This window comes from Helicobacter labetoulli (assembly GCF_003670275.1).
Lineage (GTDB): Bacteria > Campylobacterota > Campylobacteria > Campylobacterales > Helicobacteraceae > Helicobacter_C > Helicobacter_C labetoulli.
The window spans coordinates 11896-69566 of sequence record NZ_QXJF01000005.1; the positions used below are offsets into that span (position 1 = coordinate 11896).

Here is a 57671-nt window from a genome sequence, read left to right on the forward strand (position 1 = left end):
AACCATCATTTTAAATCCTTCTCGTAATGTAATTTTTTGCTCCCAGTTTGGTAGGGTTTCTCCACCTTCCCAAGGAGTCATAATCTCTAGCTCTCTTAATGGTCTAGCTCCCCATTTGATATTGAGTTTTTTACCTAAGACTTTTTCATACAGCATTACCACTTCTTTAAGCGTTTGTCTCTCTTTTCCTTTGAGAGAAAAGATTTTATCTTTACAAAACTCCGGGTCTTTTTGGATAAGCTCTATTAAACAATCAAATCCATCTACAATATCAAAGACATGACTATAATCTACGATTTGACTACCATCGCTCATTGGCAATTCTTCATTTGTTTGTGAGATTTTTTGCAACAAAGAAAAGAGATACTTTGTATCGTTTGGTCCATATATATTGTAAATCAATAGATTTGTAAAAACTGCTTGAGATACTAGAGAGTAATATCGCACAATATCTTCAAAAGCCTTTTTTGTAGCGGCGTATAAAGAGGCTGGGCGATAGGATAGAGAGTTGCAGTAGCTACCACAAGTAGAGGTATTGATAAAAAAAGCCTGATGCTTAGCAGCTGCTTTTAGCAACATTATTCCCAAAATGATATTGGTATTAACAAGTCTCTCTATATCTGTGGCTGGCTGCATAGTGCTTGGTACCATAGAGGCTAAATGCACCACACCATCAAAACGCTCTTTTTGAAAAAGTTGTGATATAGAATCTAGATTTTCATAGCGATAGATTTTGCAATAAGATTCTATTTTGCTTATATCACTGCTCGTTCTTGCAAGGGCTGTAATATCGTATTTGTCGTGTAAGCGTAAAATAAAATTCATTCCTATAAATCCTGTTGCACCTGTGAGAAGAAGTTTTAGCTTATTAGATTTCACTATGCCACCATTTTGGTGACAGAGAAATCTAATCTATTCTGCCCCCCCCCCCGTATGTTTTTAGCAGTTACCATCATTTTAAATCCTTCTCGTAATGTAATTTTTTGCTCCCAGTTTGGTAGGGTTTCTCCACCTTCCCAAGGAGTCATAATCTCTAGCTCTCTTAATGGTCTAGCTCCCCATTTGATATTGAGTTTTTTACCTAAGACTTTTTCATACAGCATTACCACTTCTTTAAGCGTTTGTCTCTCTTTTCCTTTGAGAGAAAAGATTTTATCTTTACAAAACTCCGGGTCTTTTTGGATAAGCTCTATTAAACAATCAAATCCATCTACAATATCAAAGACATGACTATAATCTACGATTTGACTACCATCGCTCATTTGTATGACTTCATCACTTTGGGCAATGGTACCTAGTAGTGCAAAAAGTTTTGTTGCTGTATCGTTTGGTCCATATACATTGTAAATCAATAGATTTGTAAAAAGGGTTTGAGAAGTGAGAGAATAGTAGAGCATCATATCTTCAAATGCCTTTTTTGTAGCGGCGTATAAAGAGGCTGGGCGATAGGATAGAGAGTTGTAGTAGCTACCAAAAGTAGAAGTGTTAATAAAGAAAGGAATGCTATGGAGCTTACAAGCTTCTAAAAGATTAATGCCAAAGTATATATTAGAATCTATGAGTTCTTTGGTGTCTTGTATGGCGTGATTTAAGAAAAATGAAGTTGCCAAATGCACTACACCATCAAATTGTCGATTTTCAAACAAGTCCAAGATGGAATCCACATTTGTAAAGCGATATATTCTGCAATAAGCTTCTATCTTGCTTGTATCACTACTTGTGCGTACTAGAGCGATGATTTTGTATTTTTTATGGAGTTGTAGGACAAAATTTGTGCCTATAAATCCTGTTGCACCTGTGAGTAGAATATTCATTATACTTCCTTATGTTATGCTTCTTGGATTGTTTTGTATTTTAGCCATTGATGGAGTTCTTCTAGGGATTCTTCATAACTAATTTGACATTTAAATTTTAAATCTTCTTCTAGCGTTTTAGTGGAAAACACTGCTCTATCTAGTTTCACATCGCTATATGCGACCTTACCAAATTCTACTGGATATTTTGGTGGATATATTGTTGTCATAATCTCTATATATTCCTTTAGTGCTCTAGGTTTTCCAGACCCTATCCAGTATTCTGCGTTTTTTTTACCTTTTTCACCAATAAGTTTAAATGCTCTAACACAATCCCTTATAGAAATCGTGTCAAAAGTTTGTTCCCCTGAAGTCATTTCTATTTTTTCATCATTTAAAATCTTCTGCAACGTTACAAGTAGAAAGCTGTCCCTAGAATCATTTGAGCCTATAACGTGGGATTTGGTGACTATAATTAAGCTTGTTTCAATCTCTATGGATATTGCTTTTAGAAAATCTCTAGCAGCTTTTTTGGCGAGACCATATATCACGTGGCGATTATAATGTGAATATTTATGATAGTCCAAGTTTAAATATGGCTCTACAAAAGCTTCCTCCATGGTTCCGACATGAACAAAATTTTTACACCCTATCATATCTGCGACTATAAAAGCTTCTACGGAATAAGAAACATTGTTGTACTGCTCTTCCACATTTAAATCAGATAGCACATTTTTACCTCTCCAAGCAAAGTGATAAAAACTCGCATCTTTAAAGTGTAGATTTTTATCCTCTAAAATCTTAGGTAACCTAGAAATTTCTGCCATATCAAGCTGGATATAAGTGAGCTTAGGGTGATCTTGTAAGCGTAAAGGATCGACTTCTTCTCTTTTTTTTCTTCCAAGGGCTATGACTTCAACTCCCTCTTTTAGTAAAAATCTTGTAAGAGCTGAACCTATGAATCCCGTTGCACCTGTAATAATTGCTTTTTTCATTAGATTACCTCCCGTGCTAGATGTGTAAAATCTTTGTTAAAAATAAATCCTGTGTCATTTTCTAGGGCTTGATGGATTGTGTAAAGCTCTAAAATACCTTTATCAAAGCTATTTTGTGAAAGGCTTTTTGTTTGATTGGGGTATAAGAGATTGTTGAATTTTATAAAATAATTTTCTAAAGTGTCTATATCGCCTTTGCCTAAGTAATAGTCTGCCATATGTTTCCCGTGTAATCCAATTTTATAACATGCTTCTACTAATTCCTCTAAGAGCACAATTTCACACGGCTGGGTATTTTTCACTTCTGGGATCGGCTCTTTGTTTTTGATTTTTTTAAAAGTTTCTGCTACAAAACTTGGACCGCTTAACTTCTTATCTAGTGCGATAGAAAATCTTGCATTTACATAATCAATTTTTTTCAAGTATGACAAAAGACACACAAGTTCAGCATTAGCTAACTTTGCTCCAGCATAAAAAACTGGACTAGAAGAATATTTCTTTACCTTCCATTGAGCACTTTGAATGTAGTGCTGAAAAATAGCTTCTTCTTGGGAGCTAAGATTTATAAATTTGGAGCAGCCAATTTCACTAGCAAAGGAGAGAATTTGGGAAGTTATACTTAGATTCTTAATTTGCTTCCTTATTCCACCATTAGTAAGTCTATCTACCCCAGACCAAGCAAGATGGTATAGGACACTACCTTTGCAGTCTGTGTTTTGTGATAATTTATTTAAAAAAGATTCTAAATCCCCATTGATTTGTAGATAATCTACATTCTTATTGTGTTCTAAGCTTAGTTTATCATAGAAGTATTTTTGACTTTTCCTACCAATAGCAAGGACTTGTATGTCGTTGGATAGAAGACTTTTGGTAAGTGCTATACCGATATAGCCAGTTGCCCCAAAAATAATTGCATTTTTCATTTGTTTTTCTCCTTAGATTTTTAATCCTTTGAATGTGTTGGCAAATGGAGCATTTTTGTCTTTTTGTGAGAGATTGTTAACCTCTAGCTTCCATTGGATATTGATTGTTGGATCTAGCGGATTTAAAGCGCTATCAGCTTGTGGATTAAAGGATTCCGTAACAAGATATAAAACTTCGGTCTCCTCGCTTAGAGTTTGAAAGGTGTGTCCAAAGCCATCTGGGATTATTAGATATTTTGCGTTTGTTTCGCTTAACTCTGTGCCAAAATGCTGTAAAAAGGTTGGGGAGTCGGCTCTTAAATCCACAGCCACATCATATATAGCTCCCTTTAAGCAACGCACAATTTTTGTCTCACAAAAAGGTGGCGTTTGATAGTGGATTCCCCTTATAGAGCCTTTGCCTAAGGTTTTAGAATGGTTCATTTGTGCGATGGGTTTAAGGATTCCAATTTCTTTAAAATCTTGTGCGCAAAAATAACGCTCAAAATAACCCCTTTCATCATATATGGGCTTTGGCTCTGCTATAAAAACGCCTTCTAAAAATGTTTGTGTAAAATTAAATCTGCTCATAATGACTCCTTGTATTTTTGTAGTTGTATTGTGCTTATGACTTGATTGTTTTCATAAAATTCTTTATACCATTGCATTGTATACATGATGGCATCAATGTGATTCCAAACTGGATTCCAGCCTAGCATTTTTTGTGCTTTTGTAGAATCTAGCATTAATAAATTTGTCTCGTGTGGAGCGTTAGAATCTTTATGGATTTCATATTGAATCTTATTCCATTTTGATTGTGCGATTTCTAGTACTTCTTGCACACTTACATTGCCTTCAAGATTTGGTCCAAAGTTAAAACTTGTGGCAAATTCTTTTTGCCCTTTTAGTAATTTCTGTCCTAGCATTAAATATCCGTGCAATGGCTCCAATACATGCTGCCAAGGTCGCGTGGTGTTAGGATTTCTAATTCGCGTTCTGTTATTGTCTGCAACTCCGCGTATAAGATCGGGAATTAACCTATCTTCACTCCAATCTCCACCACCAATAACATTTCCAGCTCTAGCAGTGGCGATTAGCACGCTATGGGTTTTTCTATAACTTTCTGGGTCAAAAAAGCTTTTTCGCATAGAATCTATGATAATTTCCGCACAAGCTTTAGACGCACTATAGGGGTCATGTCCGCCAAGTCTATCATATTCTCTATATCCATAGAGCCATTCTTTGTTTTCATAGACTTTGTCTGTGGTGATGATGACAATAGCACTAAGATTTTTTAGTTTTCTAGCGGAATCTAGGAGATTTAGTGTGCCTATGGCATTTGTTTGAAAGGTGTAAAGCGGCTCTTGGTAGCTATATCGCACTAAGGGTTGTGCTGCAAGATGAAAGATGATTTCAGGTTCTACTTCTTGTAGGGCGGATTCTAGGCTTACATAGTCGTTGATATCGCCAAACTTTGAGTTTACAAAAATGTTGGAATCCAAAAGTGTATAGTGGTTTGGTGTGGTATTTGGTACAAGGGAGTAGCCATAGACTTCCGCTCCTAGTGTGTGCAAGAAAAGACTGAGCCAACTTCCTTTAAAGCCACTATGCCCTGTTAGAAAAACTTTCTTATTGCGATAAATTTCATCAAACATTAACAAGCCTAAATTACCATATTTTCCAAAGGGCGTTGCCGCTTAGCCACATTTGTGTTAAATCATTTTTGTCTTTAAGTGTGTCCATACACTTCCAAAAACCATTGTGTTGATAAGTGTAAAGCTCATTATCTCTTGCTAGTTTTTTTAGTGGTTCTTGCTCAAAAATCGTAAGATCTCCTTGCGTGATATAATCAAATACCTTTGGCTCACACACGAAGAATCCACCATTAATCCAGCCGCTGTGTTGTGCGCTAGAATCACCTTTGGGTTTTTCTGTAAATGTTTTTACTTGATTGGTGCCAGGCTCTATGTCTAACGCACCAAAACGCCCTTCTGGTAGCACGGAAGTCATAGTTACCGCACCTTTGTGAGATTTGTGGAAATCTAAAAGTGCGTGGAGATTGACATCACTTAGCCCATCGCCATAGGTAAGCATAAATGTTTCGTTGCCTACATAAGGTTGAGCGTGGAGAATTCTACCCCCTGTTTGGGAATCTTGCCCAGTATAGAGCATTGTAACCTTCCAAGGCTCGTGGCGATTGGTATGTGCTTCTACACGATTTGTTACCATATCCACGCTTATATCACTATATCGTGTGTAGTAATTTAGGAAATAGTCTTTGATGATATGCCCCTTATAGCCTGTAAGGATAATAAACTCATTAAACCCATAGTGGCTATAAATTTTCATAATATGCCATAAAATCGGACATCCACCTATTTCTACCATAGGCTTTGGCTTAAGCCCCGTTTCTTCAGCAAACCTTGTACCAAGCCCACCAGCTAGGATAAGAACTTTCATTGTCTAATCCTTATGTATGATACACAGAGTAGGGGCATAGTGTTGAGTCTAAATTTTAATAGGGATATGTAGGTTGTAAAAAAAACATTCTGCAAAAAATGAAAGCGTAGCGGTAGAGTTAGAACTCTAATGTAAAATAAATCAACAACAATAGAACAAAAGACACTGCAATAATGAAATGCTATATTAACGAGAGAAACAACATTACGCCATCCCCCCCCCTAATATGCGTACAAAAGAAAGATTGGCTATATTCGTAGAGATGTTGGGTTCAATACAATTAGGATATCTATGCATACCTTATCCTTTTTTTTGTTTTTTTTGATAGACTTACAAAAGAAAGTTGGATTGTATCACATATTTTTTAACGAAGTCAAAATTGCTAAAACAATTCCCCAAGACAATCCATAACTTTCCTTATTTGTCTTGTTTGCCCATAATTGCTCTGAATACTAAAGTGCAATATTTTTAGAGTTGGTATTCTCTGTCTCAATTTTGTAGGATTGTGATGCTTGGCTTTAGATTTGATGAGATGATTGAGGCACAAAGACGCTTAGGCAATGAGTTGGAGGGAGTTGAGCAAGAAATTAGAGAAGAGATTGAAGCATATGAGTGCAAGAAAGAAGTGTAAAAATACTAGAGATTCTAAATGACATTTGCGGGGGCATATCTTTTGGTAAAGAATCTTACTTGGTGTTTTGGGGTTAAGGGAGCTTGATTGTGGGTTTGGTTCAATTTTATTAATCTATGTATTTAATGCTGTTTTTGAAAGAATCTAGGTTTTTGCAACATTGAGGGCTTGGAGTTGGGAGATGTTGGGATTTTGATGAGTTTAAAATAATGAAGTGTCTTAAGGGATTTATGTGTGCTAAAATGAGAATCAAAGTTATGGTCAGGGGTTTTGAGGATTAATGGGGATTCAAATTTTGGTAACAAAATCGCCTTATTAACCTTGACAAAGTTATACAAAATCTATATAATCACGCCTTTTAATTCCAAGAAGTGCTGGTTTAGCTCAGTTGGTAGAGCATCTGCCTTGTAAGCAGAGGGTCGGGGGTTCAAGTCCCTTAACCAGCTCCATTTTTCACACTCTAGCGTATTGCTTTCAGTGTTTTTACCAGTTTTTATAATTGTTTTTGGTGAGTTACTCAAGTGGCCAACGAGGGCAGACTGTAAATCTGCTGACTATGTCTTCCGTGGTTCGAATCCACGACTCACCACCACCTAACTCATTCCGCAATAAATAAAGGAGTGATAGCCAAGTATTAGGGTGGTAGTCGAAATGATTTTGTTTTTTTGCGGGAATAGCTCAGTTGGCTAGAGCATCAGCCTTCCAAGCTGAGGGTCGCGGGTTCGAGCCCCGTTTCCCGCTCCATACTGGGAGCTGAATCTTTAACTTATACAATTCTTAAAAGTAAAGATTTTTCCAGATAGATTTTTGATTTTCTTAGGTTGCCCATATAGCTCAGTGGCAGAGCACTTCCTTGGTAAGGAAGAGGTCGGCGGTTCAATCCCGCTTATGGGCTCCAGTTTTTTAAGTGGAATCTCGCATTAGCAGGATTCTAAAAATCAATCTTAAGGTTAGGAGAATAAAATGGCAAAAGAAAAGTTTGTAAAAAACAAGCCACATGTGAATGTAGGAACAATTGGACATGTGGATCACGGAAAGACAACTTTGAGTGCAGCTATCTCTGCTGTATTGGCAACAAAAGGTCTTGCAGAAATGAAAGACTACGATAATATTGATAATGCCCCTGAGGAAAAAGAAAGAGGTATTACTATCGCTACTTCTCACATTGAGTATGAGACAGAAAATCGTCACTACGCACATGTGGATTGTCCCGGACACGCCGACTATGTAAAAAATATGATTACAGGTGCGGCACAAATGGATGGTGCGATTTTGGTTGTATCTGCTGCTGATGGTCCTATGCCACAAACAAGAGAGCATATCCTTCTTTCACGCCAAGTGGGTGTGCATTACATCGTTGTGTTCTTAAATAAGCAGGATATGGTTGATGATGCTGAATTGCTTGAGCTTGTAGAGATGGAAGTTCGTGAGTTGCTTAGCCAATATGACTTCCCTGGTGATGATACTCCAATCGTGGCTGGTTCCGCACTTAAAGCACTTGAAGAAGCTAAGGCTGGTAATGTTGGCGAGTGGGGAGAGAAAGTATTGAAATTGATGGAGGAAGTTGATAGATATATTCCTATTCCACAGCGTGATACTGAAAAAACATTCCTTATGCCTGTGGAAGATGTGTTCTCAATCGCTGGTCGTGGAACAGTTGTAACAGGTAGAGTAGAAAGAGGTGTTGTATGTGTAGGTGATGAAGTAGAAATCGTAGGTATCCGCGATACACAAAAAACAACAGTTACTGGCGTTGAGATGTTTAGAAAAGAGCTTGATAAAGGTGAAGCTGGAGACAATGTCGGTATCCTTTTAAGAGGAACAAAGAAAGAAGAAGTTGAAAGAGGTATGGTGCTTTGTAAGCCCGGCTCAATTACACCTCATAAGAAATTTGAGGGTGAAATTTATGTTCTTTCAAAAGAGGAAGGCGGACGACACACTCCATTCTTTAAAGGTTATCGCCCACAATTCTATGTAAGAACAACAGATGTTACTGGTTCTATTGAGCTTCCAAGCGGTGTAGAGATGGTTATGCCTGGTGATAATGTAAAAATCACAGTAGAGCTTATCGCACCTGTAGCACTTGAAGAAGGAACTCGTTTTGCGATTCGTGAGGGTGGTAGAACGGTTGGTTCAGGTGTTGTAACAAAAATCATTGAATAGTAAGAGGCTATTAGATGGCAAAGGGAAGCACTATTAAGATAGGACTTAAGTGTTCGGAATGTGGTGATATAAATTATAGCACTACTAAGAATGCAAAGACAAATACAGAAAAACTGGAGCTCAAGAAGTTTTCTCCTCGTTTGAATAAACATACAATTCACAAGGAAGTAAAGCTTAAAAGCTAGGCTTTTTGCCTAGCTTATAGGTCAGTAGCTCCAATGGTAGAGCGTCGGTCTCCAAAACCGAGTGTTGGGGGTTCGAGTCCCTCCTGGCCTGCCACAAAAGCTGTAAGTTGATAATTCTTTAAGAAAGAGATACATAATGATTAAAAAGATAAAAACCTATTTTCGCAACGCAAATGAGGAACGACTAAAAGTTATTTTCCCTACAAAAGAGCAGATTCGCAATGCGTCTATATCTGTGCTTATTGTAGTAAGTGTCGTTACTTTATTTCTAGCGTTGGTTGATTGGATTTTGCTTCATTCTGTGTCAAGTATTTTGTAATATTATTGTGGAGAGGTGAAGCTTGGAGTGGTATGCTATACAAACATATTCTGGTAGCGAAAAGTCAGTAGGCGAGGCAATCCGTAATTTGATTGTGCAAAATCAAATGCAAGATAGATTTGGAGAGGTTGTTGTTCCTACAGAATCTATCATAGAGACAAAGAAGAAGATCGTTGATAGGAGTTTGTATCCTGGGTATGTGTTTATTCAAGTTGATTTAGACACAAAGCTTTGGCATATGATCCAGTCTTTGCCTAGGGTAGGGCGTTTCATTGGTGAGAGCAAGAAGCCCACACCTTTAAATGAAGCTGATATTGCAAAGATACTTGAAAAGGTAAGGAATCCAAGTGCTCCAAAACCTAAGATTTCATTTGAACAGGGTGAAGTTGTGCGGATCATTGATGGTCCATTTGTAAATTTTACAGGCACGGTTGAGGAGTATGACTTAGAGCATAAGAAACTTAAGCTCAATGTTTCTATATTTGGTAGAAATACTCCTGTTGAGATTTTATATTCGCAAGTCGAAAAAATTGTTTAAATTTGCTTAAGAGAAAGGAATAGATAATGGGCAAGAAAGTTGTTGGTGAGTTGAAGTTGCAGATTCCAGCGGGCAAGGCAAATCCATCTCCTCCTGTTGGTCCAGCTTTAGGGCAAAGAGGCGTAAATATTATGGAGTTTTGTAAGGCTTTTAATGAAAAGACAAAGGATATGGGTGATTTTAATATTCCTGTCGTGATTACAATTTATCAGGATAAGAGTTTTACCTTTATTACAAAAAAGCCACCTGTAACGGATCTTATCAAGAAAGCAGCTAGGATTACAAAAGGCTCTGATAATCCGCTAAAGAATAAAGTTGGAAAATTGACAAGCAAACAGCTTGAAGAGATTGCTCAAACTAAAATGGAAGACCTTAATGCATCAGACCTTGAGGCTGCAAAGAAGATTGTAGTTGGAAGTGCGAGAAGTATGGGTATTGAAATCCAAGATTAATAACGGAGTTTGTTTATGGGTAAAAAAGTAGCAAAGAGATTACAAGCTTTACAGGCGAAGATAGATTCTCAAAAGGTGTATGATGTTCAAAGTGGTGTGAGTGCAGTAAAATCATTGGCATCTACAAAGTTTGATGAAACGGTTGAAGTTGCACTGCGACTCGGTGTTGATCCTAGACACGCTGACCAAATGATACGCGGTGCAGTCGTATTGCCTCACGGGACAGGTAAAAAAGTGCGTGTTGCTGTTTTTGCTAAAGGCATCAAGGCAGATGAGGCAAAAAGTGCTGGTGCTGATGTTGTGGGTGCTGATGATTTGGCAGATGAGATTAAAAATGGCAAGATTAATTTTGATATGGTTATTGCGACGCCGGATATGATGGCACTTGTAGGGAAAGTGGGGCGTATTCTTGGACCAAAGGGTTTGATGCCAAATCCAAAAACAGGCACTGTTACAATGGATGTTGCTAAGGCGGTTTCCAACGCTAAAAGCGGACAGGTGAATTTTAGGGTAGATAAAAAGGGTATTATTCACGCTCCTATTGGCAAGGCTTCATTTGATGAAAATAAAATCCGCGACAATATGCTAGAGTTTGTTCGTGCTATCAATAGACTAAAGCCAACTTCAGCAAAAGGCAAATATATCCGCAGTAGCACTTTATCCCTTACGATGAGTCCGGCTATACAGCTAGATTCTCAAGAACTTATGGATATAAAGTAAGCCTTATAGATTGTCGTATTGTTTTATCTTAGACCAAAGAATATAGGGGCTTTGGCTTAAAAATTACCCTATGTGAGGTTTTGGGCTGAAAGGAGGAGGAATGACTAAACAAGAGAAGATTCAGATTGTAGAATATTTAAGTTCTGAATTTAAGAATGCTTCCGCACTTATTGTGTGTGATTATAAAGGTTTGCAAGTAAGTCATCTTGAAGAGCTAAGACGCACTTCAAAGGCAACAAACATTAAAGTCCAAGTCATTAAGAACACTTTGGCAAGTATCGCACTTAAAAATGCGGAGCAACCAGATTTGGCACTTAAAGATACAAATATTTTTCTTTGGGCAGATGATCAAATCGCATTGTCTAAAGTTGTTTGTAAATTTGCAGACACACATAGTGAGCATTTTGTTTTGAAAACAGGTTTATTTGATGCTCAAGTTGTGGATACACAACATATTGTATCTGTTTCCAAGCTCCCAAGCAAAGAAGAGCTTATTGGTATGTTGTTGTCTGTTTGGACTGCACCGGCGCGTTATTTTGTTACCGGGCTTGATAATTTGAAAAAACAAAAAGAAGAAAATCAATAAGAGGAGAAAAAGATGGCAATTTCTAAAGAAGATGTATTGGAATACATTGGAAACCTTTCCGTGTTAGAACTTTCAGAGCTTGTAAAGGCTTTTGAAGAGAAGTTTGGTGTAAGTGCTGCTCCAACGGTTGTTGCAGGTGCAGTTGCAGGTGGTGGTGCTGGAGCTGCTGCTGAAGAAAAAACTGATTTTAATGTAATTCTTGTTGATGCAGGTGCAAATAAGATCAATGTAATTAAAGCGGTGCGTGAGATTACAGGCTTGGGCTTGAAAGAAGCAAAAGATGCGACAGAGCAAACTCCTAGCACACTTAAAGAGGGTGTAAGCAAAGAAGATGCTGAAAACTTTAAGAAAAAACTTGAAGAAGCGGGTGCGAAGGTTGAGATTAAGTAATCTTGCATATTTCCTTGTTTCTTAATGGTTGCCAAATCTTAGAATCTAAGGTTTGGCTTTTTTGCATTTAAGTAATATTGTAAAAATACCTTATAATTGTAGGCTTTTTTAGAGTATTTAGCTCTTTTTAATCTATAGACTGAGAAGGATTCAACATATGGCAAACTTCACAAAATTAAAAAACAGACTCCGAGCAGACTTTACGAAAAATCCTCAAAGCATTGAAGTTCCCAATCTCTTGCTTTTGCAAAGAAACAGCTATGATGATTTTCTTTGCGTTGATAGTGATAAAGAATCTGGTATTGAACGCGTATTTAAGTCTGTTTTTCCTATCCAAGATAGCCAAAATCGTATTACACTTGAATATGCTGGTTGCAAGTTTGGTAAGCCTAAATATACTACTAGTGAGGCAATGGTGCGTGGTGTAACCTATGCAATTTCATTGCAGATTAAGATTCGTCTTGTGCTGTGGGAAAAAGATGAGAAAACTGGCGAAAGACTTGGTGTTAAAGATGTAAAAGAACAAAATATTTTTGTGCGTGATATTCCGCTAATGACAGATAGAACAAGCTTTATTATCAATGGTGTTGAACGCGTGGTGGTTAATCAGCTTCATCGTAGCCCGGGCGTTATCTTTAAAGAAGAAGAATCTAATACTTCATCAAATAAGCTTATTTATACAGGACAAATTATCCCAGATAGAGGTTCTTGGCTGTATTTTGAGTATGATGCTAAAGATGTGCTGTATGCGCGTATCAATAAGCGTAGAAAAGTGCCTGTAACGATTATTTTGCGTGCTATGGGCTATAGCAAACAAGATATTCTTAAGATTTTTTATCCATTGCAAAAGGTGAAGTATCAAAAGGGTAAATATCTTATTCCTTTTGATGTTGATGGTATTGGTACTCGTGCGGAGTTTGATATTAAAGATGCTAAAGGCAATCTTTTGGTTGCATCTGGCAAACGACTTTCAGCCAAAAAAATTAAAGAACTCAAAGAGGCAAACATTGATCTCATAGAATATCCGCTTGAGAGTTTAAGTAACAAATTCCTCGCAGAGCCTGTATCTAATGCACAGGGTGAAGTATTGTTTGATACTCTCACACAGCTTGATGAGCTTAAGCTTAAAAAAATACACGAATCTAAAATCACTGAATTTGTTATTGCTAATGATAGTGCTGTGGGCGTGGATAATTCTATTATCAACTCGTTTATGGCGGATGCAGAATCTCTTAAAATGCTCCGCCAAAGTGAAAAGATTGATGATGAAAATGATTTGGCTGCAATTAGAATCTATAAGGTTATGCGTCCGGGTGAGCCTGTAACAAAAGAGGTGGCTAAAAATTTTGTGCGACAACTTTTCTTTGATTCAGAGCGTTATGATTTGACACGCGTAGGTCGTATGAAAATGAATCATAAGCTTCAAATTAATGTGCCTGATTATGTTACCGTGCTGACACACGAAGATATTCTTAAAACGATTCAATATTTGCTTAAAGTCAAAAATGGACTAGGTAAAATTGATGATAGAGACCATCTTGGTAATCGTAGAATCCGTTCAATTGGTGAGCTTTTGGCAAATGAGCTTCACTCGGGACTTGTGAAAATGCAAAAGGCTATTCGTGATAAGCTCACTTCATTAAGCGGTGCATTTGATACGATTATGCCACACGATTTAGTCAATGGTAAGATGATTACAAGCACGATTATGGAATTTTTCACAGGTGGGCAACTTTCACAATTTATGGATCAAACTAACCCATTATCAGAAGTTACCCATAAACGCCGACTTTCCGCACTTGGTGAGGGCGGGCTTGTGAAAGATAGGGTAGGTTTTGAAGCAAGAGATGTGCATCCTACGCATTATGGTAGAATCTGCCCTATTGAGACACCAGAAGGGCAAAATATCGGTCTTATCAATACGCTTTCAACTTACACACGCGTGAATGATTTGGGCTTTATTGAAGCACCATATAAAAAGGTTGAAAACGGCGTTGTAACCGATGAGATTATATATCTTACTGCAGCACAAGAAGAGGGGCTTGTTATCGCTCCTGCAAGCACGGCTGTGGATAAAGATGGACGCATTATTGAAGATTTGATTGAGACAAGAAAAGATGGGGAGATTCTACTAGGCGAAAAATCTCGTGTGCAGCTTATTGACTTAAGCCCTAGAATGCTTGTTGGTGTTGCGGCTTCGCTTATTCCATTTTTGGAACACGATGATGCAAACCGCGCTCTTATGGGGTCTAATATGCAGCGTCAAGCTGTGCCACTATTGAAACCTGATGCACCTATTGTTGGCACAGGGATTGAGCAAGTTATTGCTCGTGATTCTTGGGAAGCGACAAAGGCAAAAAGAGGCGGTATTGTAGAAAAGGTGGATTCTAAAAATATTTACATTCTTGGTGAAGATGAAAATGGTGCATACATTGATCATTATTATCTTGGCAAGAATCTACGAACAAATCAAAATACTTGCTTTTCACAGCAGCCTATCGTGCGACAAGGTGATAGTGTAGAAGAGGGGCAAATTATCGCTGATGGTCCAAGTATGGATAGTGGTGAGTTGGCTTTGGGTAAGAATATTCGTGTGGCTTTTATGCCGTGGAATGGATACAACTTTGAAGATGCGATTGTGGTGAGTGAAAAACTCATTAAAGAAGACGCTTTTACTTCTATCCATATTTATGAGAAAGAAATTGAGGCTCGTGAGCTAAAACACGGGTTAGAGGAGATTACAGCCGATATTCCCGGGACAAAAGAAACTGAAACAGCACATCTTGATGAAAGTGGGATTGTAAGAATAGGGACTTATGTGAGTGGCGGTATGATTCTTGTTGGGAAAGTTTCTCCCAAAGGGGAGGTAAAACCAACGCCTGAAGAGAGATTGTTGCGTGCAATTTTTGGTGAAAAAGCAGGACACGTGGTAAATAAATCGTTATATTGCCCACCTTCACTTGAGGGAACTGTTGTTGATGTAAAAATCTTTACAAAAAAAGGCTATGAAAAAGATGCTCGTGCCATAAGTGCGTATGAGGAAGAAAAAAAGGTACTTGACATAGAGCATCACGATAGATTGACAATGATTCAACAAGAGGAGACTTTGCGAATCTCACTAATGCTTTCTAAAGAAAAGCTTATTGGTGAGGCAAAAATTGCCGATAAGGTATTTAAAAAAGGTGTTCAGATTCCAAAAGAAGAGCTAAGCGCACTTAATCCTTTTGCTCTTAGCACTTTGATTAAGAGCTATTCAAAAGAGGTGCAAAGCCGATATGAACAGATTAAGACAAACTTCTTAGAGCAAAAGAAAACCTTAGGTGAAGAGCACGAGGAAAAGCTTTCCATCTTAGAAAAAGATGATATTTTGCCAAGTGGTGTTGTTAAGCTTGTAAAGATTTATATCGCTACAAAACGCAAACTCAAAGTGGGCGATAAAATGGCGGGACGACACGGAAATAAAGGTATTGTTTCAAATATTGTTCCTGTGGTAGATATGCCCTATACTGCTGATGGTGAGCCAGTGGATATTGTGCTGAATCCTTTAGGTGTGCCTAGTCGTATGAATATTGGGCAGATTCTTGAAGTGCATTTGGGGCTTGTAGGTAAGAATCTTGGGCGTCAAATTGAGGAAATTTTTCACTCACAATCAAAGCAATGGATAGATACATTGCGTTCAAAAATGATTGAGATTCATAATGTTGTGAATCCCGAAGATAAAGCAATGCTAGATTCTCTTAAAAAGCTTGATGATGAGCATTTATTAGCGTATGCAAAAGATTGGAGTAATGGTGTGAAGTTTGCCATTCCTGTATTTGAGGGGATTAAGCAAGAGCAGTTTGACAAACTTTTTGCTCTAGCAAAGATTGACACTGATGGCAAGACAGAACTATATGATGGGAAAACAGGCGAAAAAATGCGTGAGCGTGTTAATGTTGGTTATATGTATATGTTAAAACTCCATCATCTTGTTGATGAAAAGGTACACGCACGAAGCACGGGACCTTATTCACTTGTAACGCAGCAGCCTGTTGGCGGCAAGGCTTTATTTGGTGGGCAACGCTTTGGGGAGATGGAAGTATGGGCACTTGAAGCCTATGGTGCAGCACATACGCTTAAAGAAATGCTCACTATTAAATCCGATGACACAGAAGGGCGAAGAGGTGCGTATAAGGCAATTACAAAAGGCGAACATGTTGGTGAATCTGAGATTCCAGAAACTTTTTATGTTTTAACAAAAGAGCTTCAGTCTTTAGCACTTGATGTAAATATTTATGGCGAAGAGATTGATGAAAATGGTATGCCTATACCTATCACGATTAAAGAAGATGATCGTCCAAAAGATTTCAGTTCTTTCCAGCTTGTGTTGGCAAGTCCAGAGAAGATTCTCTCTTGGAGTCGTGGTGAGGTTAAAAAGCCAGAAACAATTAATTATCGCACTTTGAAACCTGAACGCGATGGTTTGTTCTGCACAAAGATTTTTGGACCAGTGCGTGATTATGAATGTTTGTGTGGTAAATATAAGAAAATGCGTTATAAAGGCATTGTGTGCGAAAAGTGCGGCGTTGAAGTAACAAAAGCTAAGGTGCGTCGCTCTCGTATGGGGCATATTGAGCTTGTAGCACCTGTGGCACATATTTGGTATGTTAGCTCTTTGCCAAGTCGTATAGGGACATTGCTTGGCGTGAAAATGAAAGATTTGGAACGCGTTTTATACTATGAGGCATATATTGTTAAGTCTCCGGGTGAAGCATTTTACGACAATGAAGGTTCAAAGCCGATTTTAAAATATGATGTGTTGAATGAAGAGCAGTTCCAAAGTATTAATCAACGCTTTGAACATACAGGCTTTGTAGCTCAAATGGGTGGCGAGGCGATTAAGGAGCTTTTAGAAGAGCTAGATTTAACCCAGCTTTTAGGCAGTTTGCGTGAAGAGATTAAATCAACAAATTCCGAAGCAAAGAAAAAGACCATTGTTAAACGCTTGAAAGTTGTTGAAAGCTTTATTAATTCAGGCAACCGCCCAGAGTGGATGATGCTGACTATCTTACCAGTGTTACCACCGGATTTGCGTCCTTTAGTTGCACTTGATGGTGGAAAATTTGCCGTAAGTGATGTAAATGATTTGTATCGCCGTGTGATTAATCGCAATCAACGCTTAAAGCGACTTATTGAGCTAGATTCACCAGAGATTATTGTTCGCAATGAAAAGAGAATGCTCCAAGAGGCTGTTGATGCACTATTTGATAATGGTAGAAATGCTAATGCGGTTAAGGGTGCAAATAAGCGTCCGCTTAAATCGCTTTCAGAAATTATCAAAGGGAAGCAAGGACGCTTTAGACAGAATCTGCTTGGTAAAAGGGTGGATTTCTCCGGAAGAAGTGTTATTGTTGTAGGACCAAATCTTAAGATTGACCAGTGTGGATTGCCTAAAAATATGGCATTAGAGCTATTTAAGCCACATTTGTTTGCCAAGCTTGAAGAAAAAGGATATGCTACAACGCTTAAACAAGCTGTGAAGATGGTTAATCAAAAAACAAATGAAGTGTGGGAATGTCTCCAAGAGATTGTTGAAGGTTACCCAGTGTTGCTTAATCGTGCCCCGACATTGCATAAGCAGTCTATTCAGGCGTTCCATCCAAAATTGATAGATGGTAAAGCAATTCAGCTTCACCCACTTGTATGTTCGGCTTTCAATGCGGACTTTGATGGCGACCAAATGGCTGTGCATGTGCCGCTTTCACAAGAGGCTATCACAGAATGTAAGGTGTTAATGTTGAGCTCTATGAATATCCTTCTGCCTGCAAGTGGTAAGGCAGTAGCTGTGCCTAGCCAAGATATGGTTTTAGGCTTGTATTATCTATCTTTAGAGAAAAAGGGCGTGAAGGGTGAACACAAGATTTTCTCAGGTATTGATGAGATTGTTGTGGCAATTGAGATGGGTGAGCTTGATATCAATGCACGCATTAAGACCGTTTATGAAAGACGCGTGATTGATACAACAGCTGGGCGTATGATTCTAAGTTCTATATTGCCTGATTTTGTGCCGTTAAGCTTGTGGAATCAAACGATGAAGAAAAAAGATATTGGCACATTGATTGATTATGTGTATAAAGAAGGTGGATTGGGAATTACAGCTACTTTCCTTGATAATCTTAAGAATCTAGGATTCAAATACGCAACAAAAGCGGGTATCTCTATCTCTGCGGCTGATATTATTATCCCTCAAAACAAAATGAGTATGATAGAGGAAGCCAAAAAAGAGATTAAGAGGATTCAAGGTGAATTTGAGCAAGGGCTTCTTACTGCACAAGAGCGATACAATAAGAGTATTGATATTTGGACGGAGACAAGCGAAAAAATGGGCAAACTGATGATGGAGAAAGTCAAAACAGATAAAGAAGGCTTTAACTCTATCTATATGATGGCAGATTCAGGAGCGAGAGGAAGTGAAGCACAGATTCGTCAGCTTTCTGCGATGAGAGGTCTTATGGCTAAACCTGATGGCACGATTATTGAGACACCTATTACTTCAAACTTCAAAGAGGGCTTGAATGTATTGGAATACTTTAATTCAACGCACGGTGCGAGAAAGGGTCTAGCAGATACGGCGTTAAAAACGGCAAATGCTGGGTATCTTACAAGAAAGCTTATTGATGTAAGTCAAAATATGAAGGTTACTATTGAGGATTGTGGCACACACGAGGGTGTGGAGATTACAGACATAACTGTTGGAAGCGATATGATTGAGCCGCTTGAAGATCGTGTAGTTGGGCGTGTGTTGGCGCGTGATATTATTGATCCTATTGCTAATGAGATTCTGCTTAGCGAGGGTGTGCTGATTGATGCAGCGATGGCAAAACGCATTAAAGAGGCAAATGTCAAGTCCGTGATGATTCGCACTCCTGTAACTTGTAAGGCTCCAAAAGGTGTTTGTGCAAAATGCTATGGTCTAAATCTTGGAGAATCTAAGATGGTCAAACCGGGTGAGGCTGTTGGTGTATTGGCTGCACAAAGTATTGGTGAGCCCGGAACACAGCTTACACTAAGAACATTCCACGTTGGTGGGACAGCAAGTAGAAGCACAGAGGAGAGACAGATTGTTGCTAAGAAAGAGGGCTTTATACGCTACCACAATATCCGTACTTATACTAATAGTAAGGGACAAAAGATTGTGGCAAATCGTAGAAATGCAGCAATTCTTGTTGTTGAGCCACGCATTAAGGCGGAATTTGATGGAGAGCTTCAGGTTGAAAATATCCACGATGAAGTGCATATTACAATTATCGGCGATAAGAAACGAACAGAAACATATCGCTTGAGAAAAGATGATGTGGCTAAGCAAAATGAGCTTGCTGGGGTTACAGGTAAGATTGAAGGTAAATTGCTTGTGCCACACGAGAGTGGGTATAAGGTTAAAGCGGGGGGTAGTATTGTTGATACCATTATGGATAGTTGGAATGTCCCTGCGCGTATCCCCTATGGTAGTGAGCTGAAAGTTGAGGATAATGCACCTATCTCTCAAAAGATTTTCGCAAAAGAGAAGGGGATTGTTAAGTTCTATGCACTTCGTGCTGATACACTTGAGCGTAACCACGATGTCAAAAAGGGTATGGTTGTATCCGAAAAAGGTATGTTTGCTGTGATTGCTGACCAAAATGATAGAGAGGCTATCCGCCACTATATCGCGAGAACCTCCAAGATTCTTGTTGATGATAATAGTGAGGTGGATATTGATACGCTTATCTCTGAACCAACTTCAGATGAGCATATTGTCGTGGCTGAGTGGGATGCATATAGTGAGCCTGTAATTGCCGATCAAGCTGGGGTTGTATCCTTTAGAGATATTATCGCAGGTATTACGGTGAGTGAGCAAGAAGATGAGAACACACATCAAAAGAACTTTGTGATTAATGAATATGTCCCAGCTGGATACAAACCTATGCTTGTTGTTACCACAAAAGATGGTAAAGAGATAAGCTATCGCTTAGAATCTCGCACATCTATCGCGGTAAATGATGGTGATAAGGTAGAAGTAGCTGATGTTATCGCCAAAGTGCCTAAAGCATTGGCAAAATCAAAAGATATTACAGGCGGTCTTCCACGCGTTACAGAGCTTTTTGAAGCAAGAAAACCAAAAGATACGGCTATTCTTTCCGAGCTTGATGGAACGGTAAGTTTTGGTAAGCCTATACGCGGTAAGGAGAGAATTATCATTACCTCTACTGATGGTCGTGTTGCTGAATATGCCGTGGATAAGAATAAGAAGATTCTTGTGCATGAGAATGAGTTTATCCACGCAGGGGAAGCAATGACTGATGGCGTAGTTTCAAGCCACGATATTTTGCGTATCAGTGGAGAGAAAGAGCTTCATAAGTATATTGTGAGTGAAGTGCAGCAAGTGTATCGCCGACAAGGTGTAAGTATTGCTGATAAGCATATTGAGATCATTGTCTCTCAAATGCTGCGACAAGTAAAGATTGTTGATAGCGGTAATACGAAGTTCATTGAAGGTGATTTGGTCAGCAAGCGACACTTTAAAGAGGAAAATGAGAGAATCTTGCGTATAGGTGGTGAGCCAGCGGTTGCTGAACCAATCTTGCTAGGTATCACTCGTGCGGCTATTGGAAGTGATTCTATTATTTCAGCAGCATCTTTCCAAGAAACCACAAAAGTGCTTACAGAGGCGAGTATTGCAGCTAAAAAAGATACGCTTGATGATCTCAAAGAAAATGTTGTTCTTGGGCGTATGATACCTGTGGGAACGGGCTTGTATAAAAACAAGAAGTTTAACTACAAGTATGATGCACAAGATGATAGAGCAGAAGAATAGGGTAAAATCCTATTCTCTAAGAGAAATAAAAGTTTTAGTTGGGTAGAATCCCCGCATTTTTTATTTTCAAATTTTACATAAAGGAAATGTCAGTGCCAACCATAAATCAATTAATTAGAAAAGAGAGAAAGAAAGTCATTCGCAAGACGAAGTCTCCAGCGTTGTTAGAGTGTCCGCAAAGAAGAGGTGTATGTACGCGTGTTTATACAACAACACCAAAGAAACCAAACTCAGCGTTGAGAAAGGTTGCAAAAGTCAAGCTTACTTCTAAGGTTGAGGTTATTAGCTATATTCCCGGTGAGGGACACAACTTGCAAGAGCACTCAATCGTGCTTGTGAGAGGTGGGCGTGTTAAGGACTTGCCGGGTGTGAAGTATCACATTATTCGTGGTGCTTTGGATACAGCAGGTGTGGCAAAGAGAAGTGTTTCACGCAGTAAGTATGGTGCTAAAAAAGCTAAAGCCGGTGGCGATAAAAAATAGTTAAGGATAGAATATGAGAAGAAGAAAAGCCCCTGTAAGAGAGATTCTAGGTGATCCAATTTATAACAATAAGGTGGTAACGAAGTTTATCAACAAGATGATGCTTGATGGCAAAAAAAGCGTGAGCGAGAAGATCATTTACGCAGCGTTTGATAGGATTGAAGAGAAGAGTGGTGAAAAGGGTATTGAAGTTTTTGAAAAAGCATTAGAGCGTGTAAAGCCACTTGTGGAAGTAAGAAGCAGACGCGTGGGCGGAGCAACTTACCAAGTCCCTGTTGAAGTGCGTCCTACTCGTCAGCAATCTCTTTCTATTCGTTGGTTGCTTGAAGCGACACGCAAGAGAAATGAACGCACAATGGTTGAGCGTTTGGCAAGTGAGCTTGTAGATGCGGCAAATGATCGTGGTGCAGCGTTTAAGAAGAAAGAAGATGTGCATAAAATGGCTGAAGCAAACAAAGCATTTGCACATTATCGTTGGTAATAGAAAGACAAAGGACATATAATGGCAAGGAAAACCCCTTTAGCACGAATTAGAAATATTGGTATTGCTGCACACATCGATGCTGGTAAAACAACAACTTCAGAGCGTATTTTGTTTTATACAGGTGTTAGCCATAAAATAGGTGAAGTGCATGATGGTGCTGCGACTATGGATTGGATGGAGCAGGAGAAAGAGCGTGGTATTACTATTACTTCAGCGACAACCACTTGTTTTTGGAAAGATTACCAAATCAACCTTATTGACACTCCCGGACATGTGGATTTTACCATTGAGGTGGAACGCTCTATGCGTGTGCTTGATGGTGCTGTGGCGGTATTTTGTTCTGTTGGTGGGGTGCAGCCTCAAAGTGAAACCGTGTGGAGACAAGCCAATAAATACGGCGTTCCTCGTATGGTGTTTGTAAATAAGATGGATAGAATCGGTGCAAACTTTTTCAATGTAGAATCTCAAATCAGGCAACGACTTAAAGCTAATCCCGTGCCTATTAATATACCTATTGGTGCAGAAGAGAATTTTAAGGGTATTGTAGATTTAATTCAAATGAAAGCTATCGTTTGGAATGATGAATCTATGGGGGCTAAATATGATGTGGAAGAGATTCCAGCTGATTTATTAGAAAAGGCTAATGAGTATCGTGAGAAATTGTTAGAAGCCGCAGCCGAACAAGATGAAGCTTTGATGGAAAAATATCTTGGTGGAGAAGAGTTAAGTATTGAAGAGATCAAAAAGGGTGTTAAGATAGGCTGTCTCAATATGAGTCTTATTCCAATGCTTTGTGGCTCAAGCTTTAAGAATAAAGGCGTTCAAACACTTCTTGATGCTGTTGTTGATTATCTTCCCGCTCCTACTGAAGTTGCTGAGATTAAGGGTATTGATCCAAAAGATGAGTCTGAACTTAGTGTAGAATCAAGTGATAATGGTGCATTTGCTGGTTTGGCATTTAAGATTATGACAGACCCATTTGTTGGACAACTTACATTTGTTCGTGCATATCGTGGAAAATTAGAATCTGGAAGTTATGTCCTTAACTCTACAAAGGGTAAGAAAGAGCGTGTTGGGCGACTTTTGAAAATGCACTCCAACAAGCGAGAAGACATAAAAGAGATTTATGCAGGTGAGATTTGTGCTTTTGTTGGTTTAAAAGATACGGTTACGGGTGATACGCTTTGTGATGAAAAAGTGCCGGTAATTTTGGAGCGTATGGATTTCCCAGAGCCTGTGATTCAAATTGCTGTTGAACCAAAAACAAAAGCAGACCAAGAGAAAATGTCTATCGCTTTAGGTAAGCTTGCAGAAGAAGATCCAAGCTTTAGAGTAAACACACACGAGGAGACAGGGCAAACGCTTATTGGTGGTATGGGTGAGTTACACCTTGAAATCATTGTTGATAGATTGAAAAGGGAATTTAAGGTTGAGGCTGAAGTAGGTGAGCCACAAGTTGCCTTTAGGGAGACTATCCGCAACGCAGTAGAGCAAGAATGTAAATATGCAAAACAATCTGGTGGGCGAGGTCAGTATGGACATGTTCATATCAAGCTAGAGCCAAAAGAACCTGGCGAAGGGTATGAATTTGTAAATAATATTAGTGGGGGTGTGATTCCAAAAGAGTATATTCCTGCTGTTGATAAAGGGATTCAAGAAGCAATGCAAAATGGTGTGTTTGCTGGATATCCTGTCGTAGATTTTAAAGTAACTCTCTACGATGGGAGTTACCACGATGTGGATTCATCTGAAATGGCGTTTAAAATCGCTGGTTCTATGGCATTTAAAGATGCTTGTCGTAAAGCAAATGCAGTGCTGTTAGAGCCTATGATGAAGGTTGAGGTTGAGGTCCCTGAAGAGTATATGGGTGATGTCATAGGAGACTTGAATAGAAGGCGTGGGCAAATAAATTCAATGGATGATCGTATGGGATTAAAGATTGTAAATGCATTTGTTCCATTGGCTGAGATGTTTGGGTATTCTACTGATTTGCGTTCAGCTACACAGGGTAGAGGCACATATACTATGGAATTTGATCATTATGGCGAGGTTCCAAATAATATTGCCAAGGAAATTATGGAGAAAAGAAAGGGGTAACATATGAAAAGGTTAGCTTTAGTTTTGGGTTTAGGTTTAATATTTGCGGCGTGTGGTGATAACATAAAGGAAAAAGAAGCTCCAGTAGCACCGGCACCAGAGCAAAGAGAATCTGCTGTGCCTCTTGTTGAAGATCCAGGTATTGAGATTAAGGACCCAAAAGCAACGGAGGCATCTGCAGAGGCTAATGCTGAGGTTAAGCCTGAATCTGATGCTTCAGCAGCGAGTGAAGAGCAAACGCAGTCTAGTGAGCAAAAGGAAGAAAAAGCTCAATAGTGCAATATTCTCTCCTTTATGCGTTCTATTTGCCATAAAGGAGAGATGTATAATCTAAGAAAGGTGAAGGAAAAATGTATAAGTTTATTCTTTTGGCTTTTTATCTCTCTTTTTTATTTTTTACTGCCTGTTCTACTGATGATAAAACTACACAGTCAAATCAAACTATACCTTTAACACAAGATTCTATCACTACATCTTCTAGCGATAATTCTCAAGATTCTGTGCAAAATACATCTGATCCAGAGCTGCTGTATGCTCGTTGTGCCTCCTGCCACGGCAAAGATGGCAAAAGTGTTGCACCCGGTAGTGTAGGCAATGTTTTAATCGCTTCATTAAATAAGAAGCAGGTTATAGAATCTTTAAAAGGCTTTCGTGCGAGAACTTTGAGTAGGGGTGGTAATTCTGTGATTATGTATATGCAGACAAAGCATTTGAGCGATGCTGATATTGAGGCGTTGGCAACATATATTGATGCATTTTAAGTGAGTTGCTTAAACTTCTTGAAAATTCTATATAGTTGCTTGAAATTGCAATATAAATCTCTCGACTTATATAAAGGCAGAGTAATAAGTGCTTCCTACCAAAGATTATAAAAAAGTTTCTTTAAAAAACCCAAATGTAAGTCTATAAATTCAAGTGTTTTGACAAAACAAATAAGCTCTGCCTACTCATTTAAAAACACAATAGCTTTATGTTGCTTAGTCTAGAATCTAACGAGGCAATCTTTGCAAAATCATTGTTGAATCTTTACAATCAATCACACAAAGCTTGATTGTTGTGAAGATTCTAAATCTATTATTGTGAATTTTGTAAAGTCTCTTCTAGGATAGACTGCGTTGCAGGGACATCTTTTTGATCTACAAAGAAAAATATCTCCACACGATTATTCTTGGCACGATTAATGGGGCTGTCATTTGGTGCAACTGCTTGATGTTCTCCATAGCCAGAAAAAGAAATGCGTTCGGGTGAGATTCCATTTTTAATAAGATTTTTCATTACAGCAAGAGAACGCGCTGAAGAAAGCTCATAATTATCCTTGTATCTTGAACCAATAGGTAATGAAGCATTATCGGTATAGCCCCGCACATCAATCTTAACATAATCGGGCAGTTTTTTAATAATCGCTGTCATACGCTGAATATATAAATATACATCACTATTATTAATCTCTGCACTTCCAGATTCAAAAAAGAGATTTGAGGGTAGTCGCAAAGACAAGCCCATCTCCATTTGCTCTAAAATCCCACCTTCTTCTGCCATTTGTTGAATCTCAGCTGTTGTAACTGAAGAGGTTTGGCTCACAGCTCCACTTTCATTCTCCACCTCACTATCATTAATATCGTCTTGATTTGAGGGAAGCGGCGAAGTGAGTGTAAAATCAAAAATTTTTACAAATTCCGTTTTTAGCGCCTCAGAATCCGCAGAGCTTGAGGAAGAGATTGCCCACAAGGCAATGAAAAGCGCCAAAAGCAAAGAGAGAAAGTCCGCGTAAGGAACAGCCCACTTCTCACCAGCTGGGCATTCAGGACATTTTTTCTTTTTTGCCATAATCTTTGCCTATTCAAATTGTGAGATTTTAGGCTCACCCGGTGGTATAAAGCCAAGTAATTTCTCTTCAAGGTTGCGTGGGTTATCGCCATTAGCAATGCCAACAACACCTTCTAAAACAACCATACGCTCACGAATAATGTCCTTACTTTTTGCAATCATTTTATGTCCCCAAGGACCAAAGAGTGCATACGCACAAAAAATCCCTGTAACCGTTGCGGTAAATGCCCCCGCAATACCAGCTGCCATCGCTTTTGGGTCATCAAGAAGTTGGAGTGCAAGCATAAGCCCCATAACCGCCCCTACAAGCCCCATTGTTGGGCAGGTTTCAGCATAGGTTACCCAATAGTGTGCCGAGCCGTGATAATACTCTTCCAAAGATTCTATTTGCACTTCCATATCCTCACGCACAGCGTGTGCATCTCGTCCATCAATAATCATTGAGAGTGCTTGTCGCAAGAAGTCATCTTCAATTTGTGCTGCCTTACCTTCAAGAGAGAGAACGCCATCTTTTCTTGCGAGGGTTGAGAGCTCAACAATGGTGCGTATAGTCTCATTAAGATTAACCTTACTTGCACCAAAGACAATTTTTAGCTCCTTTAGGGCACCTTTTACGTGTGTTGGGTGTGTGCTAGACATCGCCGCACAACCAGCCGTTGGGATAATGATAATAAGTGAGCTGATGTGAATGAGGTGGATAGGGTTGCCCCCTTCCAAAAAGTCCCCTATTGAGAGGCTCACAATCGCCCCAATGAGCCCTAAAACGGTCGTTAAATCCATAAGCACCTCTCCTGTCTAATTTGGGATAAAAAAGCAAAAAACATTCCAGCCTCCTATAACCCATTTTTTATATGTTTTATCCAAAGTTTAGCATTATGTTGCTCATCTGCAAGAGTTGTTGCGATGCCGTGTCCTGTGTGGATAGTTTTATTTTGAGTGCAAGAAAGCTGTGAAAAGCGAATAAGAGAATCTGTCATATCTGTGGCATTTGAGTAGGGAAAGTCATAGCGTCCAATGGAGCGATAAAAGATAAAATCACCGCTAAAAATTTCATTTTCAATCTCAATAATGGAGCAACCCGGTGTATGTCCGGGAAAATGAGAAAAAGTAACCTCTACACCATTAAATTGAAGAAAATGTGAATCTTTTTTGCATTCTGTAAGAATGCTTGGAGTGCTTGGTGTGAGACCTATATCAAAACAATCAGATTCTAGCATAAACGCATCAAGCTCTGGGCAAACGAGCGGCGTATCTGCAAAATGAGTCTTAAGATCGGCGTTGCTCCAAATATGGTCAAAATGTCCGTGAGTATTGAGAATAGCAAGAGGATTGGGACAATTCTCAATCACCCATTGTGTCGCACCAATCCCCGCATCAATAATGATCTCTCCTTGTGGGAGTTTGCAAATATAACAATTTGTTTGATACTCGCCAAAACTTTGAGAGAGAATTTCCACAACAATCCTACCTCTTTGAGAATTGTGGGCTTCTGCGCGCCTTTCTTTTACCATATTTTTTACGCTCAACAACGCGAGAATCTCGTGTGAGTAAGCCTTTAGGCTTAAGAATTGCTCTAAAAGCAATATCATAGCTATTAAGTGCTTTTGAGATTCCGTGTCGCAACGCCTCTGCCTGTGCCGAGTAGCCACCACCTAAAGTAACAGCGTGAATATCCACAGATTTTTCTTGCTTTGTCAAAATGAGAGGCTGCATAACTTTCATTTTAATCGCCTCGTGTCCGCCAAGCCATTCATTGAGACTTTGTCCATTGATGGTGAGTTTGCCACTTCCAGCACTCAACCAAACTTTTGCGATTGCTGTTTTTCTTTTTCCTGTTGCATAAACTTTTGCCATAGTATTCCCTTATTTTGAGCTTTTAGAAACTTGTGCGCTGTGTGGATGTTCGCTACCACGATACACTTTAAGCTTTTTGAGCATAGCTCGTCCAAGTTTATTTTTTGGGAGCATTCCACGCACTGCGAGATGATAAAGCTTTTCTGGATGTTTTTCTAACATTTCTTGCAAAGTCTTGCTTTTTGTGCTTCCAAAGTAGCCAGAATGCGTGAAGTATTCTTTATCTTCAAGCTTCATTCCTGTAAATTTTGCCTCAGTAGCATTGATAATCACTACAAAATCCCCACAATCAATATGTGGCGTAAAGCAGGGCTTATGCTTACCGCGTAAAAGTGTCGCCACCTCAGTGATGAGACGACCAAACACTTTGTCTTTAGCATCAAGCACAACCCATTGACGATTAATGTCATTTTGTGTTGCTATTTTTGTCAATTCCATCGTATTTCCTTGAAAGTATAGTCAAAATTGAGAGTCGGCATTATAAGTAAATGTAGCTTAAGAAAAAATTAACTTAAGGTTATTTTAATGTAAGATTCCAAATCGCTCCAAAAATGCCTCATCAATGCCTTTAAGCAATCCTTTTTGCCTTAAAGTTTCAATAACTTGTGCATTGCAATTCGTATCAAGAGGCCACTCCCGCAAATGCCCATCAATCTTACCTTTATCCGTTGCATCTACAAACACAAGATTCTGTGTGATGAGTATGTCGCGTTTAGCATCAATATTATTCACAATCCTCCAAGTAAGCATATATGGGTTATCTAGCTGATTTTTATGAGAATCTACAAAAATGATAATACTTAAATGATTGTGCAGATTCTCAAATGCTTGTATTGTCTCTTTTGTAGCGTTTAAAAGATTGCTTTTTTTATCCACACTGATAATGCAAATGGGATTTGGCGTGTGGGTAAAATACTGCTTTAACCCCACTGCTTGTGAAAAAATCGCTCCAATATGTTCCCACAATGCTTTATCAGTTAAGGCATAAAAATTTGGCTTATCCACCGGCGTGATAGCCTCAACACCAAGCTTTCCGCCGTGGGCAAAATCTGGGCTAGAATGATCAAGTGCATCGCAAATCCCCTCCGTAATGAGCAGGCTTTGTGGCGAGAATCTATGTAACACATAAGAGCCAAAAGCTTGATAATCTTGCAAATCACTTACATTTTCATCGGTGAAAATGGCGTGTTTGACAAAGCTCATCTGCCCTACACCCCAGAATGCGTGCATAATCTGCTTGCTATGTGAGGGATATTCAGGTTTGATTTTTGCAAAAATGAGATTATGGAAGACGCCATTTTCTGGCATATGATAATCAAGCAAGCCGTGAGCAGTGGTTTGCAACAGGGGTAGGAACACACGCTCTGTCAAATAGCCCATATACTTGTCTTCAAGCGGTGGTTTGCCAACAATTGTTGCTGGAAAAATAGGCTTTTGCCGCATAGTGATAGCAGAGACTTCAAGCACGGGATAAGGCTCAATAGGTGTATAGAATCCTGTATGGTCGCCAAAAGGTCCTTCATCTCGCATTTGTGTCGTATCTACCCAACCTTCAATAACAATATCTACATCATAAGGCACAAAAAGTGGATTTGTGATACAGGGGCAAAGCACAGGCTTTTTTCCACGGATAAAGCCATAGAGCATAAGCTCAAAGATTCCTAGAGGCAAGGGGGCTTGTCCGCACCAAATATATAATGGATCGCCGCCAAGTGCAATACTTACAGGCATTTTTTTATTTGCTTTTTTATACTCGTGAAAGAAATGCTGTGAATCTTTGTGAATCTGCCAATGTAGCCCCAAATGCGTTTCATCATAAACTTGCAAACGATACATACCGAGATTTTTCTGTGTGCCATCAAGGCTTTGTGTATAAACCTGCCCCATTGTGATAAACGCTCCACCATCAAGCTCCCAAGTCGTAAGGATAGGTAGGTCAAATAGATTAAGATTACGCGTTTTAATAATCTCTTGGCATAACCCTTTTTTTTTGATGTATTTTGGAAAAACAGAACGCAGGGCATACAGCTCTTTAAGCTTGTGGAATATCTGCTTTACACATTTGGGTGGGCTAAGGTGCAAAAGGCTTTGTAGGCTATGGGCGATTTTTGGAATGGGTTTATTGATAAGAAGCTCAAGTCTTTTATGTGAGCCAAAGACATTCATAAGCACAGGAATATCAAACTCCTTGCCACTTTTTTTGCAAATAGGACGCGTGAAAAGTAGGGCTTTAGAATCTGGTTTTTTTACTTCAATATAGGCAAGTTGCGGGATTTCAAGATAAATATCAAGCGGTGTGTCAATGATGGTAAGTTCATTATACTCTTGTAAAAATGCAATGAGTTGTTTAGAATCTAAAGCCATAAAAAGCTCCAAGTGAGAGTTTAAGTAACGAATTTTAGAATCTTAGGGCTAGATTCTAACCCTAAGATTCTATGTAGTGCTAGAAATGTAAGCCTATCAATGCTTGGATATTGTGCATTTTTTGTTTAGCATCAATTGTCTTAAACTCCGGATTTTGATAAGTGTAAAGCAAACCTAAAGAGATAGGCAAAAGATCAAATTTTAGCTTTAATCCTGCGTTGTATGAAGTGGTATCTTTAAAATAGTCGCTAAAGCTTGAGCGATTGACACCCACATAAGGTGTAAGTCGCGCAATAATAAGCCCTATGTTATATCCTGCAGACACACCATATTGAAGATTTCTAAACTTTGTTCCATCACCTTTGTTGAAATCATACTTCACCTGTGGAGCCACAACAAGGCCAAAAGCCCCAAGCCACACGCTACCAAATACTCCATAGCTGTTTATATCAATGGAGCTATCCTCTTTTGTTTGGGCTTTAATCTTACCTGCTGCCAAGCCAAGCTCTGGGCTTATCTCAAAGCCTGCAATACTCACAGCAAACGCGTTTGCCCCAAATCCCGCTGCAACAAGCAAGGATAACATATACTTTTTCATCAAAAACTCCTTTTGTTAAGGTATCGTTAAAAAACGAGCGGACATTATAGGTAAAATATGTTTGATTTTGCTTAAAAACTAGAAAAAACAAGCAGAATGTGAAACATTTTTGCCATAATCTCGCAGATTCTCAAGCCTTTTTGATAAAAAAAATGATTTAGAATGAAAAATGAGATACAATCAATCCCTGTATAACAATAGGCAAACAAGGGGGAAGCAGCTATGACAATCAATGATTCTAAGATGTATTTTAATCGTGAGCTTTCTTGGCTTAAGTTTAATACGCGTGTGCTTAATGAGGCGAAAAATACGCATATACCGCTTTTAGAGCGGTTGAAGTTTGTGGCTATTTATGGCACAAATTTAGATGAATTTTATATGATACGCGTAGCAGGACTAAAGCGTTTGTATGCGAGTGGGATTACAGAGGTTGGTGCGGATAAGCTCACGCCCTTGCAACAGCTTAAAAGCATACGAGAATACATTGATAAAGAAAAACGCACATTAGAGAGTGTTTTTAAGGAGATTCAAACCGGACTCGCACAAGAGGGTATGCATATTAAGCAAGTCTCTCAACTTAATAGCGAGCAAAAAGCCAAGCTTTATGAGTATTTTTTGCATTATCTTTATCCTGTGATTGTGCCTGTAGTGGTGGATTCAACACATCCTTTTCCGCATTTAAATAATCTTAGTTTTGCCATCGCTCTGCGGCTAAAAAGTCTCCAAGATGGTAGTGTCAAATTTGCAATGGTAAGAATCTCGCGTTTATTGCCTCGTTTTGTGGAGATTGAGGGGGGGATTTTCATCACCATAGAAGATGTGGTAGGTGAGTTTGCAAGTGAGCTATTTGGGGATTATGAGATTCTAAGCTATATACCTTTTAGAATCACGCGTAATGCGGATATGGAGATAGAAGAAGAAGAGGCTGATGATTTTATTGAGATTATGAGTGAGGGGCTGAAAACACGCCGTAAAGGCGAGGTTGTCCGCCTTGAAGTGGGCGTGGATAAGGATAATAGCCTGCTTCATTTTATTAACTCTCATCTTAATGTTGATGTCAAAGATATATACACTTACAATATTCCTTTGAATCTTAGTGGGTTGTGGGAGCTTGTAGGGAGCAAGGCATACGCTCATCTTACAACACCACCATTTAATCCCAAGATTCTTCCACCATTGCAAGGCAATGCCGATTTGCTTTCCATCATAGAATCTGAAGATATTTTGCTTTTTCACCCGTATGAAAGTTTTGATCCGGTAGTGAATTTTATCCAAAGTGCCGCAAAGGACCCTGATGTGCTATCCATTCGTATGACGCTTTATCGCGTTGGGAAAAACTCACCTATTGTTAAAGCCCTTATCCAAGCAGCTGAAAACAATAAGCAAGTTACTGCACTTGTGGAGCTTAAAGCGCGTTTTGATGAGGAAAATAACTTGCATTGGGCGCATTCACTAGAATCTGCTGGAGCACACGTGATTTATGGGGTTCCCGGACTGAAAGTGCACGCTAAAATCGCCCTTGTGATTAAAAAGATTGGCAATACACTTAAGGAGTATGTGCATTTAAGCACGGGGAATTATAATCCAAGCACGGCTAAGATTTACACCGATATTTCATTGCTAACTTGCAATGAGGCTTTTGCAAAAGATGCCATCAAGCTTTTTCACTCGCTTTCAACAGGTTCATCATATCGCACAAAGCTTGAGCGTTTGATGATTGCCCCTACGCAAATCAAGCCCAAGATTCTAGAATTGATTGATAATGAAATCAAAAAAGGGGCTGAAGGGCAGATTATTATGAAGTGCAATGCTTTTATTGATATTGATGTGATTGCGGCGTTGTATAAAGCATCAATGGCAGGAGTGAAAATTGACCTTATTGTGCGTGGTGTGTGTGCATTGCGTCCGGGTGTGAAGGGCGTGAGTGAAAATATCCGTGTATTTTCTATCATAGGCAAATACCTTGAACACGCCAGAATCTATTATTTTAAGAATGATAGTGTGGGTGTGTATTTTGCTTCAGCAGATATTATGCCAAGAAATCTTGAAAGACGCGTGGAGATTCTCACGCCAAGTCTCAATACACAGATGAGTAAAAGGCTTATGGAGATTTTGCAAATGCAGTTAAATGATAATGTGCAGATGTATGAGTTGCAAAGTAATGGTGAGTATCACAAAGTGCAAAGGACACAAAAGGCATTTAGCTCACAACTTGCTTATGAAGAATATGTGAATGCGATTTATGGAGATTCTGTAAGGAATGATGAATTAAGCAAGGCAAAGAAGCTTGCTAAAAGAATGTTAAAAGAAAGCTAAGAATATAGAGTGGTGGTGTCCTCGACGCGATTCGAACGCGTGGCCTCACGATTAGGAATCGTGTGCTCTATCCAGCTGAGCTACAAGGACACAAAAGCAAAGATATGAAAGGGTGCTAGGAAAGTCAAAAGTCGCTATTTTACACTCATTTCAATGATAAATCAAGCTTAAAAGGTGCGGGAAAGCATATTTTTGTGCTAGAATACGCCTTGAAATTTACCTCTCTTAGAGTTTTGAGATGTTTTTATTCGTAGCAAGATTCTGTAAATGGGGTTTTGATGCGTGGTAAGATTATTTTTTAAGGAGAGCAAGATGGCAATCAAACTTGCAATCAATGGCACAGGACGCATTGGACTATGTGCGGCTAGGATTATTGGGGAACGCGATGATGTAGAGCTTGTGAGCTTAAACACTACGGCAAGTATAGATACTTTGGTGCATTTATTGCGTTATGATTCTGTGCATAGATTCTATGATGTTGAGAAATTAAGTGAGCACACACTCCGCATTGGTAAAAGTAAAAATGTAAAGATTCTAAGTGATAGAGACCCTCTCAATCTTGACTTTGGCGAGGCAGTAGCCGTGCTTGAATGCACGGGTAAATTTAACGCCCTTGATAAAGCAAAAGCACATATCAAAGGCAATGTAAAACGCGTGATAATCTCCGCTCCTGCGGATAATACGCCAACTTTTGTCTATGGTGTCAATCATACGCAATATAATAATGAAAGCGTGATTTCAAATGCGTCCTGCACCACAAACTGCCTTGCCCCCATTGTAAAAGTGCTAGATTCTACTTTTGGTATTGAAAATGCCCTTATGAGTACTATCCATAGCTATACAAACGACCAAAATCTCCTTGATGTCAAGCACAAAGATTTACGCCGAGCTCGTGCAGCCGCCCTATCTATGATACCTACAAGCACAGGTGCGGCAAAGGCTATTGGGCTTGTATTGCCTCATTTAGCAGGTAAGCTTAATGGCATTGCCGTGCGTGTGCCAACGCCTGATGTGAGTTTGGTGGATTTAAGTGTGAATCTTAAAAGTGAAGCAAGTAAAGATTCTATCAATGAAGCATTCTATAAGGCACAAAGTGGTGAAAGCTTTGAAGGGGCATTTAAGGGGCTTATTATCGTTGATGATGAAATGCGTGTATCCAGTGATTTTATCGGTAGCAAGGCGAGTGCGGTAATCGTGCCAGATAAGACAATCGCTATTGGCAAAAGTGCAAAAGTCCTTGCGTGGTATGATAATGAAATGGGTTATACACACCGACTTGTGGATATGAGTGCGTATGTATACAGTTAGTCTTTTGGGCTGCGTTGTTTTGCGTTGTCTCTTGGGCGATTTTCAGGGATTCTGCGTTCGCCAACTGCGGCACTTACGCTCAAGTAAGCTTCTTGTTGGCTTACTTGAAAACCCTAAAAATCACTCCAAGATACTTCCGCAGCGGGTTTTGGTAAAATATTTGCAGCGGTAGTGTAGATTCTGAATCTAGCTTAAAATGGAAAAAAGGTAAGTAAATTAAATGGAAAACAAGCAAGATTGTATGGTAAATTTTTCTCTACATTTTAGTCATACGCATTCCCAAAGCGAGTGTGATGGCGTGTTTAATGGAATCTTGCAGGAGAGAGAGAGTAAGAAAAGCGGCTATTATGATTTGCCTTTTAAGTCTTGTGCCTTGCAGGAGGCAAGGGCGTATATCAAAGAAAATGAGCAGTTTTTAGATTCTTTATCTTATCTTGTGATTATTGGCATTGGTGGGAGTTCTTTGGGATTGAAGGCGATTGATGGAATGCTAGAGCATTTGCCTTGTAGAAATGCTTTAAAGCTCGTATTTTTGGAACATACTGACCCTTTGCATATTGTGAAAGCCTTGCAGGGTGTGGCGTTGCATAATGCCCTGTTTATTGTGATTTCAAAATCAGGCACGACCATTGAGACTTCTTCATTGTTAAAATATGTGCTTGAGCGATACAAAGTGCTTGAATCTGCGGAGAGCAAAAGGCATTTGCTTGCCATTACTGATAAGGATTCACCGCTTGAAGCTTGGGCAAAAAGTGTGAAGGTAAAGTATTTTGAGATTATGCCAAATGTTGGTGGGAGATTTTCTATTTTAAGTGCGGTGGGGCTTGTGCCTTTGGCAATTTTGGGCTTTGACATAGAGGCTTTATTGCAAGGGGCAGCTAAGATGACGCAAGGTTTTTTTGAGCGAAAAGAGGAACATATCTTATACAAAGCTCTCACTTATGCTAAACAAAGGGAACATATTCCTATGAATGTGTTATTTTCTTACTCTAGCCTTTTTAGGCAGTTCAATGCGTGGTATGTGCAGCTATGGGGGGAAAGTCTAGGCAAGATTAATGTTAATGGGGAAAAGGTTGGACTTACACCTATTGCTTTGATTGGCAGTATTGATCAGCACTCTTTTTTGCAGCTTATCGTGCAAGGTGTGCGTGATAAGAGTGTAACTTTTCTAAGTCTTAATCCTGCTCATAGTCTCAAGCCAAGTATCCCAGATATAAGGATTCCATATTTAGAATCTACAGATTTTGTGAATAATCAAAGCTTTGCTACCCTGCTGCATAATCAACGCCTAGCCACAATGCAAACTATTGAAAACGAGGGTATTACAACTGATTGCATTGAAGTGATGGGCTTGTGTGAAGAGAGCGTGGGGATTCTTATCGCGTATTTTGAGCTTTTGACCTCGTGCGTGGGCAATATCTTTGAGATAGATACTTACAATCAGCCCGGTGTGGAGTTTGGCAAGGTAAGATTAAAAAAACTCTTTGAATCTTAGATTCTTATCATATTGTTTGAGAGAGATAAGGGCTTTACATATTGTTATATAAAATCTATGCGAAGCTTGAGAGAATATTCTAATACTCTATTCCCACGGCTTTAAGTTTATCACGCAGATAACGCATTTGGATATTTTTATCAAAACACCATTTTGGTGCAAGGAGCGTGTCATCGTGTGCTCCTGCACTAATCCTTTGCACTACCACATCTGCTGGAATCCTTTGTAAAGATTCTACAATAAGGTCACTAAAGCATTCCATCGTGATTGGCTCATATTTGCCCTCTTTGTAAAGTTTGGCAAGGCGTGTGCCATTAACGACATATAGTGGGTGAATCTTAATGCCATTAATCCCCCATTCTAGCACGCAATCAAGCGAGTGAAGCATCATCTCTGGGCTTTCTTCAGGCAGCCCATAGATTAAATGCGCACAGACTTTTACACCCTTTGCCCTTGTTTTTTCAAACATCTCCTTTGCTCCAGCAATGCTATGAGCGCGATTTGTAAGTTCCAAAGTCTTATCATACACACTTTGAATCCCATACTCTAGCCAAATTTCTTTACCATTTTTGACATACTCTCCTAAAAGCTCCAATAGCCTATCTTCAACGCAGTCTATGCGTGTGCCTATGCTTAGCCCCACGACATTGGGAAAGCTCAATGCTTTATCATACAAGGCTTTAAGTGTATCAAATGGTGCATAGGTGTTTGTGTAGGATTGAAAATACACCATATACTTACCCACGCCAAACTTCCTTTGATGAAACTCCGAATGCCAATAGAATTGTTCTTCAAGCTGATGAAGTTGCTTTTCAAGTAATGGATTTGTGGTGAGGGAAAAATTCATCTTTACTTGCGAGATTTTATCAAGTTTAATAAGGCTAGGTGAAAAGCTCTCATTATCACAATATATGCACCCACCTTTTGCTAAAGAGCCATCAATATTTGGGCAGGTAAAACCCTGTAAAGAAATGGGGATTTTTCTTACCCTTCCGCCAAATCGTTTTTTAAAGTAACGCCCCACACTTAGCACGACACGCACGGATTTGCCTTCGTGAAGTCATCAATATACATCTCATCAAAACACGCCTTACACATTGGTTTGTTTTCATTACCCAAACTTCGCATAAGCCCTTCGATTGATAAAAATCCTAGGGAATCTGCCCCAATATATTTCCGCACCTTTCCAATACTTTTATTTGCGCAAATAAGTTCCTCTTTATGTGGTGTATCCACACCATAAAAGCAAGGTGAGATAGTCGGTGGAGAGCTGATAAGTAAGTGAATCTTCCTTGCCCCTGCTTGACGCAAAATCTTTATAATCTGCTTACTTGTTGTCCCTCGCACCACAGAATCATCAATAACAATAATATCTTTATTAGCAATGAGTTCGGCAATGGGATTAAGCTTTAGTCGCACTTTAAGCTCCCTTTGCTGCTGTGTTGGCTCAATAAATGTCCGCCCAACATAGTGATTGCGGATAAGCCCAAGCTCAAAGTCAATCCCACTTTGCTTACTATACCCAATCGCAGCTGCTACGCCAGAATCAGGCACAGGAATTACCATATCGGCTTCAATCTTATGCTCTTTGGCAAGTTCAATACCCATTTGCTTTCTCGCCTTATATACATTATGTCCAAAAACATTACTATCAGGTCGTGCAAAATATACGTGTTCAAACACGCAAGGGTGTTCATTTGGCTCAAATACTTGAATGCTTTTTGGTTGATTATCACTTAAAGAATAGGCTCCATCAAAAATGAGCATTTCTCCCGCTTTGACTTCTCTTACAAACTCCGCCCCTACCAAGTCAAATGCACAACTCTCACTTGCGACAATATAGCCCGTGCTACCATCTTGATTTTGAATCTTGCCTAGACTTAAGGGACGCAAACCATAGCGGTCGCGGATAGCAAACATTTTTGTGCGTGAAAGGAATATAAAGCAATACGCCCCATCAACCTGTCCTAAAGCATCTATGATTCTATCCGTGAGGCTTTGCTTTTTACTCCGTGCGATGAGATGGATAAGATTCTCCGTATCAAGGTGGCTTTGGAATATTGCTCCCTCATTAATGAGCATTTGTCGCACCTGCTTGGCATTTGTGAGATTTCCATTATGTGCTATTGCCATTTCACCTAAATCATAGCGAGCAAAAATAGGCTGTGTGTCATTCATAGAATCTTCCCCAGCTGTTGAGTAGCGATTATGCCCTATGCTTGAGCGACCTTGAAGTTTGTTTAAGCGTTTTTCTGTGAAAATTTTTGTAACAAGCCCTGTATTTTTTATTGTGGTGATTTTGCTACCATTACTCGCTGAAATGCCGCTCGCTTCTTGTCCGCGGTGCTGCATAGCAAAAAGTGAATAATAGCTCAAAATACTTGCATTCTCTACATTATATACGCCTACAACCGCACATTCCTCATTCCAATGTTTCATTTGTGTGATAGTCCTTGTGTTCTTTTAGAAATCGCTATTGTATAGCAACAAAACTAATAATTTTTTATAATTTTAGAGCATCTTGAATACTATATAAGCCATTTTTTTGCTTCACAATCCATTCTGCCATATCAATCGCACCTTTGGCAAATGTAAGGCGTGAAGTAGCATTGTGTGTGAGTTCCAAATATTCCCCATCAAGATAGAATCCTATCGTATGTCGCCCGGCTACATCTCCACCGCGTAGGCTCATCACAGCAATTTCATCTTTTTTTCGCTCTCCTATCATTCCACAACGCCCACTGACTTGGACATTTTCAAGGCTAAGATTCCTAGCTTTAGCACAGCTTTCAGCCAAACTTAAAGCAGTGCCAGAGGGTGCGTCTTTTTTATGTCTGTGGTGAATCTCACAAATTTCTATATCGCTTTCTTTGAGTGTGCCACTTACAAGAGCGGCGATTTTACTTAGCATTGCCACACCTCTACTCATATTTGTCGCATACAAAATCGACATACGCTCCGCAGCATTTTCAAGCAAATGTTTTGTGTCATTATCAAGCCCTGTTGTGCCAATAACAAGCGGAGTAGGGGATTGCAAAGCTACTTCTAGCAAGGCTTTGGTAGCGTGAGCTGAGCTAAAGTCAATAATAACATCACTAGATTCTAAAAAAACTTTAAAATCTTTTGTAACCATCGTGCTAGAAGGAAGCGAGTATTGCAGCTCATTTCGCACATATACACTTGAGAGATTAAGCCTATCGTGGTTTAGAATCTCTTCAATAAGCAGCCGCCCCACACGCCCTGTCGCACCAAAAATTCCTACTTTTAGCATTAGTTTCTCCTTTAATGGTTTAAGAGCGTAGTATAGCACACGCAGATAATGTAAAGGATACTTAAGCAAGATATTTTTGCTTGTTTGTTTGAGAATCTACCTTGCGTTTTTTTTGAGTATCATTTTTGGCTTTTGACTTTCAAAATTTAAAAAAAGGAGTAACAATGAAAAATGTCATTGATTTTTGTAAGGGTAGATTCGTGCTTACGCACGAATGCAGGTTGCTTTGGCAGCTTTGATACTTTTGAGAAAGGTTAGCAGACTTAAAGTCCGTGCCTTTCATAAGAAAAGCAACCCTGCCAAATGGTTGCCTTAAACTAAATTTTACTTATGCTCCAAATATGCAATCGCACTTAACGCTGCAGTAGCACCATCTCCGGCAGCACACACGACTTGCTTACTTGCTTGGGTTCTTACATCTCCAGCGGCAAATAGCCCCTCTACACTTGTTTTCATTGATAAATCAACTTTTACACTTCCCCACTCATCGCACTCGCACAGCATTGAGCCATCATCTTGTTTTAAAGTCGCAGTATTCACATCATAGCCCACAAAGATAAAAAGCCCATACACAGAGATGACTTCAGTTTCATTAGAATCTGTATGCCTGATACGCACGCCACTCACACCCGAGCTATCGCCTAGAATCTCCTCAATCACTGCAGGTGTGATGAAGTGAATTTTCTCATTATTCTTAGCGTGAGTAATGGTGCTAGGGGCAGCACGAAACTCGTTGCGTCTATGGATAAGATGCACTTTTGAGCAGATTCTACTCAAATAAATAGCTTCTTCAAGGGCAGTATCGCCTCCACCTAGCACGACTACTTCTTGGTCTTTGTAAAAAAATCCATCGCAAGTTGCACAAGTGCTAATGCCTTTGCCCCAATATTCATTTTCCCCTTTGAGATTAGCTCTCTTTGGGCTTCCACCAGCAGCAAAGATAACAGCCTTAGCTTGCTCTACACTGCCATCAGCAAGATGAATGCCAAAGATTCCATTGTCTTTTGTGATTTTTTTGACCTCGCTCATTTTGTGTTTTAAGCCAAAGCGGAAACATTGCTCTTGCCAAGGCTCCATAAAGTCCATACCGCTAACTACTTCTTTAACACCCGGATAATTTTCTATCTCACTGCTTCCTGTGATTTGTCCGCCGGGCATTCCTTTTTCAAATAATACAACATTTTTTAATCCACCTCGTGTGGCATATAGCCCAGCACTTAGCCCAGCAGGACCACCACCGATAATTGCTACATCAATCATTTTTTACTCCTTTTTTGATAAAAATTCTCCATTATTAAAACTCAATAAAAGAATCTAAGAGTAAATATGCTCACAATTTCGTATTTTTATGGGCTTAATGTAGATTTATGAAGTTTTTTATAAGCTGCAAACCGACATTATGGCTTTTTTCAGGGTGAGGCTGAATCCCAAAAAGATTATCTTTATTGACAATGGCACCAAATGGGTAGCCATACTCGCACTGGGCAAGGATAAATTTTTCCTGCGTTAGGATATGAAAGCTATGCACGAAGTATAAAAAACTGCCATTGTTAATGCCCTGCAATAATGGTGAAGATTCTCCAAATTGTGTAAAAGAGCAACTATTCCAGCCGATATGAGGGACTTTTAGCGGAGCGATATTACCAAATCCCACAACTTCCCCCTCAATTAGCCCAAGCCCCTTATGCTCTCCAAACTCAAAGCTTTTTTCAAAAAGTAGCTGCATTCCTAGACAGATTCCAAGCATATATTTGCCACTTTGAGCAAACTCTCTAATCGCATCAAGCAAATGGGCGTTTTTAAGATGTTCCATAGCGTTACCAAATGCCCCAACACCGGGTAATAAAAGCTTATCATACTTTTTAAGATTTTCAGGTCTAGATTCTATATGGAGGCAAAACGGACGCAGTGAGTGAGATTCTAGCTGTGAAGATTTTAAATGCAAAGATTGCAGTGGGTGTGGATTTGCACAGAATCTAAAGGCGTTTTGCACACTGCCTAGATTACCTACACCATAATCAATAATGCCTATTTTATCCATCTGCTAGTCCTAAAAGCCATTCTTTGTTTTCTGTGATAATGGCATTGTGCTTTTGTAAAAGACTATCGCGGATAGATTCTAAATCACTGCATTCAAGTGAGTTCATCACATCTAGGGAAAGCGTGGTTTGGGATTGAGACGGGATAAGATTAAGGATAGATTCAATATCTTTAATCAAGGCTTCTTTGGTGGTGATTTCGCCATTTTTTGTGATGTAGGGGGTAGTCATTCTATGCCTTTGTGTGTGGTGGCTTGAGATATGTGCTTTTTCAGTGTTTGGGTAAAAATAGCAGAGTAGGGCTTATCTTGTGGGAGCTTCTCGCTTAGGATTTGTAAAAGATGATAATAATCTTCTAGCAAAAGCTCACCCTTAAGCAATTCATACTTAAGATAGAGCCAATAAGTATTGAGTGTGTCGCTGTGGCAATAGTGATTGATAGTCTCAAGAGCGGATAGCTTTGCCTCTTTGGTATTCTCTCCACCAAGGTAAGTTTCATACACTTCGCTCCCACTCATATCGTATTTGCCAACGAGATTTAACATTTTGCAAAGATTATGAAGATTCAAAGAGCGTGTCGCACCAAACTGCCCAAGGCTATCAAATAAATCAGTGTGAAACTGCTCGCTATATCTTTGGCGATAGTTTTCCCATTTTGTTTTATTTAGGGCTTGATTATTTTGCTCAAATAACGCCCACGCATTGAGATTATACCGCATAGAACGCAAGGCAAGGGTAGGAATATCAAAACCGCGTCCGTTAAAGCTTACAAGCTTTGGGTTATTTTTATTAAAATAAAGCCAAAACTCTTGAAGCAAAGTTTTTTCTAGCTCATCAAGAAAATCGCTTGATAAAAAATCATTTGATAAATGCTCAAGCTTAGAATCTTCGTGTAAAGATTCTAAAAAATTTTTCCCAAAATGCCCCACTTTTTTGAACGCTCCAAATTCATCACATATCACGCTGCTAATGCTGATAACGCGGTGAAAACAAAGTGGTAAAAACTCACTACCGCTTTTTTCTTTCTGCATATCCTGAGCGATTTTAGCAATCTCTAGTGGCGAACCGCTTAGCTCAAACACATCTGCTAAAAGGTGAAAATCGGGGATTGTTTCAATATCAAAGACACATATCATTCAAACCACCTTGTTATTTAATTGCCTTATAAAAAATATGGCTACAATACTACACAAAATTTACAAATAAGGACAATTATGTATGCATTACTAAGTGTGAGTGATAAAGAGGGTATTGTAGAATTTGGAAGAGATTTAGTAGCATTAGGCTATGAGATTCTAAGCACAGGCGGGACTTTGAAGCTTTTGCAAGATTCTCACATTAAAGCCATTGATGTGGGTGAATACACACAGAGTGAAGAGTTATTTGATGGGCGGGTAAAGACCTTACACCCTAAGATTCACGGCGGCATACTCTATCGGCGAGATTATGAAGCTGATGTGAGAGTGGCGGAACAAAAGGGCATAGTGAGCATAGATATTGTTTGTGTGAATCTTTATCCATTTAAGCAAACTATACAAAGGACGCAAGATTTTGGAGAGATTATTGAAAATATTGATATTGGCGGTCCGGCTATGGTGCGATCTGCTGCAAAAAATCACGCAAGTGTGCTGGTGGTAACTGATAAGGCGGATTATACAATGATTATAGAAGCGTTGAAAAATAATCAAAATACGCTTGAATTGCGACAAAAGATGATGATTAAAGCTTATGAGCATACGGCAAGTTATGATAGCACGATTGCAAATTATATGAATGAGCGATTTAATGGTGGGTTTGGGGAGAAGCGATTTATCGTAGGGCAAAAAGTCTTTCAAACGCGTTATGGGGAGAATCCACACCAAAGCGGTGCATTGTATGAGTTTGAATCCTTTTGGCAGAAGCATTTTGTGCAAAAAAAGGGTGAAGCGAGTTTTAATAATCTCACGGATATGAATGCCGCAGTGAGAATAGCAAGTGCATTTGGGGAAGATTCTAAAGCGGTATGTATTGTCAAGCACGGAAATCCTTGTGGTTTTGCATTAAAAGATACACTTCTACATTCTTATAAGGCGGCTTTAAAATGCGATAGTGTCAGTGCGTATGGTGGCGTGGCGGCTATAAATGGCGAAGTGGGGCTTGAACTTGCTAAAGAGATAAATAAGATGTTTATAGAAGTGCTTGTGGCAAAGGGTATCACACAAGAGGCGTTAGATGTGTTTGAAAGCAAAAAGCGAATGAAAATTTTTATCCAAAATGCTCCTTTGCCAAAAGATGATTATGATTTTAAACATATCCAAGGCGGATTTGTGTTTCAAAATAGCGATTGTGTGAAAAAAGAAGAGATTGTGCATTCTAGCCTAAAAACGCAAAAAGCCCTAGATTTTGCCCAGAGCAAAGATTTAGAGATAGCCTACATTATTGCCGCACTCACAAAGTCAAATTGTGTCGTGTATGTCAAAGATTCCGCACTTGTAGCCATTGGTATGGGCATGACAAGCCGTGTTGATGCAGCAAGGGCGGCATTTGCTAAGGCAAAGGATATGGGGCTAGATTTGCAGGGTTGTGTGTGTGCGAGTGAAGCGTTTTTCCCATTCCGCGATAGCGTGGATATGGCACATAAAATGGGAGTGAGTGCGATTATCCAGCCGGGCGGGTCAATCCGTGATGATGAAGTGATAGAGGCATGTGATGAATATGGCATAGCTATGCTTTTTACACATACAAGGCATTTTTTGCATTAATGCTTAAGGTGTGAGGGCTTTGCCTGCGGACTAAACTCAAGGGCAAAGTCAATAAAATTTAATGCTTCCCACTCAAGCTTTGTGTGAGCGAGATTTAATGTCCCTTTGCCTTCAAAATTAAGCGTAATCACATAAATATGCGAGGCGTTAAAGCTAAATTTTTTCAATTTAGATTCTATGCTCTCTTTGGTGCTAAAGGGCAGAAAGATAAAAATCCCAAGTGGGCTTATAAACTCTCCAATATCGCCATAATATATACTGCTTTCACACTCATACCGCTCACAAAAAGCAATAAGTTCAAGCAAAAGCATATTTTCTAAACTCGCTAAAAAATCCCGCTCAACATTCACGCACAAAGGCAGGGTAAAATCATAAAAATATAGTTTTTTGCTTGGGCTTGTGTGATGAGGGAGTAAAAAAATAAAGCCAGATTCATTTAGGGACTGCAGCAAAGGGTAGATTCTATCTTTTGAAATTTTATGCGTTTTTTTCAAAATCGTGTAGATGTGATTAATTGTAAGCTTTTGCCCCTGCATTGTTAAAAGAGAACAAAAAATATCAAAGTCATTTTTAAGGGATAGCTGTAAAATCTCTTGCTTACGCGTGATTTTATAGCTTGGATTAAGCGTTTGAATCTCAGGCAGATTGCCCTCTTTTAAAAACAGATTAAAAAGATTATTGATGGAGAGATTTTTAGAATCAAAGCTTATATATTCCTCAAAACTTAAGGCGTGGATTTTTTTGCTCTTAAAATCCTGTGGGCAATGGGCAATAGAATCTGCAATAAGAATGATGTGATTAAGATTTGGCAAAGAGATGTGGGGCGTGTAAGAATCAATGATGAGTAGCTCAAGATTTTTCTCCAAAAAGCTTTTTAAAATAAGGGCATTAGCAGATTCTATATTGGTGCGAGAATCAGCACAATTAATATAAAGCGTCTTTTTATATCTCGCACTATGTAAAAAGGCTAAAGAGCTTTTCCCCACAGCTGCGGCACCATAGAGAAAAGTTTTTTGCTTTTTTAGTCCATAACGCCTAGGCTTAACCCCCACAACGCGTTCAAGGTAAGACTTTGAAATATCTTGCATTAGGCTCTAAAGCCCATAGGCTTGTTGTTATCAAAATTGCCACTAAGCTCGGCTTTTATTTGGGTAATAAAGTCATCTTGTGTGAAAATAGTATCTTTTTTGGTGGCGACTTTATAGGCAGTATTTTTAATCACAAGGGCGATTTGCCCTCCGCTTAAATCATATTCTGCTAAGGTTTTGGCGAGATTTTCTTTAGAATCTACGCTAAATTCCGCATTTTGTGGAAGATATTTAAGCCATAGAGCTTCCCTTTGCTCTTTGTTTGGACGCTTAAATTCTATTTTGTAGTTAAAGCGGCGTGAAAAGGCGGTATCAAAGTTTTCTAAAAGATTGGTTGTGGCAATTAAGATTCCATCAAATCGCTCAATTTGCTCTAAGAAAATATTTTGCATTTGGTTATGCATTTTATCTGCACTATTGCCGCTGCTAGAGCGTGTGCTAAGGAATTGATCAGCCTCATCAAGTAATAAAATTGGCTCATTTTTAATGCTTTTGCAAATCTCATTATAGCTATCAAAAATCCTGCGGACATTTTTTTCAGATTCACCAATATACATTGATAGAATTTTAGAGCAATCAAAGCTTAACACCTGCTTTTTAAGGCTTTTGGCTAGAGCAAGGGCAGTGATTGTCTTGCCAGAGCCCGGCGCTCCATAGAGCAAAATTTTTGCATCAATGCCCTTTTTCTTATCTTTTATGCCCCAAAGGTGCAGTAAATGCACGACATTGCTATTAACTTGGGCTAGGAGGTTATTTAAAATCTCACGCGTGTTTTGGTGTAAAATAATCTCATTCATATTATATTTTGGCTCTACAAGCTCAAAAATATCCTGATTTTTGATAAGCGAGTGAAGGCTGATTTTATTTCGCTTTTTCTTTTTGTTGGGGTGGATAATGTTTTGAAGAATCTCATCGGGGATAAAAAAAGTGCGTGAGATTCCACCAAAGGGATTTAAAAGCTCATCATAATCAATCAAGCCCTTTTGCACGAGATTGGAATTTTCATCAAGCAAAGAGCGGTGCTTAATCTTATCATACTCATCAAGGCTTATAAGCTCAAGCAGGGCATTCATATCACGCAGATTCTCATCACTGCTGCTATATTCCTCTTTCAATAACGCAAAAAAGATAATCTGCTCCTTTGGCTCTAAATGCTGCTCTTTAATAAATTTGATGATACTTATATCTTTTTTTGTGAGTTTTAGTCGTGCTTGAATTGTTTCTTCTAAAAGTTTTAAGCGATAGTTTGCACGAGAGAACGAGGGAGAATCTAGCTTTTGAGAAAATTTTAGCCCACTCATCTTGTGTAAAAGCTCAATATGCGAAAAGCGATCTTTTAAGTATTCTAAATGATCTTCATAAGGTGTAATTTCTGGCAAATCCACATTGAGCGTGCCATCTTCTAGGAGTTTTAAAAATGCGTGAGACAAGCAGACATTATCATTATAGAGTTCAAGCAGGGTAATATCGGTGATTTTTGGCTGTAAAAAAGAGCTTTGGCTAATCCAACCTAGCTCAATAAGATTGCGGATATGGGGCAAAAAGCTCAAGGTTTTTTCACTTGCTTTTATCTTAGAATCTTCTTGTGTTTCTATTAGGCTTTTATAAAGTAGGTTATGCACGACAAAGTCTATTTCACCCTCAAGCAATGCCTTTGCCATAAATTGCAGAATCTTCGCTTCAAATTCATTGCATTTTAAAAAGCTAAAAATTTTTGCTTTTTTGATTGATTTAGTGTGGATAAAATCAAGATAATGCTTCATTGTTGCTATCCCTTTTGTTTTGCATTTTATTTTGTGTGTAGGTTTTCATTATTGCCCCCCCCCCCCATTACTATTTGTTTGTAGCTCAATCTTACGCTCACATTTCTCAATCGTGCTTAGGCGGTGGGCGATAATAAGGAGTGTTTTATTACTTGCCACATCATAGATTTGCTCCATAATATCGGATTCTGTTTGGTTATCTAACGCGGAGGTTGCCTCATCAAGCACAAGGATTTCAGGGTCATCATAAATTGCTCTTGCAATGCCTATGCGTTGCTTTTGTCCGCCACTAAGCAAGATTCCACCCTCTCCTACGCGTGTGTAGATTCCATTATGTGTGTTGAGAAAATCTAGAATCTGGGCTTTTTGACAGGCGATTTTGATTTTTTCTTCATCAAAGTTAGAGCTAAAGGCGACATTTTCCGCCACAGAGCCATCAAAAAGATAAATGCTTTGTGGGATATAGCCGATTTTTTTCCGCCACGCTCGCAAGTTATGGTTGGTAATAGGCACATTATCTACGAGTAAATGTCCTTTTTGGGGTTTGTAGATTCCAATGATGAGATCTACAAGTGTGCTTTTCCCAGCTCCGCTTTCTCCCACAAAGGCAATCTTTTCTCCCTTTTTAATCTCTAATGAAAAATCTTTTAAAATCGGCTTATGGCTTACATAGGCAAAATCAACATTTTGCAACTTAATAGAATCTACAAACGCACAAGGCTCCTGATATTCATCTTCTGTGTGGTAGGTAAGATTTTCATACACGCTATATACGGAATGGGTAAGATAGCCCATCATATTAATGTTATTAAGGATACGCGTTACTGCAGGTAAGATTCTATATAACGCCAAGGCATACATAGAGATAATAGGAATAACCGCACTTGCATCTTGATATTGAAACAAAATATAAGCTACACAAGCAATAAGCACGCTAAAGCCGATAGTCTCAAGGATAATGCGTGGGAGTGGAAGAAGGCTTTGCGTGATGATAGTGGCATTTGTGCGTTTATGGGAGAGCTTCTCAAATGCGTGATAGACTTCATCTTGATTACCTTTGAGTTTAATAAACTTAAAATTCCCAAAGGTTTTTGTGATAAGCTCATTAAGCTCTGCGCTCATCTCCACATCAATTTCACCTTTTTTCTTAATCTTGCGTGAGAGTAGTTTGAGGATTAAAAGCACTTGCACGCCAAGCAAAAGGGTTAGCACCAAAGTCATTTTCCAGCTTACCATAAGCAGAAGTGCATACATAAGACAAATGGTAAAAAACTCTGAAGCAAGTTGTAAGAGATTTTGCAGATAAAATGAAGTGTTTTGTGCTTCTGCAACTATGGTTTGGCGAATTTTATCGGTTTTTTTATGAGCAAAATCAAGATAGCTAAGCTCCACACTTTTACAAAAAAGCCGATAGGCAAAGTAGTGAAACTTCCTAAATGCAAAACGCGATAGCCCATAAGAATAGGCTGCATTATACAACGCACGAAAGACATAAAACCCCAAAAGCAACCCACTAAAAGCATACATAAAATGCAAAGTGCTTTCAAAGCCAAGTGTATTGTATATCCACGCCGAGCTTTGATGTGCAAAAATCATTTCAGGATTGCTCGCAAATGTGATAAAAGGCATAATCACGCTGATACCAAGTGTCTCAATGAGAGAGAGAATAATCGTGGCAATAAATAAAAAAAGCAAAATGATTTTATCACGCCTTGTAGTCAGCTCCCTTAGAATCTGCAAAGCACTTTTTTTGTCTTTATGCTGTTTTTTGTATTTTTTTTGGTGTGGCATTTTTATCCTTTTTTTGTTTCTATGCTTTTCTATGTTGTTGTGTAAAAAAGCGTGGATTCTAGCATTTTTTAGCTTTTTGCTCCCTTACTCCACCATAAGTATGGATCAATCCCATAGGGAGGGATTTGACTAGGCATAGCGATGTTTCGCCAATAGGCTATGCGAAAAGCGGGGAGATTAAAATGTGGTAAGACATAAAAGCCCCATAATAGCACTCTATCAAGGGCTTTGCCAATAGCTATTCTCTCTTCTTGCGAGGTGGCGTTTAAAAGTTTTGTAATAAGCTCATCAACCACAGAATCTTGCACACCAGCAAAGTTTTTACTTCCTTTAGTGTTGGCAACTTGAGAGTTCCAGTAGTAGTTTTGCTCATTGCCCGGAAATAGACTTTGTCCTAATAGCTCAATCACTATATCATATTCAAAATTACGCACACGATTAATGTATTGTGAATCATCAACCTTGCGAATTTTAGCTTCAATGCCTAGCTTTTTAAGATTCTTAGCAAAAGGCAGACAAATGCGTTCAAAGGCTTCATAGGAGATGAGAATTTCAAAGCTAAAAGGCTGGTGTGTCGGTGTGTAAAGAGTGCCATTTTTCACATAAAATCCTGCAGATTCTAATAAATCTCTTGCGTATTTGAGATTTTCCCGCAAATTTTCCCCACGCTTTTTCTCCCCATTTGTTATAGGGACAATATAGGGTTGGGTAAAGATTCTAGAATCTAGCTTGTCTTTATAGGGCAAAAGGATTTCCAGCTCCTTTCTCTGTGGCAGGGCAGAACTTGCAAAAGGGGAGTTGTGAAAAATATGTGTTGTGCGTTCATATTGATTAAAAAAAAGATTCTTATTGCTCCATTCAAAATCAAAGGCATAAAAAATTGCTTCTCGCACTCTTTTATCAGCAAAAATGGGCTTTCTTGTGTTGAAAAAAAAGCCTTGCAATGTGCTAGGAAGCTGATGTTTAAAGCTTTGTAAAATAATCTTCCCCTCCCTTTTTGCCCTGCCTTCATAGTCGTTTGCCCATACTTTTGCCGAAGTTTCAATGCGGTAGTCATATTCTCCCGCCATAAAGGCAGTTTGTGCCACAGCAGAATCCTTATAATACTCCACAATCACTTCATCAAAATTATACATTCCCTTTTGGGTTGGATGGTCTTTTGCCCAATAGTTTGGGTTTCTTTCATAAGTGATACTGCGTCCTAGGTCAAATTTTTTCACACGATATGCTCCGCTCCCAACGGGGATTTGCAGGGGGTTTTCACCAAAAGTATTTTTGCCATCTTTAAGGTAGATATGAGAGGGCAAAATGGGAATCTGCCCTAAAATCAGCGGAAGCTCCTTGTTGGAATCTGTTTTAAAATAAAAAATCACTTCTAAATCATTGAGTGCCTTGACACTTTTGACATCAGCATAGTAGCGTTTAAAATCAATCTTACCTTTTTGCAAAAGCGTCTCAAAACTAAAGACAACATCTTTAGCTAAAATGGGCGTCCCATCGCTAAATCTCGCTTTTTGATTAAGATGAAAAATAATAAAATCCCTGCCTTGTGTCATAGATTTAGCCACAAGTGCATATTCGCTAAAAGGTTCATCAAGGCTTTGAATCGTAAGGGTGTTATACACAAGAGTGCTAAGCTCTGCGGCAGGATTGCCTTTTTGGATAAAGGGATTAAGGCTATCAAAAGTGCCAAGTGCAAAACTTTTTAAAGTGCCACCTTTGGGTGCATTTGGATTAACATAATCAAAATGCGTGAAGTTTTTTGGATATTTTGGATTGCCATAAATGCTTAAAGCGTAAGTTTGTGTGCTAGTGGCAGCAGTGGCAAAGGCACACAAGATGAGAGAGAGGAAAAAGATTCTCATTTTAGATTTGCTGCAAAGCAGCAAGCAAGTGTTCAAGGCTCTTTGGAAAATTCCCAGCGATAAAAATGAGCACAACAATAAAGGGAAGAAAAAACTTCACATAGTAATACCAGATTTTTACAAGCAATGGATGCAAAGTGTTGTTATTGCTAAGCTCTTTTAAGGATTGAGACTTAAGCACCCAGCCTACAAAAAATAAAGTGCCAAGGGAAGTCATCACAAAAAGGATATTTCCACTCACATAATCAAAGAGGTCAAAGATATTTTTGCCATTCCAAGTGATATGCTCCCAAGGACCATAAGAGAGAACACAAGGGATATTGCCAAGGATAAAAATACTTCCAAGTGTGATATTTATCGCCATTGTGCGAGAGATTTTTAGCTTTTCGTGTAGGGCAGTGATGATAACTTCATAGATAGGCAGTGAAGTAGTAAGGGCAGCAGTGATAAGCAAAAGGAAAAATACCACAGCCAAAACATTGCCAAAATAGATATGAGAAAAAACAATGGGCAATGTTTGAAACACGAGGCTTTGTCCTTGATCGGGGCTTAGCCCAAAGCTAAAAAGAGATGGGAAAATTATAAATCCAGCTAAGAGGGCGATGATTGTATTTAAGATTCCAGTGGCAATGGCGGTTTTAATCATATTTTCATTTTTTTGCAAATATGATGAAAGGGTTATCATCACGCCAAAGCCAAGTGAGAGTGCAAAAAATACCTGTCCTAGCACATCAATAAAAAGCCGAGTATTAATCTTGCTAAAATCGGGCAAAAGGTAGAATCTCACGCCTTCCATTGCGTTGGGCAAAGTAAGGTTACGAGCAACCATAATAAGCAAACAGATAAAAAGCAAGGGCATAAGGTATTTCATACTGCGTTCAATACCATCAATCACACCTTTTTTAAGAATAATCCAATTTATAATAACAAAAATGCCCGTGTAGATTCCAACCATTAGCGGATTGTGCGTGATGTTAGCATCATAAAAGCTTTTTGCAATGTCTTTTTCAATAGGAGAGCTAAGGTTAAGATTCCCACTGATGATATTAGTGATATAAGTGATGACATATCCGCCAAGCACCATATAATACGCCATTATCCCAAATGCCCCAGCAATACTAAGATAACCAATAATCTTATAAAAACGCGGGATTTCTTTGCCATTTACCTCGCCACTAAAGGCGTCAATGGCATTTTTTTGTGCGCGTCTGCCAATGACATTTTCTACCAAAATAACGGGGATTCCAACTAGAATCATTGCCAAAACAAAGATAAGCACATACGCTCCACCGCCATTTTCTCCCACAAGATAAGGAAATCTCCAAGTCGCTCCAAAGCCAATAGTCGCTCCCGCAACGGTTAAGACATAAGTGAGGCTAGAACTCCAAGTTTGACGCGGTGTTTGCATTATTTCTCCTTTTTTGGCTTCCAAAATACATAGATGATTTTTATAAGAACACTAAAAATAATGCCCTCTAAAATCGCACCAAGCACAAATGAAGCATAAAGTGTGTCATCAAGCTCACCAATACTTTTGCCTAAAGTAGCAGTAGCGATAAGAAAAGTCAGCGGCATAGAATCACTTAGAGCAAAAAGGAGTGTGGATTTAAGATTCTTAAAATACCTACCAAAAACAATACTTGCACTGATAATGCGTAAAATGAGCATTCCAACGATGAGATATAAAGCGTGGTAGAGAATCTGCGTATCGCCAAAAACCGCATTAAGATTGAGCGTAGAGCCAACATGCACAAAGAAAAATGGCACAAAAAAGCCAAAGCCAAAGTGATTAAGCTGCTCGGGCAAATCCGCTTTGTGCTTAAAAAATGTGCTTAGAATTGTCCCGGCTAGAAACGCCCCCAAAACCGCTTTAATCTCCAAAAACATCATCAAAAACACAAAGGCAAAGAGTAAAAAAAACACAAAACGCAAATCTTGAGAGTTGCTATCATCGCGTGGCAAAAATAAAAACCGCACTTGTGGCATCCACCAAAAAAACACTTTTGCAATTCTAAAACCAAATCCCACAACAAGCAAAAAGATAAGCAGAATAAGAAGTTTTTGTAAAAGCTCACTTCCCACGCCGTGCCTTGATGCACCATCAATAATAACAAGTGCAGTAATACTTACAAGCTCTCCTAAGATTCCAATTTTTAGGGCTAAATCAAGCCAAGGTTGGTGTTTGCCATAGTCTTTAATCAGTGCTACAATCATACCTAAGCTCATTACAGGAAAAGCTGCGATATACACATAGGAAAGATGAGCGCTAAACACAACAATGCAAGTGATGCCATAAAGAGTGCAAAAATATGCTAGGGCTTTAAACAAGAAGCTTTTGCCAAGTTTTGCAAAAGATTTAATATCCACTTCCAACCCGCATAAAAACATTAAGAATAAAAAGCCAATTTCAGCCACAAGCGAAATTTCTTCAAATTGATTGAGAAAGCCAAAAAAGTGAGCTGCCACCGCACCTAAAATCATCTCAACTACAACAATGGGAATGCGTGTGAGTGAGCTTATAGGCGAGGCAAAGAGAATAAGCAGTGCAAAAATACTAAATGCACTTAGCATTTCAAGTGAGTGGCTCATTTGCACCCCTTGCTCGTATGTGGGCTAGATTCTTGTGGGAGCAGATGAAGGGCTTTGAGAATGGCTTTAGGGTAGAGTATGTATTCAAGGGCGTGGATTCTAGATTCAAAGCCTTCAAGGCTTTCATTTGGAATATTCTCTAGTTTTTCTTGTAGTATAATCTCTCCGCCATCAAGCTCTTCATTAACCCAATGCACACTTACACCACCATAACTTTGTGAGGCATAAAAGCTATCTTTTATGGCGTTTGCCCCTTTGTGTTCGGGCAAAAATGATGGGTGGATATTAATCGTGCGAAAAGTGTTTGTGAAAAGTGGTGTTAAGATTCTCATAAATCCAGCTAAGATGACATATTCAATCTTATAAGAACGCAAGGTGGCAATCATTTGTTTGTCAAAGTCTTCTCGTGAATCATAATCACGATGAGGTAGCACAACACAGGGGATATGTAGATTTTTAGTGCGTGTGATACCATAAGCATTTGGATTATTACAAAGTGTAAGGGCGATGTGGAGGCTACACTCTTTATGAGTGTGTGAGTGCGTGAAAGTTTGATTATGCAAAGATTCTATAAGATTTTGCATATTACTACCATTGCCGCTAAATAAAATCGCACATTGAATCTGCATAGGTCCTACTTCATAAAAAACTTTGGATAATCTTTTTTGAGAGATTTAATAATCTCAATCATCTCATTTTGCCCATAAGTCGCATCTTCTGGGAGTTTAGCATAAAACTTATCCATTTGCGTGGAGTAAAGCTCAATCAGCTCTTCAATATGTGCTTTTTTAGCCCCGGCAAAGTAAAGTGCCACACCTAGCATATCAATCACTTCTAATGCCATTTCTTCTAAGCTCATCTCCAAAGTCAGCTCTTGGCTAATATCTTCATTGATATTCATATATCCTCCTTTATAGTTCCTCTTGGTGTTTGTTTAAGATATATTCAATTTGCGTTTTTATATCGCAATATGAAAAACTCTCTTTAAATCCGTCAATCTTCCCACCCGAAGCATTTTTATGCCCTCCACCATTGAAAAGCTCCCTGCTCATCTCGCTCACATCGCAATTGCCATTTGCCCTAAGGCTCACATTGCCGCGTGGATTCACATCAAGGTAAAAATCATACTCACTATTTGTGCGTAAAAAAAGATTAGCTAGTACACTCACACCGCCCATAGAGTAGCTTAAAAAGCCTTTTTTGTCATTGTAAAAAATGGTGCAGGAATCCTTTTTTTGGCTTAAGAGCTTGACTTGGGCATTTGAAGTAATTGTATCCATTGTCTCCGTTTGTGGGTTTCCACCAAGGGCGCGTTTTTTAATCTCATACAGGGCATTATCAAATGCCACTTCGCCATTTGGCTGCTCTAAAAACTCTCTAGCAGATTCTAAAATGGCAAATTTATAGAATCTATGCTCTTCATCAAACATAAATCTATTTAGCTCAAAGCTCCCACTAATTGCTCCCATAGCCACTTTGCCAAAGTCAAATTTATAGCCATCTTCAAGCCAAATATCCACGGAGTTTATCATTTCACTTGCATTTCTTATCCATTTTTCACGCGTAGAATCTAACATTTTCTCTCGTGTAATCAGCGTATCAAAGGTAATCTTACTCGCACAACGCGTAGAATCTAAATGATACCATTCATATTTATCCGCACATTCCTGTCCGCTGATGTGGTGATCCAATAATAAAAGCTCTACATCAACACCATTGATTTTTAACTCTTCTATCCTTTGTTGCAGGTAGTTTGACTCATTTAGTGTGAGATTTAAATCCGTGATAAGCACAAGATATTTATTGTGCGAAGTGGGGGTGGGGGATTTTTTGCTTTTGCCAAATTTTTGCTCAAGCAAAGAATGGAGACTTTGGGTAGAATGCGAGATTGAATCAAGGATAGCATTAACACGCACAAGCACCTCCCTGCCATAATTAGCATTATAAAATGTGATATTTGAAAAAAACTCTTTAGCGATGAATTGGCAACCATAGCCATCTAAATCCGTGTGTGAGAGATGATAAACTTGCATATTAATCCTTAAAATTCTATATTGAGTGTGCCTACAACTTCAAAGGTTGCGTGTGGGTCAATCTCGGCATTGCCCAAAATGGTAATGCTTAGTCTAAATGGCTCAAGGAGCTTGACAAGTGGCTTGCGGATTCTGTAATCCACAAGCAATACGGGCATAATATTTTTTTGCTTCAATTTCATATCTTCTTCTTGGATAGAATCTATAAGCTTTTGCACCTCATTTGAGTGTAATACAAAGTTTTTCCCACCGGGCTGTTCTTTGAGCCTATCTATCAAGTATTGCTCTGTCGCAAGAGAGAGAGTAAAAAGCTTAAGATTCCCATCTTCTGCCTTGAAAATATCCGTGATTGTTCTAGCTAAGCGAGAGCGGACTTGCTCAACAATGCTATCTGTATCATCTTGTAAGATGGGATATGTATCTGTAATAGATTCTAGAATTGTTGGTAAATCTTTGATTGGAATCTTCTCGTGTAAAAGCTCACGCAGAACGCGTATAATAATACTCATTGGAATCTTAGAGGCTTCTCCCACAACCACAGGATAATCTTTAGCGTGGCGATCCATAAGGACTTTGACTTCATCTTTTGTGATAAATTCTTCCGCGTAAGTTTTAATAAGCTCTGTCATATGTGTCGTTACAATCGTGGAAGGATCAATGATATGATAGCCTCTAATAATCGCCTCTTCTTTATCTTTAGAATCTATCCACAACGCATCAAGCCCAAAGGCTGGTTCTTTAGTTGGGATTCCATCAATGGCTTCTGCTACCATTCCTGTATCCATAGCTAAAAATTTATCTGGCAAGACTCTTCCCTCGCCAATTTTGACGCCCTTAAGCAAGACCTCATAGTCAGTTGGCTGGAGATTGAGATTATCTTTAATGCGAATCTGTGGGATAAGAAAACCATAATCTGTGGCGATTTTTTTACGCATAGCACGGATTCTCTCTAGTAAATCGCCATTTTGTTTGACATCAGCTAGACGGATAAGCTGATAGCCTAGATAAATCTCTAGTGTTTCTACTTTGAGTGCTTCATTGATGATTGCTTCTTCTTCTTTTTTAATCTCTTCTTCGCTTTTTTGCACCCTTTGGGCTTTATGCTGATTAATATCTATCTCTTTTTGTGAATCTTCATCGGCTTTTTTGCTATTTGGCGGAGCTTTTTTACTGATAAATTTTTCTACCATAGAAAAAAGACTCCCCACATCTTCACGGCTCACAAGCCACGCCACCGCAAGGAAGAATGCCCCAACAAAACCAAGTGAGATAGGCAGCCCGGGCACAAGGGCAAAAAGGATTAGGATAAAGCCAACAATGCTTAAGATTTTTGAGCTGCCCGTGATTTGCGTGATAATATCGCCTGCAAAATTTGTTTGAGAGCTTTTGGCTGCACGCGTGGTAATGATACCCGTGGCAGTAGCAACAATGAGTGCTGGAATCTGCCCTACAAGCCCATCACCAATAGTAAGAATTGTAAAAGTCTCCGCACTTTGTTTCACACTCATTCCGTGTTCAAATACGCCAATTAAGAATCCACCGATAATATTTACAATCGTAATGATAATAGAGGCAATCGCATCGCCTTTGACAAACTTACTCGCACCATCCATTGTGCCGTAAAAATCCGCCTCTTGAGCCAACGCATCGCGTCTTTTTTGCGCTTCATCTTGTCCAATAAGCCCTGCGTTTAAATCCGCATCAATCGCCATTTGCTTACCGGGCATTGCATCAAGTGTGAATCTTGCACGCACTTCAGTAACGCGTGTAGAACCATTTGTAATAACGATGAGATTGACAATCACAAGAATGGTAAAGACAATAATCCCAATAACATAATTCCCGCCCACGACAAAATGTCCAAAGGCAGCCACAATGCTACTTACAGATTCTACACCATTATGTCCCTCGCTTAGAATCATACGCGTTGTAGCGACATTGAGTGCTAAGCGATAGAGCGTAACAATAAGCAAAATAGTAGGAAAGGCTGAAAATTCCGTGGCTTTATCCACATACAGCGTAATAAGAATAATCAAAATAGATAGGGCAATGGAGATGCTGAGTAAAAAATCAAGCATCGCACTTGGCAGTGGCACGATGATAATGGCGACAATAAGTATCATAAAGACAATGACAATCATCTCTGTGCTTTGTGAGAGATTTTTAAAAAATGGTGTGATTCTATCTAAGATTGAAGTTGTGTTAAATGCCAAAACCCTGTCCTAATGAAAAAAAGATGAATATATCCCCAAAACTAAATAAACGCGTATTGTAGCAAGAATTTATTAATTTTATGTTTTGCTTGTAGGAGAAGTGGTGGGGGAGTGCGTTGAAAGAGGGGAAAGGCTTATTAAGTTGCAAGGGTTTATGAAAAAGAGTTTTGATGGTGCGTGTTTTGAGCTTTAAGGCAGTATTTTATGAGTAGGAAGATAAAGTTTTCTTAAGTGGTGCAAAAATATGCTAAGATGAAAGTTTGTTTTTGCAAATATTTAAACTTTAAGGAATTGTGCTAATGTTTTTTGATGATTTAGAATCTACACTTCATCTTGTAGGGCTTGGTATGGTAGCTATTATTGCCGTGCTTAACCCTTTTGGGAATCTACCGCAATTTATCGCTATGACCGATGGTGTGCATACCCCTTTGCGTCAAAAGCTTTTTAGAAATATTTTATGGACTGCACTGCTTATTGTGCTTATTT

51 protein-coding genes and 6 tRNA genes (1 of these 57 running past the window's edge) are annotated in these 57671 nt (G+C 39.0%); 25 read left to right on the forward strand and 32 right to left on the reverse strand.

What is annotated here, in order from left to right; all coding sequences use genetic code 11:
* From EBF12_RS03030 to rfbF, 7 genes are all read right to left on the reverse strand, one after another.
* A partial coding sequence (locus EBF12_RS03030; RefSeq protein WP_167444787.1) for an NAD-dependent epimerase/dehydratase family protein occupies nt 1-879 on the reverse strand: 879 nt, incomplete at its 3' end.
* Entirely contained in the window at nt 879-1814 is a 936-nt protein-coding gene (locus tag EBF12_RS03035; RefSeq protein ID WP_121726350.1) for an NAD-dependent epimerase/dehydratase family protein, read from the reverse strand. The genes EBF12_RS03030 and EBF12_RS03035, both read right to left, overlap by 1 nt.
* A gap of 14 nt (nt 1815-1828) precedes the next feature.
* The gene (locus EBF12_RS03040) at nt 1829-2788 is read right to left on the reverse strand and encodes an NAD-dependent epimerase/dehydratase family protein (RefSeq protein ID WP_121726351.1); all 960 of its coding nucleotides are present in this window, start codon (nt 2786-2788) and stop codon (nt 1829-1831) included.
* Nucleotides 2788-3711 (reverse strand): NAD-dependent epimerase/dehydratase family protein, encoded by a 924-nt coding sequence (locus tag EBF12_RS03045; RefSeq protein WP_121726352.1) that lies wholly within the window; start codon nt 3709-3711, stop codon nt 2788-2790. The genes EBF12_RS03040 and EBF12_RS03045 overlap by 1 nt, the downstream gene beginning before the upstream one ends.
* Nucleotides 3712-3723: 12 nt before the next feature.
* On the reverse strand, nt 3724-4281 hold the full coding sequence (gene rfbC, locus EBF12_RS03050) for a dTDP-4-dehydrorhamnose 3,5-epimerase (RefSeq protein WP_121726353.1): 558 nt from the start codon (nt 4279-4281) through the stop codon (nt 3724-3726).
* Entirely contained in the window at nt 4278-5345 is a 1068-nt protein-coding gene (gene rfbG / locus EBF12_RS03055; protein WP_121726354.1) for a CDP-glucose 4,6-dehydratase, read from the reverse strand. The genes rfbC and rfbG overlap by 4 nt, the downstream gene beginning before the upstream one ends.
* A 13-nt stretch (nt 5346-5358) precedes the next feature.
* On the reverse strand, nt 5359-6150 hold the full coding sequence (gene rfbF / locus EBF12_RS03060; RefSeq protein ID WP_121726355.1) for a glucose-1-phosphate cytidylyltransferase: 792 nt from the start codon (nt 6148-6150) through the stop codon (nt 5359-5361).
* A 508-nt stretch (nt 6151-6658) separates the two neighbouring features.
* Between rfbF and EBF12_RS12140 the strand changes: the two genes are divergently transcribed.
* The 20 genes from EBF12_RS12140 to EBF12_RS03160 all read left to right on the forward strand — a co-directional run bounded on the left by EBF12_RS12140 (nt 6659) and on the right by EBF12_RS03160 (nt 24791).
* On the forward strand, nt 6659-6781 hold the full coding sequence (locus tag EBF12_RS12140; RefSeq protein ID WP_279629414.1) for a hypothetical protein: 123 nt from the start codon (nt 6659-6661) through the stop codon (nt 6779-6781).
* 373 nt (nt 6782-7154) lie between these two features.
* A tRNA-Thr gene (locus tag EBF12_RS03070) sits at nt 7155-7230 on the forward strand.
* Between the two features lie 58 nt (nt 7231-7288).
* Nucleotides 7289-7373 (forward strand) — tRNA-Tyr (locus tag EBF12_RS03075).
* A 75-nt stretch (nt 7374-7448) separates the two neighbouring features.
* Nucleotides 7449-7525 (forward strand) — tRNA-Gly (locus EBF12_RS03080).
* Between the two features lie 79 nt (nt 7526-7604).
* Nucleotides 7605-7679, forward strand: a tRNA-Thr gene (locus EBF12_RS03085).
* A 65-nt stretch (nt 7680-7744) separates the two neighbouring features.
* Nucleotides 7745-8944 (forward strand): elongation factor Tu, encoded by a 1200-nt coding sequence (gene tuf / locus EBF12_RS03090; RefSeq protein WP_121726356.1) that lies wholly within the window; start codon nt 7745-7747, stop codon nt 8942-8944.
* 14 nt (nt 8945-8958) lie between these two features.
* Nucleotides 8959-9129 carry a 50S ribosomal protein L33 gene (gene rpmG / locus EBF12_RS03095; protein WP_002955417.1) on the forward strand — a complete coding sequence of 57 codons (171 nt, stop codon included), beginning with the start codon at nt 8959-8961 and terminating at the stop codon, nt 9127-9129.
* An 18-nt stretch (nt 9130-9147) separates the two neighbouring features.
* A tRNA-Trp gene (locus EBF12_RS03100) sits at nt 9148-9223 on the forward strand.
* Nucleotides 9224-9265: 42 nt separating this feature from the next.
* Nucleotides 9266-9448: a preprotein translocase subunit SecE gene (gene secE / locus EBF12_RS03105; RefSeq protein ID WP_121726357.1), complete on the forward strand. Its 183-nt coding sequence runs from the start codon at nt 9266-9268 to the stop codon at nt 9446-9448.
* Nucleotides 9449-9470: 22 nt separating this feature from the next.
* Nucleotides 9471-9986: a transcription termination/antitermination protein NusG gene (nusG, locus tag EBF12_RS03110; protein WP_121726358.1), complete on the forward strand. Its 516-nt coding sequence runs from the start codon at nt 9471-9473 to the stop codon at nt 9984-9986.
* A gap of 26 nt (nt 9987-10012) precedes the next feature.
* Complete coding sequence (gene rplK, locus EBF12_RS03115; protein WP_121726359.1) at nt 10013-10438, forward strand: 50S ribosomal protein L11; 426 nt, start codon at nt 10013-10015, stop codon at nt 10436-10438.
* A gap of 15 nt (nt 10439-10453) precedes the next feature.
* Nucleotides 10454-11158, forward strand: coding sequence for a 50S ribosomal protein L1 (rplA, locus tag EBF12_RS03120; protein WP_121726360.1), 705 nt, complete (start codon nt 10454-10456; stop codon nt 11156-11158).
* 100 nt (nt 11159-11258) lie between these two features.
* Entirely contained in the window at nt 11259-11744 is a 486-nt protein-coding gene (gene rplJ / locus EBF12_RS03125) for a 50S ribosomal protein L10 (RefSeq protein ID WP_121726361.1), read from the forward strand.
* Nucleotides 11745-11756: 12 nt separating this feature from the next.
* Nucleotides 11757-12134 carry a 50S ribosomal protein L7/L12 gene (gene rplL, locus EBF12_RS03130; protein WP_034588696.1) on the forward strand — a complete coding sequence of 126 codons (378 nt, stop codon included), beginning with the start codon at nt 11757-11759 and terminating at the stop codon, nt 12132-12134.
* A 157-nt stretch (nt 12135-12291) separates the two neighbouring features.
* The gene (locus EBF12_RS03135) at nt 12292-20967 is read left to right on the forward strand and encodes a DNA-directed RNA polymerase subunit beta/beta' (RefSeq protein ID WP_121726362.1); all 8676 of its coding nucleotides are present in this window, start codon (nt 12292-12294) and stop codon (nt 20965-20967) included.
* A gap of 92 nt (nt 20968-21059) precedes the next feature.
* A complete protein-coding gene (gene rpsL, locus EBF12_RS03140; protein WP_002955409.1) occupies nt 21060-21449 on the forward strand; it encodes a 30S ribosomal protein S12 in 390 nt (129 codons plus the stop codon).
* Between the two features lie 13 nt (nt 21450-21462).
* Nucleotides 21463-21930 carry a 30S ribosomal protein S7 gene (gene rpsG, locus EBF12_RS03145; protein WP_121726363.1) on the forward strand — a complete coding sequence of 156 codons (468 nt, stop codon included), beginning with the start codon at nt 21463-21465 and terminating at the stop codon, nt 21928-21930.
* Between the two features lie 21 nt (nt 21931-21951).
* Complete coding sequence (fusA, locus tag EBF12_RS03150; RefSeq protein WP_121726364.1) at nt 21952-24030, forward strand: elongation factor G; 2079 nt, start codon at nt 21952-21954, stop codon at nt 24028-24030.
* 3 nt (nt 24031-24033) lie between these two features.
* The gene (locus tag EBF12_RS03155; RefSeq protein WP_121726365.1) at nt 24034-24306 is read left to right on the forward strand and encodes a hypothetical protein; all 273 of its coding nucleotides are present in this window, start codon (nt 24034-24036) and stop codon (nt 24304-24306) included.
* 74 nt (nt 24307-24380) lie between these two features.
* On the forward strand, nt 24381-24791 hold the full coding sequence (locus tag EBF12_RS03160) for a c-type cytochrome (protein ID WP_121726366.1): 411 nt from the start codon (nt 24381-24383) through the stop codon (nt 24789-24791).
* Nucleotides 24792-25104: 313 nt separating this feature from the next.
* On the opposite strand, the gene motB is transcribed toward EBF12_RS03160, so the two are convergent.
* The 7 genes from motB to EBF12_RS03195 form a co-directional block, all read right to left on the reverse strand.
* Nucleotides 25105-25857 carry a flagellar motor protein MotB gene (gene motB, locus EBF12_RS03165; protein ID WP_121726367.1) on the reverse strand — a complete coding sequence of 251 codons (753 nt, stop codon included), beginning with the start codon at nt 25855-25857 and terminating at the stop codon, nt 25105-25107.
* Nucleotides 25858-25866: 9 nt separating this feature from the next.
* Nucleotides 25867-26637 carry a flagellar motor stator protein MotA gene (motA, locus tag EBF12_RS03170; protein ID WP_121726368.1) on the reverse strand — a complete coding sequence of 257 codons (771 nt, stop codon included), beginning with the start codon at nt 26635-26637 and terminating at the stop codon, nt 25867-25869.
* A gap of 53 nt (nt 26638-26690) precedes the next feature.
* Entirely contained in the window at nt 26691-27314 is a 624-nt protein-coding gene (locus tag EBF12_RS03175) for an MBL fold metallo-hydrolase (RefSeq protein WP_121726369.1), read from the reverse strand.
* Between the two features lie 7 nt (nt 27315-27321).
* Nucleotides 27322-27711, reverse strand: a complete 390-nt coding sequence (gene rpsI / locus EBF12_RS03180) for a 30S ribosomal protein S9 (RefSeq protein WP_121726370.1) — start codon at nt 27709-27711, stop codon at nt 27322-27324.
* 9 nt (nt 27712-27720) lie between these two features.
* Complete coding sequence (rplM, locus tag EBF12_RS03185; RefSeq protein WP_002955400.1) at nt 27721-28149, reverse strand: 50S ribosomal protein L13; 429 nt, start codon at nt 28147-28149, stop codon at nt 27721-27723.
* Nucleotides 28150-28233: 84 nt separating this feature from the next.
* Complete coding sequence (locus tag EBF12_RS03190; protein ID WP_121726371.1) at nt 28234-30075, reverse strand: menaquinone biosynthesis decarboxylase; 1842 nt, start codon at nt 30073-30075, stop codon at nt 28234-28236.
* 79 nt (nt 30076-30154) lie between these two features.
* A complete protein-coding gene (locus tag EBF12_RS03195; protein ID WP_121726372.1) occupies nt 30155-30673 on the reverse strand; it encodes a mitochondrial porin family protein in 519 nt (172 codons plus the stop codon).
* 222 nt (nt 30674-30895) lie between these two features.
* On the opposite strand from EBF12_RS03195, the gene EBF12_RS03200 reads away from it, so the two are divergent.
* Nucleotides 30896-32989, forward strand: a complete 2094-nt coding sequence (locus tag EBF12_RS03200) for an RNA degradosome polyphosphate kinase (protein WP_121726373.1) — start codon at nt 30896-30898, stop codon at nt 32987-32989.
* Nucleotides 32990-33002: 13 nt separating this feature from the next.
* Here EBF12_RS03200 and EBF12_RS03205 read toward each other — a convergent pair.
* Nucleotides 33003-33079 (reverse strand) — tRNA-Arg (locus EBF12_RS03205).
* Nucleotides 33080-33301: 222 nt separating this feature from the next.
* Between EBF12_RS03205 and gap the strand changes: the two genes are divergently transcribed.
* Together gap and EBF12_RS03215 are read left to right on the forward strand one after the other, a co-directional pair.
* The gene (gap, locus tag EBF12_RS03210) at nt 33302-34297 is read left to right on the forward strand and encodes a type I glyceraldehyde-3-phosphate dehydrogenase (RefSeq protein WP_121726374.1); all 996 of its coding nucleotides are present in this window, start codon (nt 33302-33304) and stop codon (nt 34295-34297) included.
* A 220-nt stretch (nt 34298-34517) separates the two neighbouring features.
* Entirely contained in the window at nt 34518-35792 is a 1275-nt protein-coding gene (locus EBF12_RS03215) for a glucose-6-phosphate isomerase (RefSeq protein ID WP_121726375.1), read from the forward strand.
* 79 nt (nt 35793-35871) lie between these two features.
* Here the strand turns inward: EBF12_RS03215 and mnmL are convergent, their stop codons facing one another.
* The 7 genes from mnmL to EBF12_RS03250 all read right to left on the reverse strand — a co-directional run bounded on the left by mnmL (nt 35872) and on the right by EBF12_RS03250 (nt 42238).
* On the reverse strand, nt 35872-36834 hold the full coding sequence (gene mnmL / locus EBF12_RS03220) for a tRNA modification radical SAM protein MnmL/YtqA (protein WP_034584706.1): 963 nt from the start codon (nt 36832-36834) through the stop codon (nt 35872-35874).
* Nucleotides 36819-38231 (reverse strand): amidophosphoribosyltransferase, encoded by a 1413-nt coding sequence (purF, locus tag EBF12_RS03225; RefSeq protein ID WP_121726376.1) that lies wholly within the window; start codon nt 38229-38231, stop codon nt 36819-36821. Before purF ends, mnmL begins: the two co-directional genes overlap by 16 nt.
* A gap of 64 nt (nt 38232-38295) precedes the next feature.
* Entirely contained in the window at nt 38296-39063 is a 768-nt protein-coding gene (dapB, locus tag EBF12_RS03230; RefSeq protein WP_121726377.1) for a 4-hydroxy-tetrahydrodipicolinate reductase, read from the reverse strand.
* A 324-nt stretch (nt 39064-39387) separates the two neighbouring features.
* A complete protein-coding gene (gene trxB / locus EBF12_RS03235; RefSeq protein ID WP_121726378.1) occupies nt 39388-40323 on the reverse strand; it encodes a thioredoxin-disulfide reductase in 936 nt (311 codons plus the stop codon).
* A 94-nt stretch (nt 40324-40417) separates the two neighbouring features.
* The gene (gene hisH, locus EBF12_RS03240; RefSeq protein WP_121726379.1) at nt 40418-41104 is read right to left on the reverse strand and encodes an imidazole glycerol phosphate synthase subunit HisH; all 687 of its coding nucleotides are present in this window, start codon (nt 41102-41104) and stop codon (nt 40418-40420) included.
* Entirely contained in the window at nt 41097-41333 is a 237-nt protein-coding gene (locus tag EBF12_RS03245) for a hypothetical protein (RefSeq protein WP_121726380.1), read from the reverse strand. Before EBF12_RS03245 ends, hisH begins: the two co-directional genes overlap by 8 nt.
* Nucleotides 41330-42238, reverse strand: a complete 909-nt coding sequence (locus EBF12_RS03250) for a 3'-5' exonuclease (RefSeq protein WP_121726381.1) — start codon at nt 42236-42238, stop codon at nt 41330-41332. The genes EBF12_RS03245 and EBF12_RS03250 overlap by 4 nt, the downstream gene beginning before the upstream one ends.
* A 78-nt stretch (nt 42239-42316) precedes the next feature.
* On the opposite strand from EBF12_RS03250, the gene purH reads away from it, so the two are divergent.
* Entirely contained in the window at nt 42317-43843 is a 1527-nt protein-coding gene (gene purH / locus EBF12_RS03255) for a bifunctional phosphoribosylaminoimidazolecarboxamide formyltransferase/IMP cyclohydrolase (protein ID WP_121726382.1), read from the forward strand.
* On the opposite strand, the gene EBF12_RS03260 is transcribed toward purH, so the two are convergent.
* The 10 genes from EBF12_RS03260 to flhA all read right to left on the reverse strand — a co-directional run bounded on the left by EBF12_RS03260 (nt 43840) and on the right by flhA (nt 57185).
* Nucleotides 43840-44931 (reverse strand): ATP-binding protein, encoded by a 1092-nt coding sequence (locus tag EBF12_RS03260; RefSeq protein WP_121726383.1) that lies wholly within the window; start codon nt 44929-44931, stop codon nt 43840-43842. The genes purH and EBF12_RS03260 overlap by 4 nt on opposite strands.
* On the reverse strand, nt 44931-46694 hold the full coding sequence (locus EBF12_RS03265) for an ATP-binding protein (protein WP_121726384.1): 1764 nt from the start codon (nt 46692-46694) through the stop codon (nt 44931-44933). Before EBF12_RS03265 ends, EBF12_RS03260 begins: the two co-directional genes overlap by 1 nt.
* A 48-nt stretch (nt 46695-46742) precedes the next feature.
* Nucleotides 46743-48485 (reverse strand): ABC transporter ATP-binding protein/permease, encoded by a 1743-nt coding sequence (locus EBF12_RS03270; protein WP_244196335.1) that lies wholly within the window; start codon nt 48483-48485, stop codon nt 46743-46745.
* A gap of 68 nt (nt 48486-48553) precedes the next feature.
* On the reverse strand, nt 48554-50350 hold the full coding sequence (locus EBF12_RS03275; protein ID WP_121726444.1) for an extracellular solute-binding protein: 1797 nt from the start codon (nt 50348-50350) through the stop codon (nt 48554-48556).
* 1 nt (nt 50351) lies between these two features.
* Nucleotides 50352-51758, reverse strand: coding sequence for a sodium-dependent transporter (locus EBF12_RS03280; RefSeq protein ID WP_121726385.1), 1407 nt, complete (start codon nt 51756-51758; stop codon nt 50352-50354).
* Complete coding sequence (locus EBF12_RS03285) at nt 51758-52939, reverse strand: cation:proton antiporter (protein ID WP_121726386.1); 1182 nt, start codon at nt 52937-52939, stop codon at nt 51758-51760. Before EBF12_RS03285 ends, EBF12_RS03280 begins: the two co-directional genes overlap by 1 nt.
* Entirely contained in the window at nt 52936-53568 is a 633-nt protein-coding gene (gene purN / locus EBF12_RS03290; protein ID WP_121726387.1) for a phosphoribosylglycinamide formyltransferase, read from the reverse strand. Before purN ends, EBF12_RS03285 begins: the two co-directional genes overlap by 4 nt.
* Before the next feature lie 5 nt (nt 53569-53573).
* Complete coding sequence (locus EBF12_RS03295) at nt 53574-53840, reverse strand: hypothetical protein (protein ID WP_121726388.1); 267 nt, start codon at nt 53838-53840, stop codon at nt 53574-53576.
* A 10-nt stretch (nt 53841-53850) separates the two neighbouring features.
* Entirely contained in the window at nt 53851-54972 is a 1122-nt protein-coding gene (locus EBF12_RS03300) for a DHH family phosphoesterase (protein WP_121726389.1), read from the reverse strand.
* 8 nt (nt 54973-54980) lie between these two features.
* Nucleotides 54981-57185 carry a flagellar biosynthesis protein FlhA gene (flhA, locus tag EBF12_RS03305; protein ID WP_121726390.1) on the reverse strand — a complete coding sequence of 735 codons (2205 nt, stop codon included), beginning with the start codon at nt 57183-57185 and terminating at the stop codon, nt 54981-54983.
* Nucleotides 57186-57484: 299 nt separating this feature from the next.
* On the opposite strand from flhA, the gene EBF12_RS03310 reads away from it, so the two are divergent.
* Nucleotides 57485-57671 carry the 5' end (the start) of a MarC family protein gene (locus EBF12_RS03310; protein WP_121726391.1) on the forward strand. Its footprint extends 452 nt past the window's final position, so only the first 187 of its 639 coding nucleotides appear in the window; the start codon lies at nt 57485-57487; the stop codon falls past the right edge of the window.

Excerpts from the sequence above, each read along its gene's own strand:
- EBF12_RS03035 (WP_121726350.1), bottom strand. The coding sequence starts at position 1,814 with ATGAATATTCTACTCACAGGTGCAACAGGATTTATAGGCACAAATTTT.
- EBF12_RS03040 (WP_121726351.1), bottom strand. The coding sequence starts at position 2,788 with ATGAAAAAAGCAATTATTACAGGTGCAACGGGATTCATAGGTTCAGCT.
- EBF12_RS03045 (WP_121726352.1), bottom strand. The coding sequence starts at position 3,711 with ATGAAAAATGCAATTATTTTTGGGGCAACTGGCTATATCGGTATAGCA.
- rfbC (WP_121726353.1), bottom strand. The coding sequence starts at position 4,281 with ATGAGCAGATTTAATTTTACACAAACATTTTTAGAAGGCGTTTTTATA.
- rfbG (WP_121726354.1), bottom strand. The coding sequence starts at position 5,345 with ATGTTTGATGAAATTTATCGCAATAAGAAAGTTTTTCTAACAGGGCAT.
- rfbF (WP_121726355.1), bottom strand. The coding sequence starts at position 6,150 with ATGAAAGTTCTTATCCTAGCTGGTGGGCTTGGTACAAGGTTTGCTGAA.
- EBF12_RS12140 (WP_279629414.1), top strand. The coding sequence starts at position 6,659 with ATGCTTGGCTTTAGATTTGATGAGATGATTGAGGCACAAAGACGCTTA.
- tuf (WP_121726356.1), top strand. The coding sequence starts at position 7,745 with ATGGCAAAAGAAAAGTTTGTAAAAAACAAGCCACATGTGAATGTAGGA.
- rpmG (WP_002955417.1), top strand. The coding sequence starts at position 8,959 with ATGGCAAAGGGAAGCACTATTAAGATAGGACTTAAGTGTTCGGAATGT.
- secE (WP_121726357.1), top strand. The coding sequence starts at position 9,266 with ATGATTAAAAAGATAAAAACCTATTTTCGCAACGCAAATGAGGAACGA.
- rplK (WP_121726359.1), top strand. The coding sequence starts at position 10,013 with ATGGGCAAGAAAGTTGTTGGTGAGTTGAAGTTGCAGATTCCAGCGGGC.
- rplA (WP_121726360.1), top strand. The coding sequence starts at position 10,454 with ATGGGTAAAAAAGTAGCAAAGAGATTACAAGCTTTACAGGCGAAGATA.
- rplJ (WP_121726361.1), top strand. The coding sequence starts at position 11,259 with ATGACTAAACAAGAGAAGATTCAGATTGTAGAATATTTAAGTTCTGAA.
- rplL (WP_034588696.1), top strand. The coding sequence starts at position 11,757 with ATGGCAATTTCTAAAGAAGATGTATTGGAATACATTGGAAACCTTTCC.
- EBF12_RS03135 (WP_121726362.1), top strand. The coding sequence starts at position 12,292 with ATGGCAAACTTCACAAAATTAAAAAACAGACTCCGAGCAGACTTTACG.
- rpsG (WP_121726363.1), top strand. The coding sequence starts at position 21,463 with ATGAGAAGAAGAAAAGCCCCTGTAAGAGAGATTCTAGGTGATCCAATT.
- fusA (WP_121726364.1), top strand. The coding sequence starts at position 21,952 with ATGGCAAGGAAAACCCCTTTAGCACGAATTAGAAATATTGGTATTGCT.
- EBF12_RS03155 (WP_121726365.1), top strand. The coding sequence starts at position 24,034 with ATGAAAAGGTTAGCTTTAGTTTTGGGTTTAGGTTTAATATTTGCGGCG.
- EBF12_RS03160 (WP_121726366.1), top strand. The coding sequence starts at position 24,381 with ATGTATAAGTTTATTCTTTTGGCTTTTTATCTCTCTTTTTTATTTTTT.
- motB (WP_121726367.1), bottom strand. The coding sequence starts at position 25,857 with ATGGCAAAAAAGAAAAAATGTCCTGAATGCCCAGCTGGTGAGAAGTGG.
- motA (WP_121726368.1), bottom strand. The coding sequence starts at position 26,637 with ATGGATTTAACGACCGTTTTAGGGCTCATTGGGGCGATTGTGAGCCTC.
- rpsI (WP_121726370.1), bottom strand. The coding sequence starts at position 27,711 with ATGGCAAAAGTTTATGCAACAGGAAAAAGAAAAACAGCAATCGCAAAA.
- rplM (WP_002955400.1), bottom strand. The coding sequence starts at position 28,149 with ATGGAATTGACAAAAATAGCAACACAAAATGACATTAATCGTCAATGG.
- EBF12_RS03190 (WP_121726371.1), bottom strand. The coding sequence starts at position 30,075 with ATGGCTTTAGATTCTAAACAACTCATTGCATTTTTACAAGAGTATAAT.
- EBF12_RS03195 (WP_121726372.1), bottom strand. The coding sequence starts at position 30,673 with ATGAAAAAGTATATGTTATCCTTGCTTGTTGCAGCGGGATTTGGGGCA.
- EBF12_RS03200 (WP_121726373.1), top strand. The coding sequence starts at position 30,896 with ATGACAATCAATGATTCTAAGATGTATTTTAATCGTGAGCTTTCTTGG.
- gap (WP_121726374.1), top strand. The coding sequence starts at position 33,302 with ATGGCAATCAAACTTGCAATCAATGGCACAGGACGCATTGGACTATGT.
- EBF12_RS03215 (WP_121726375.1), top strand. The coding sequence starts at position 34,518 with ATGGAAAACAAGCAAGATTGTATGGTAAATTTTTCTCTACATTTTAGT.
- purF (WP_121726376.1), bottom strand. The coding sequence starts at position 38,231 with ATGAAACATTGGAATGAGGAATGTGCGGTTGTAGGCGTATATAATGTA.
- dapB (WP_121726377.1), bottom strand. The coding sequence starts at position 39,063 with ATGCTAAAAGTAGGAATTTTTGGTGCGACAGGGCGTGTGGGGCGGCTG.
- trxB (WP_121726378.1), bottom strand. The coding sequence starts at position 40,323 with ATGATTGATGTAGCAATTATCGGTGGTGGTCCTGCTGGGCTAAGTGCT.
- hisH (WP_121726379.1), bottom strand. The coding sequence starts at position 41,104 with ATGGATAAAATAGGCATTATTGATTATGGTGTAGGTAATCTAGGCAGT.
- EBF12_RS03245 (WP_121726380.1), bottom strand. The coding sequence starts at position 41,333 with ATGACTACCCCCTACATCACAAAAAATGGCGAAATCACCACCAAAGAA.
- EBF12_RS03250 (WP_121726381.1), bottom strand. The coding sequence starts at position 42,238 with ATGATATGTGTCTTTGATATTGAAACAATCCCCGATTTTCACCTTTTA.
- purH (WP_121726382.1), top strand. The coding sequence starts at position 42,317 with ATGTATGCATTACTAAGTGTGAGTGATAAAGAGGGTATTGTAGAATTT.
- EBF12_RS03260 (WP_121726383.1), bottom strand. The coding sequence starts at position 44,931 with ATGCAAGATATTTCAAAGTCTTACCTTGAACGCGTTGTGGGGGTTAAG.
- EBF12_RS03265 (WP_121726384.1), bottom strand. The coding sequence starts at position 46,694 with ATGAAGCATTATCTTGATTTTATCCACACTAAATCAATCAAAAAAGCA.
- EBF12_RS03270 (WP_244196335.1), bottom strand. The coding sequence starts at position 48,485 with ATGCCACACCAAAAAAAATACAAAAAACAGCATAAAGACAAAAAAAGT.
- EBF12_RS03275 (WP_121726444.1), bottom strand. The coding sequence starts at position 50,350 with ATGAGAATCTTTTTCCTCTCTCTCATCTTGTGTGCCTTTGCCACTGCT.
- EBF12_RS03280 (WP_121726385.1), bottom strand. The coding sequence starts at position 51,758 with ATGCAAACACCGCGTCAAACTTGGAGTTCTAGCCTCACTTATGTCTTA.
- EBF12_RS03285 (WP_121726386.1), bottom strand. The coding sequence starts at position 52,939 with ATGAGCCACTCACTTGAAATGCTAAGTGCATTTAGTATTTTTGCACTG.
- purN (WP_121726387.1), bottom strand. The coding sequence starts at position 53,568 with ATGCAGATTCAATGTGCGATTTTATTTAGCGGCAATGGTAGTAATATG.
- EBF12_RS03295 (WP_121726388.1), bottom strand. The coding sequence starts at position 53,840 with ATGAATATCAATGAAGATATTAGCCAAGAGCTGACTTTGGAGATGAGC.
- EBF12_RS03300 (WP_121726389.1), bottom strand. The coding sequence starts at position 54,972 with ATGCAAGTTTATCATCTCTCACACACGGATTTAGATGGCTATGGTTGC.